Source organism: Streptomyces sp. NPDC005483, from assembly GCF_040606035.1.
In the GTDB taxonomy this organism is placed as follows: domain Bacteria; phylum Actinomycetota; class Actinomycetes; order Streptomycetales; family Streptomycetaceae; genus Streptomyces.
This window is the reverse complement of sequence record NZ_JBEXEA010000026.1, coordinates 55889-111853: the sequence shown is the minus strand read 5'-3', so window position 1 is coordinate 111853 and position 55965 is coordinate 55889. Positions and strand designations below refer to the sequence as shown.

Annotated in this window: 54 protein-coding genes (2 of these 54 only partly in view); 25 read left to right on the top strand and 29 right to left on the bottom strand. The window is 70.2% G+C overall.

Features of this window, described 5'->3' with window-relative positions; translation table 11 throughout:
• From ABZT06_RS37005 to ABZT06_RS36985, 5 genes are all read right to left on the bottom strand, one after another.
• On the bottom strand, nucleotides 1-1084 hold the 5' portion of the coding sequence (locus ABZT06_RS37005; RefSeq protein ID WP_355751466.1) for a cytochrome. 305 nt of this gene lie to the left of the window's left edge; 1084 of the gene's 1389 nt are visible here — the first part of the coding sequence; it begins with the start codon at nucleotides 1082-1084; its stop codon lies beyond the left edge, outside the window.
• A 54-nt stretch (nucleotides 1085-1138) separates the two neighbouring features.
• Nucleotides 1139-3427 (bottom strand): UvrD-helicase domain-containing protein, encoded by a 2289-nt coding sequence (locus ABZT06_RS37000; protein WP_355751465.1) that lies wholly within the window; start codon nucleotides 3425-3427, stop codon nucleotides 1139-1141.
• Between the two features lie 131 nt (nucleotides 3428-3558).
• Complete coding sequence (locus ABZT06_RS36995; RefSeq protein ID WP_355751446.1) at nucleotides 3559-3891, bottom strand: thioredoxin domain-containing protein; 333 nt, start codon at nucleotides 3889-3891, stop codon at nucleotides 3559-3561.
• Nucleotides 3888-4316, bottom strand: a complete 429-nt coding sequence (locus tag ABZT06_RS36990; protein ID WP_355751444.1) for a MerR family transcriptional regulator — start codon at nucleotides 4314-4316, stop codon at nucleotides 3888-3890. The genes ABZT06_RS36995 and ABZT06_RS36990 overlap by 4 nt, the downstream gene beginning before the upstream one ends.
• 28 nt (nucleotides 4317-4344) lie before the next feature.
• The gene (locus ABZT06_RS36985; protein WP_355751442.1) at nucleotides 4345-4854 is read right to left on the bottom strand and encodes an Lrp/AsnC family transcriptional regulator; all 510 of its coding nucleotides are present in this window, start codon (nucleotides 4852-4854) and stop codon (nucleotides 4345-4347) included.
• Nucleotides 4855-4899: 45 nt separating this feature from the next.
• Here ABZT06_RS36985 and ABZT06_RS36980 point away from each other — a divergent pair, with 45 nt between their 5' ends.
• Nucleotides 4900-5811, top strand: coding sequence for an NAD-dependent epimerase/dehydratase family protein (locus ABZT06_RS36980; protein ID WP_355751440.1), 912 nt, complete (start codon nucleotides 4900-4902; stop codon nucleotides 5809-5811).
• A gap of 45 nt (nucleotides 5812-5856) precedes the next feature.
• Here the strand turns inward: ABZT06_RS36980 and ABZT06_RS36975 are convergent, their stop codons facing one another.
• A complete protein-coding gene (locus ABZT06_RS36975) occupies nucleotides 5857-6450 on the bottom strand; it encodes a dihydrofolate reductase family protein (RefSeq protein WP_355751438.1) in 594 nt (197 codons plus the stop codon).
• A gap of 67 nt (nucleotides 6451-6517) precedes the next feature.
• Here ABZT06_RS36975 and ABZT06_RS36970 point away from each other — a divergent pair, with 67 nt between their 5' ends.
• Complete coding sequence (locus ABZT06_RS36970) at nucleotides 6518-7096, top strand: TetR family transcriptional regulator (protein WP_355751436.1); 579 nt, start codon at nucleotides 6518-6520, stop codon at nucleotides 7094-7096.
• Between the two features lie 182 nt (nucleotides 7097-7278).
• On the opposite strand, the gene ABZT06_RS36965 is transcribed toward ABZT06_RS36970, so the two are convergent.
• Entirely contained in the window at nucleotides 7279-8076 is a 798-nt protein-coding gene (locus ABZT06_RS36965) for a DUF2127 domain-containing protein (protein WP_355751434.1), read from the bottom strand.
• A gap of 76 nt (nucleotides 8077-8152) precedes the next feature.
• On the bottom strand, nucleotides 8153-9823 hold the full coding sequence (locus tag ABZT06_RS36960) for an MFS transporter (RefSeq protein ID WP_355751432.1): 1671 nt from the start codon (nucleotides 9821-9823) through the stop codon (nucleotides 8153-8155).
• Nucleotides 9824-9943: 120 nt separating this feature from the next.
• Here ABZT06_RS36960 and ABZT06_RS36955 point away from each other — a divergent pair, with 120 nt between their 5' ends.
• Nucleotides 9944-10552, top strand: a complete 609-nt coding sequence (locus ABZT06_RS36955; RefSeq protein WP_355751430.1) for a TetR/AcrR family transcriptional regulator — start codon at nucleotides 9944-9946, stop codon at nucleotides 10550-10552.
• Nucleotides 10553-10685: 133 nt separating this feature from the next.
• Here the strand turns inward: ABZT06_RS36955 and ABZT06_RS36950 are convergent, their stop codons facing one another.
• Nucleotides 10686-12062, bottom strand: coding sequence for a cation:dicarboxylase symporter family transporter (locus ABZT06_RS36950; RefSeq protein ID WP_355751427.1), 1377 nt, complete (start codon nucleotides 12060-12062; stop codon nucleotides 10686-10688).
• A gap of 152 nt (nucleotides 12063-12214) precedes the next feature.
• Between ABZT06_RS36950 and ABZT06_RS36945 the strand changes: the two genes are divergently transcribed.
• From ABZT06_RS36945 to ABZT06_RS36925, 5 genes are all read left to right on the top strand, one after another.
• Complete coding sequence (locus ABZT06_RS36945; RefSeq protein WP_355751424.1) at nucleotides 12215-13879, top strand: sensor histidine kinase; 1665 nt, start codon at nucleotides 12215-12217, stop codon at nucleotides 13877-13879.
• Nucleotides 13876-14568 (top strand): response regulator, encoded by a 693-nt coding sequence (locus ABZT06_RS36940; protein ID WP_355751421.1) that lies wholly within the window; start codon nucleotides 13876-13878, stop codon nucleotides 14566-14568. Before ABZT06_RS36945 ends, ABZT06_RS36940 begins: the two co-directional genes overlap by 4 nt.
• A 98-nt stretch (nucleotides 14569-14666) precedes the next feature.
• Complete coding sequence (locus ABZT06_RS36935; RefSeq protein WP_355751418.1) at nucleotides 14667-16028, top strand: extracellular solute-binding protein; 1362 nt, start codon at nucleotides 14667-14669, stop codon at nucleotides 16026-16028.
• The gene (locus ABZT06_RS36930) at nucleotides 16025-16885 is read left to right on the top strand and encodes a sugar ABC transporter permease (protein ID WP_355751415.1); all 861 of its coding nucleotides are present in this window, start codon (nucleotides 16025-16027) and stop codon (nucleotides 16883-16885) included. Before ABZT06_RS36935 ends, ABZT06_RS36930 begins: the two co-directional genes overlap by 4 nt.
• Nucleotides 16886-16887: 2 nt before the next feature.
• Nucleotides 16888-17730 carry a carbohydrate ABC transporter permease gene (locus tag ABZT06_RS36925; RefSeq protein ID WP_355751412.1) on the top strand — a complete coding sequence of 281 codons (843 nt, stop codon included), beginning with the start codon at nucleotides 16888-16890 and terminating at the stop codon, nucleotides 17728-17730.
• A gap of 6 nt (nucleotides 17731-17736) precedes the next feature.
• Here the strand turns inward: ABZT06_RS36925 and ABZT06_RS36920 are convergent, their stop codons facing one another.
• The gene (locus ABZT06_RS36920) at nucleotides 17737-18183 is read right to left on the bottom strand and encodes a PPOX class F420-dependent oxidoreductase (RefSeq protein WP_355751409.1); all 447 of its coding nucleotides are present in this window, start codon (nucleotides 18181-18183) and stop codon (nucleotides 17737-17739) included.
• Between the two features lie 187 nt (nucleotides 18184-18370).
• On the opposite strand from ABZT06_RS36920, the gene ABZT06_RS36915 reads away from it, so the two are divergent.
• Nucleotides 18371-19075: a helix-turn-helix transcriptional regulator gene (locus ABZT06_RS36915; RefSeq protein ID WP_355751406.1), complete on the top strand. Its 705-nt coding sequence runs from the start codon at nucleotides 18371-18373 to the stop codon at nucleotides 19073-19075.
• 12 nt (nucleotides 19076-19087) lie between these two features.
• Here ABZT06_RS36915 and ABZT06_RS36910 read toward each other — a convergent pair whose 3' ends face one another.
• Nucleotides 19088-20113: an ATP-dependent 6-phosphofructokinase gene (locus tag ABZT06_RS36910; RefSeq protein ID WP_355751404.1), complete on the bottom strand. Its 1026-nt coding sequence runs from the start codon at nucleotides 20111-20113 to the stop codon at nucleotides 19088-19090.
• 197 nt (nucleotides 20114-20310) lie between these two features.
• Here ABZT06_RS36910 and pta point away from each other — a divergent pair, with 197 nt between their 5' ends.
• The 3 genes from pta to pyk all read left to right on the top strand — a co-directional run bounded on the left by pta (nucleotide 20311) and on the right by pyk (nucleotide 25142).
• Nucleotides 20311-22419 (top strand): phosphate acetyltransferase, encoded by a 2109-nt coding sequence (gene pta, locus ABZT06_RS36905; protein WP_355751401.1) that lies wholly within the window; start codon nucleotides 20311-20313, stop codon nucleotides 22417-22419.
• Nucleotides 22416-23624: an acetate kinase gene (locus ABZT06_RS36900; RefSeq protein WP_355751398.1), complete on the top strand. Its 1209-nt coding sequence runs from the start codon at nucleotides 22416-22418 to the stop codon at nucleotides 23622-23624. Before pta ends, ABZT06_RS36900 begins: the two co-directional genes overlap by 4 nt.
• 90 nt (nucleotides 23625-23714) lie before the next feature.
• Nucleotides 23715-25142, top strand: a complete 1428-nt coding sequence (gene pyk, locus ABZT06_RS36895; protein ID WP_355751395.1) for a pyruvate kinase — start codon at nucleotides 23715-23717, stop codon at nucleotides 25140-25142.
• Between the two features lie 177 nt (nucleotides 25143-25319).
• Here the strand turns inward: pyk and ABZT06_RS36890 are convergent, their stop codons facing one another.
• From ABZT06_RS36890 to ABZT06_RS36875, 4 genes are all read right to left on the bottom strand, one after another.
• Complete coding sequence (locus ABZT06_RS36890) at nucleotides 25320-26633, bottom strand: hypothetical protein (RefSeq protein WP_355751392.1); 1314 nt, start codon at nucleotides 26631-26633, stop codon at nucleotides 25320-25322.
• Entirely contained in the window at nucleotides 26623-27186 is a 564-nt protein-coding gene (locus tag ABZT06_RS36885; protein WP_355751389.1) for a DUF6114 domain-containing protein, read from the bottom strand. The genes ABZT06_RS36890 and ABZT06_RS36885 overlap by 11 nt, the downstream gene beginning before the upstream one ends.
• A 135-nt stretch (nucleotides 27187-27321) precedes the next feature.
• Entirely contained in the window at nucleotides 27322-27975 is a 654-nt protein-coding gene (locus tag ABZT06_RS36880; RefSeq protein ID WP_355751386.1) for a DUF6230 family protein, read from the bottom strand.
• 661 nt (nucleotides 27976-28636) lie between these two features.
• Nucleotides 28637-29614, bottom strand: coding sequence for a tetratricopeptide repeat protein (locus ABZT06_RS36875; protein WP_355751383.1), 978 nt, complete (start codon nucleotides 29612-29614; stop codon nucleotides 28637-28639).
• A 232-nt stretch (nucleotides 29615-29846) separates the two neighbouring features.
• Here ABZT06_RS36875 and ABZT06_RS36870 point away from each other — a divergent pair, with 232 nt between their 5' ends.
• Entirely contained in the window at nucleotides 29847-30473 is a 627-nt protein-coding gene (locus ABZT06_RS36870) for a TetR/AcrR family transcriptional regulator (RefSeq protein ID WP_355751380.1), read from the top strand.
• Between the two features lie 30 nt (nucleotides 30474-30503).
• Here ABZT06_RS36870 and ABZT06_RS36865 read toward each other — a convergent pair whose 3' ends face one another.
• From ABZT06_RS36865 to ABZT06_RS36825, 9 genes are all read right to left on the bottom strand, one after another.
• A complete protein-coding gene (locus tag ABZT06_RS36865) occupies nucleotides 30504-32204 on the bottom strand; it encodes a methylmalonyl-CoA mutase family protein (protein WP_355751377.1) in 1701 nt (566 codons plus the stop codon).
• A gap of 82 nt (nucleotides 32205-32286) precedes the next feature.
• A complete protein-coding gene (locus ABZT06_RS36860) occupies nucleotides 32287-32625 on the bottom strand; it encodes a DUF3817 domain-containing protein (protein WP_355751374.1) in 339 nt (112 codons plus the stop codon).
• A 43-nt stretch (nucleotides 32626-32668) separates the two neighbouring features.
• Complete coding sequence (locus ABZT06_RS36855; RefSeq protein WP_355751371.1) at nucleotides 32669-33178, bottom strand: MarR family transcriptional regulator; 510 nt, start codon at nucleotides 33176-33178, stop codon at nucleotides 32669-32671.
• A 440-nt stretch (nucleotides 33179-33618) separates the two neighbouring features.
• Nucleotides 33619-34527, bottom strand: a complete 909-nt coding sequence (locus ABZT06_RS36850) for an SMP-30/gluconolactonase/LRE family protein (RefSeq protein WP_355751368.1) — start codon at nucleotides 34525-34527, stop codon at nucleotides 33619-33621.
• 34 nt (nucleotides 34528-34561) lie between these two features.
• Nucleotides 34562-35212, bottom strand: a complete 651-nt coding sequence (locus tag ABZT06_RS36845) for a TetR/AcrR family transcriptional regulator (RefSeq protein WP_355751366.1) — start codon at nucleotides 35210-35212, stop codon at nucleotides 34562-34564.
• Entirely contained in the window at nucleotides 35209-35934 is a 726-nt protein-coding gene (locus ABZT06_RS36840; protein ID WP_355751363.1) for a DUF4166 domain-containing protein, read from the bottom strand. Before ABZT06_RS36840 ends, ABZT06_RS36845 begins: the two co-directional genes overlap by 4 nt.
• Nucleotides 35931-36683 (bottom strand): hypothetical protein, encoded by a 753-nt coding sequence (locus ABZT06_RS36835; RefSeq protein ID WP_355751360.1) that lies wholly within the window; start codon nucleotides 36681-36683, stop codon nucleotides 35931-35933. The genes ABZT06_RS36840 and ABZT06_RS36835 overlap by 4 nt, the downstream gene beginning before the upstream one ends.
• 147 nt (nucleotides 36684-36830) lie before the next feature.
• Nucleotides 36831-37124, bottom strand: coding sequence for an MTH1187 family thiamine-binding protein (locus tag ABZT06_RS36830; protein WP_355751358.1), 294 nt, complete (start codon nucleotides 37122-37124; stop codon nucleotides 36831-36833).
• A complete protein-coding gene (locus ABZT06_RS36825; RefSeq protein WP_355751355.1) occupies nucleotides 37121-37471 on the bottom strand; it encodes a DUF3817 domain-containing protein in 351 nt (116 codons plus the stop codon). Before ABZT06_RS36825 ends, ABZT06_RS36830 begins: the two co-directional genes overlap by 4 nt.
• 601 nt (nucleotides 37472-38072) lie before the next feature.
• Here ABZT06_RS36825 and ABZT06_RS36820 point away from each other — a divergent pair.
• The 4 genes from ABZT06_RS36820 (at nucleotide 38073) to ABZT06_RS36805 (ending at nucleotide 40720) form a co-directional block, all read left to right on the top strand.
• Nucleotides 38073-38705: an AIM24 family protein gene (locus ABZT06_RS36820; protein WP_355751463.1), complete on the top strand. Its 633-nt coding sequence runs from the start codon at nucleotides 38073-38075 to the stop codon at nucleotides 38703-38705.
• A 1-nt stretch (nucleotide 38706) separates the two neighbouring features.
• Nucleotides 38707-39357 carry an AIM24 family protein gene (locus ABZT06_RS36815; RefSeq protein ID WP_355751352.1) on the top strand — a complete coding sequence of 217 codons (651 nt, stop codon included), beginning with the start codon at nucleotides 38707-38709 and terminating at the stop codon, nucleotides 39355-39357.
• Nucleotides 39354-40151 (top strand): AIM24 family protein, encoded by a 798-nt coding sequence (locus ABZT06_RS36810; protein WP_355751349.1) that lies wholly within the window; start codon nucleotides 39354-39356, stop codon nucleotides 40149-40151. Before ABZT06_RS36815 ends, ABZT06_RS36810 begins: the two co-directional genes overlap by 4 nt.
• 92 nt (nucleotides 40152-40243) lie before the next feature.
• Nucleotides 40244-40720: a MarR family transcriptional regulator gene (locus ABZT06_RS36805; protein WP_266527040.1), complete on the top strand. Its 477-nt coding sequence runs from the start codon at nucleotides 40244-40246 to the stop codon at nucleotides 40718-40720.
• 13 nt (nucleotides 40721-40733) lie between these two features.
• Here the strand turns inward: ABZT06_RS36805 and ABZT06_RS36800 are convergent, their stop codons facing one another.
• Nucleotides 40734-42191: a HAMP domain-containing sensor histidine kinase gene (locus tag ABZT06_RS36800; protein ID WP_355751344.1), complete on the bottom strand. Its 1458-nt coding sequence runs from the start codon at nucleotides 42189-42191 to the stop codon at nucleotides 40734-40736.
• Nucleotides 42188-42847 (bottom strand): response regulator transcription factor, encoded by a 660-nt coding sequence (locus ABZT06_RS36795; protein WP_355751341.1) that lies wholly within the window; start codon nucleotides 42845-42847, stop codon nucleotides 42188-42190. The genes ABZT06_RS36800 and ABZT06_RS36795 overlap by 4 nt, the downstream gene beginning before the upstream one ends.
• A gap of 198 nt (nucleotides 42848-43045) precedes the next feature.
• Here ABZT06_RS36795 and ABZT06_RS36790 point away from each other — a divergent pair, with 198 nt between their 5' ends.
• Entirely contained in the window at nucleotides 43046-43591 is a 546-nt protein-coding gene (locus ABZT06_RS36790; RefSeq protein WP_355751338.1) for a PepSY domain-containing protein, read from the top strand.
• A 60-nt stretch (nucleotides 43592-43651) separates the two neighbouring features.
• Here the strand turns inward: ABZT06_RS36790 and meaB are convergent, their stop codons facing one another.
• Nucleotides 43652-44608, bottom strand: a complete 957-nt coding sequence (gene meaB / locus ABZT06_RS36785) for a methylmalonyl Co-A mutase-associated GTPase MeaB (protein ID WP_355751335.1) — start codon at nucleotides 44606-44608, stop codon at nucleotides 43652-43654.
• 25 nt (nucleotides 44609-44633) lie between these two features.
• Nucleotides 44634-45836, bottom strand: a complete 1203-nt coding sequence (locus tag ABZT06_RS36780) for an acetyl-CoA C-acetyltransferase (RefSeq protein ID WP_355751332.1) — start codon at nucleotides 45834-45836, stop codon at nucleotides 44634-44636.
• Between the two features lie 148 nt (nucleotides 45837-45984).
• Between ABZT06_RS36780 and mce the strand changes: the two genes are divergently transcribed.
• From mce to ABZT06_RS36745, 7 genes are all read left to right on the top strand, one after another.
• Complete coding sequence (gene mce, locus ABZT06_RS36775) at nucleotides 45985-46425, top strand: methylmalonyl-CoA epimerase (RefSeq protein WP_355751329.1); 441 nt, start codon at nucleotides 45985-45987, stop codon at nucleotides 46423-46425.
• Between the two features lie 231 nt (nucleotides 46426-46656).
• On the top strand, nucleotides 46657-50535 hold the full coding sequence (gene scy / locus ABZT06_RS36770) for a polarized growth protein Scy (protein WP_355751326.1): 3879 nt from the start codon (nucleotides 46657-46659) through the stop codon (nucleotides 50533-50535).
• Nucleotides 50536-50718: 183 nt separating this feature from the next.
• On the top strand, nucleotides 50719-51654 hold the full coding sequence (locus ABZT06_RS36765; RefSeq protein ID WP_355751323.1) for a cellulose-binding protein: 936 nt from the start codon (nucleotides 50719-50721) through the stop codon (nucleotides 51652-51654).
• Nucleotides 51655-51809: 155 nt separating this feature from the next.
• Nucleotides 51810-52769: an ABC transporter ATP-binding protein gene (locus ABZT06_RS36760; protein WP_355751319.1), complete on the top strand. Its 960-nt coding sequence runs from the start codon at nucleotides 51810-51812 to the stop codon at nucleotides 52767-52769.
• A 2-nt stretch (nucleotides 52770-52771) separates the two neighbouring features.
• Nucleotides 52772-53542 carry an ABC transporter permease gene (locus ABZT06_RS36755; protein ID WP_355751316.1) on the top strand — a complete coding sequence of 257 codons (771 nt, stop codon included), beginning with the start codon at nucleotides 52772-52774 and terminating at the stop codon, nucleotides 53540-53542.
• A gap of 112 nt (nucleotides 53543-53654) precedes the next feature.
• Complete coding sequence (locus ABZT06_RS36750) at nucleotides 53655-54866, top strand: ABC transporter ATP-binding protein (RefSeq protein WP_355751314.1); 1212 nt, start codon at nucleotides 53655-53657, stop codon at nucleotides 54864-54866.
• Entirely contained in the window at nucleotides 54863-55738 is an 876-nt protein-coding gene (locus tag ABZT06_RS36745; protein ID WP_355751311.1) for an ABC transporter permease subunit, read from the top strand. Before ABZT06_RS36750 ends, ABZT06_RS36745 begins: the two co-directional genes overlap by 4 nt.
• Nucleotides 55739-55743: 5 nt before the next feature.
• Here ABZT06_RS36745 and ABZT06_RS36740 read toward each other — a convergent pair whose 3' ends face one another.
• Nucleotides 55744-55965, bottom strand: partial view of an ATP/GTP-binding protein gene (locus ABZT06_RS36740; RefSeq protein WP_355751309.1) — the 3' portion only. It continues 120 nt past the right edge of the window; 222 of the gene's 342 nt are visible here — the last part of the coding sequence; the start codon falls outside the window, past its right edge; the stop codon is at nucleotides 55744-55746.

Here is a 55965-nt window from a genome sequence, read left to right as displayed (position 1 = left end):
ATCCCAGATGCGCCCGCGTGGACACCGTCGCCCCCACCAGGTGCGAGGAACTGATCGCCAGCAGGTCGCGATGGGCGGACGCGGCGGACGGGGACACCGCGTCCCCCGCCCGCACCCACACCTCCCCCAGCCGCACGTCGCGCGCCGCGAACCGGAAGCACATGTTGGCCACCGGAGGATTCGCCAGCGCCGCCCGGTTGACCGTCTCTCCCAACTGCCCCGCCGACAGGCTGCGCCGGACCGTCGCGTTCCCGCGCAGCACCTCCAGCAGGGTGTTGAGCACCATGTTCCCGGTGATGTCGTTCAGGTACACGGCGTTCATGAACAGCTCCCGCCCGAGCTGCTCATCGCTCAGCGACGGATCCGCGAGCAGCATGTAGGAGGTGAGGTCGTCCCCCGGCAGGGCCCTGCGGTGAGCGGCGAGCCGGGTGAACGCCCCCAGCGCACGCGCCGTCGCCGGCCCCGAGTCCGGTCCCCCGTCCAGCATCCGCCACAGGTCCATGACCAGCTCGTCGCCCAACTCCACAGGACAGCCGAACAACTTGGTCGTGACCATCAGCAGCAGGGGCCGTGTGTACTGCGCCCCGAGATCCGCGAAACCCACGGTCCCCGACTCCGCGGCCAGCATCCCGACCAGCTCGTCGGCGTACCGCGCGACAGCGGCCCGCAGCTCCCACCCCTCCGGACTCCGCGCGTCCTGGAAGGGGCTCAGCGCCGAGTGATGGGTGCGCCGGGCCGCCAGATGCTCCTCGTCGTCCACGAACATCATCTGCCGTACCTCGTAACCGGCCAGCAGCGGCCAGTCCCGCGGCAGCCGCCCCTCGGCCCGCGCCCGCCAGTACCGGACGTCCCGCCGCCACAGGTTCTCGTTCCGCAGCACCTCGGTGACCTCGGTGTACCCGAGGACCAGCCACACCGGCACCCCCATCAGACCGACCGGCGCGACCGGACCGTAGGTGCTGCGCAGCCGTTCGTACACCGCGCCGGGGTCGACGTCGAACTCGGCGGTGAGCAGCGGCTCGACGGGCAGCGACCCAAGTGCGGGGCCGCCGGCCGGCGGGGTCGCGTGGGAGTGGGCTTCCATACGCACACGCATACCGCACCGGCCGTGCACACGCAGTGACCATGGCGTGAACTGTTACGCCCCGGTGATCTGTGGGACGGATGTGTCGACCAGCGCCTTCGGCAGCCGGCCCGTGTGCAGCACCCCCAGCCGCTGGGTCGCCCGGGTCAGCGCCACATACAGGTCGCTCGTGCCGTACAGTCCCGGCTCGACCACGAGCACGGAGTCGAATTCGAGCCCCTTCGACTGCCGGGGGTCCAGGAGTACGACGGTCCGCGTCAGGTCCGGTTCCGCGCCCGCCGTCACCCCGTCGAGGCGGGCCGCCAGCCTGCGGTGCAGATGGCGGGGGGCGATGACCGCAAGCCGCCCCTCGGCGGGGGTCAGCTCCTTCACCGCCTGGGCGACCGCGTCGGGCAGGTCGTCGGTGGCGCGCACCCAGGGCCGTACGCCGGTGGAACGGACCGAACTCGGGGGCTCGAAACCGGGATCCTCGGCGCGCACCACCGCCGCGGCGAGTTCCATGATCTCGGCCGGGGTGCGGTAGTTGACGCCCAGCCGGGCGTGCTCCCAGCGGTCCTGGACGTACGGCTCCAGGATCTCCTGCCACGAGCCCACCCCCGCCGCCTCCGCGGTCTGCGCCGGGTCGCCGACCAGGGTCATCGAGCGGGTGGGGCTGCGCCGCATGAGCAACCGCCAGGCCATCGGGGACAGTTCCTGCGCCTCGTCGACGATGATGTGCCCGAAGGCCCAGGTACGGTCGGCCGCCGCGCGCTCGGCGGCGCTGCGGTGGTCGTCCTCCTCCTGACGTTCGGCGAACCGCTCGGCGTCGATGATGTCGTGCGCGGACAGGACCTCCGAGTCCTCCTCGTCCTTGTCGTCGAACTCGTAGGTCCGCGAGGCGTACGACACGTCCAGCACACCCTGTGCGTACGCGACCTGGGACTCGCGCTCGCGCTCGGCCCGGGCGCGCGCCAACCGCTCGTCCACACCGAGGAGTTCGGCCGCCTCGTCGAGCAGGGGCACGTCCGCCACCGTCCAGCCCCGGGTCACCGGGCGGCGGATGGCGGCCGCATCCTCGTCGGGGAGGTGGCCGACCGGGTCGGCCAGGAAGTCGGCGACCAGTCGCTGCGGGGTCAGGCGGGGCCACAACTGGTCGATGGCGGCCCAGACCTCGGGGTTCTCGGCGAGTTCGTCGCGGATCTGCGTGATGTCGCTCGGGTCCAGCAGGTTCGTCCCGTCGAACGGGTCCGTGCCGATGCGTTCGGCGACCATGTCGGTGAGCGTGTTGAGGATGTGGCCCTCGAAGTGCTCACGGGCCACGTTGTGCGGCAGCCGGGCGGCGCGGGTCTTCTCACGGGCGACCTTGACCAGGCCGTCGTCGAGCATGAGGATCTCGCGGTCGTGCTCGATCGCGATCACCGGGTCGGGCAGCGCCTGCCAGTCGCGTACGACATCGGCGAGGACGTCCGCCATGGCCGCGCGCCCCTTCACCGCGGCCGCGGCGCGGCTGTCGGTCGCCGTCGCCCTCACCCCGGGGAAGAGCTCCCCGACCGTCGCGAGGAGCACACCGGTCTCGCCCAGCGAGGGCAGCACCTCGCCGATGTAGCCGAGGAAGGCGGGGTTGGGGCCGACGATCAGCACGGCCCGCTTGGCCAGCAGCTCCCGGTGTTCGTACAGGAGATACGCGGCCCGGTGCAGGGCGACGGCGGTCTTGCCGGTGCCCGGGCCGCCCTCGACCACCAGGACCCCGCGGTGGGGGGCGCGGATGATCTCGTCCTGCTCGGCCTGGATGGTCTGCACGATGTCGCTCATACGGCCGGTGCGCGCGGAGTTGAGCGCGGCGAGCAGGACGGCGTCGCCGGTCGGGTCCTCGTGGCCGGTGCGTTCCTGGTCGCCGAGGTCGAGGATCTCGTCGTGCAGGTCGGTCACCCGGCGGCCCTCGGTGCCGATGTGCCGGCGGCGGCGCAGGCCCATCGGGGTGTGGCCGGTGGCCAGGTAGAAGGGGCGGGCGACGTCGGCCCGCCAGTCGATGAGGATCGGGGTGCGTTCGGCGTCCTCGGTGCGCAGTCCGATCCGGCCGATGCGGTGGACGGTGCCCGAGGTGAGGTCGATCCGGCCGAAGCAGAGCGAGCCGTCGACCGCGTTCAGCGCGGCCAGCAGCCCGGAGCGCTCGGCGACCAGGATGTCCCGCTCCAGGCGGGCCTGCATGGGGGTGTTGCCCTGGGCGAGCGCGTCCGTGACGGAGGTCTCGGTGTCGCCGCGCAGGGCGTCCACATGTGCGTACAGCCCGTCGATGAATTCCTGTTCCTGCCGCAATTCATCGTCCGGAAAGCCGGTGTTTGACAATTCCACTCCCGCCCGGATATACTCTGCTCACTGAGCTTCTTTGCGACTCACGCTTTATAGGCACAGCCGTGAAGTCACGAATCATTCAATATACGCAAAGAAATCCCCCGGGCGCAATCGCCCGGGGGATTTCTCTGTATTGCGTCAGCTCACAGGACGTCCGTCAGCTCCTCCAGCAGCCGCCGCTTGGGCCGCGCGCCCACCATCGAGCGCACGGCCTCCCCGCCCCGGAACACCATGAAGGTCGGCATGGACAGCACCTTGTAGGCGTTCGTGGTCAGCGGATTGGTGTCGACGTCCAGCTGCACCACCTTGAGCCGGTCGCCCTCCTGGGCGGCAAGCGCCGTGAGCACCGGCCCCATCTGCCGGCACGGTGGGCACCAGTCGGCGGTGAACTCCACCAGCACCGGCAGCTCCGAACCGAGCACCTCCGTCCCGAAGTCCGCGTCCGTCACCTCGGCCACACCCGCTGCCCTGATCACCTGTGGTCCCCTCCCAGTTCGCACACCGGCTCCGGACCGCCCGGAACCTCCGCGTCGGCGGCCAGCCCGTCACGCGCCCGCTCGGCCCGCTCCAACTGCTGCCCGACCTGGGCGCGCACGGCCTGCAACTCACCGATCAGCGCGTCCAGTTCACCGAGCTTGCGCCGGTAGACCGCGAGCGAGGCGGGGCACGAGTCGCCCTCGGGATGACCGGCCCGTAGACACTCCACGAACGGCCGCGTCTCCTCCAGGTCGAACCCGAAGTCCTGGAGCGTCCGGATCTGCCGGAGCAGCTTCAGGTCCTCCTCGTCGTAGGTCCGGTAGCCGTTGTGGCCGCGCCGCGCGGGCAGCAGACCCCGCGCCTCGTAGTAGCGCAGCGTCCGCGTCGTGGTCCCGGCCCGTGCGGCCAGCTCGCCGATTCGCATGCCACGAACGTAGTCCTTGACGCCGACGTCAAGGCAAGAGCGGTTTGCGCTGCACCGGAGAGGTCAGCACGATCGACGTGGTGGTGCGGCCGAGGGCGGAGACCTCCTCGAGGACCTCCTCCAGGTGGACCGTGTCGCGGACGGCGACCTTGACGATCCAGCAGTCCTCGCCGACCACGTGGTGCACCTCGGTGATCTCGGGGCGTTCCATCAGCTCCAGGGTCCTTGGGTGCTTCAGGTTGTAGCCACCGTGCGGGCTGACCCGGATGAACGCCTGGATGCCGTAGCCGAGCCGGGCCGGGACCACATGGGCGCCGTAGCCGCTGACCACGCCCGCCGCCTCCAGCCGCCGCACGCGCTCGGTGACCGCCGCCGGACTCAGCCGCACCCGGCGGCCCAGCTCGCTGAGCTTGATCCGGCCGTCGGTCTGGAGGAGGTCCAGGATCTGCCGGTCCAGCGCGTCGAAGGCCACCGAGGTTTCGTCGGCAGCCGCGCGCAGATGCCGTGGTTCTTTCGGTGTCGTCACCTGAACTCCCATGGTTCCCCCTTCACTACGCGGATGGACGCCAGGAGAATTATGGTCATGCAAACCCCACGAGAGGTACTGGTCATCGGTGGCAGCCGCTATTTCGGCAAGCGGCTGATCGCTCGTCTGCTGGCCGCCGGCGACCGGGTCACGGTCCTCAACCGGGGCTCCTCCCCGCCCCCTCCCGGGGCGGTTCACCTGGTCGCCGACCGCGACGACGAAAGCTCCCTGCGCGGCGTCCTGGGCTCCCGCGGCTTCGACGTCGTCGTCGACCAGGTCTGCTACACCCCGCGCCAGGCGGCGATCGCCCGTCGCGTCCTCGCCGGCCGCACCCGGCGCTATGTGATGACCTCGACGGTGGAGGTGTACGAGTACGAGGACTCGATCGCCCTCGTACGGGAGGACGCCGTCGACCCGACGACCGTACCCGTCGATTTCGGGCTTCCCTGGGACGACCCCGCATTCCTCGACTCCCATTACGGCGAGGGAAAGCGGCAGGCGGAATCCGTTTTCTCGACCGAGTCCGCATTTCCCTTCACGGCCGTCCGCGTGGCCCACGTCCTCGGCGGGGACGACGACTTCACCGGGCGGCTCGTCCACTACGCCGACCGCATCAGCACGGGTGAGCCCATCGCCGTCCCGGTCGACAACCGGCCCGCCACCTACATCCACGTCGAGGAGATCGCCGACTTCCTCGCCTGGACGGTGGGCCAGGACTTCACCGGGCCGGTGAACGCGGCCTCCCGCGGGCTGCTGGGCACGGAGGAGTTGTGCAGGGCGGTGGCCGCGCACCTCCCCGGGGGGAAGGCCGTCTTCCGGCCAGCCGAGCTGGGCGAGGTCTCGCCGTTCTCCTTCGCCCGCTCCTACGGCATGGACAATGCCCGCGCCACCCGGCTCGGGTTCACCTTCGGCGACGTACGGCATTGGCTCCCTCGGGCCGTGACCGAGACGCTCGGGAAGAACGCCTGAGACGCGGTACCGCGCCCTCGGCGGTGTGCGGGCGGGTAGGACGGCCTAGCGGCGGGTGAGGCGGGTGAGAGTGACACCGTTGGGGAAGGTGGTGCGCTCGGCGACGTCGAAGACGGTGGGGTCGAAGGCACCGTCGACCATGGAGATTCCACTGCCGGCAACGACCGGATAGGTCTTGATCAGCAGCTCGTCGATCTCGGACAACAGGGTGCCCGCGAGCCGGCCGCCTCCGCAGAGCCAGATGTCCAGGCCGGTCCCCACGTCGCCCTTGAGGTCGCGAACGAGGGCGAGCGGGTCGCCCGGCACGACGGTGACGGCGGGGTCGGTGTCCGGCTTGAGGGTGCTGGACACCACGTACTGGCGCAGGTGCGCGTAGGGGCTGGTGATGCCGTTGTCGAGGGCAGGGCGGTAGGCACCGAGGCCCATGACGACAGTGTCGAAACGCCGGTTGGGCGCGTCGGTGACACCGGCGGCCGCGCGGTAGGCGGTCGGGACGGTCTCCGGGTACAGCGCGTTCATCCAGGACGAGTAGGCGGTGGCCTGCTGCTCGTCGCCCGGCGGAAAGAAGTCGAACTCGCCGCCGGGGCCAGCGATGCGACCGTCGAGTGAGGCGCCGATGTAGTACACGAGCTTTCGCATAGAGACCCCATACGTAGTACTCTGTCTGAAGTGGTTTGAACGTAGTACTACACATGGAGTGGTGTCAATGGTGAGACGGAACGATCAGCGGCGCGCGGCCCTCGTTGACGCGGCGATCGAGGTGCTGGCGCGGGAAGGCGCACGTGGCCTGACTTTCCGGGCCGTTGACGCTGAGGCCGCCGTTCCCGTCGGCACGGCGTCCAACTACTTCGCCAGCCGCGACGACCTTTTCACTCAGACAGGCGCTCGGGTTTACGAGCGACTGCAGCCCGACGAGGTCACGATCGCCCGCCAGCAGGCGGCCGGCCGCGACCGGGAGACCTACGCCGAACTGATGCGCGAGCTCGTCGGCCGTATCGCCTCCTTCCGCACCGGTTACCTCGCGCTGCTGGAACTTCGCCTCGAGGCCACCCGCCGCCCCGAACTGCGCAAGGTCCTCACTGAGCGAGTCCGAGCCGATGTCGACGCCAACGTCGCCTATCACGAGGCTTCCGGCCTCCCTGGCGACGCGACGGCCGTCAAGCTGCTCATCCTGACGCTGAACTGGCTGATCGTTGAGCAGCTCACCCTGCCGGACGTGTTCACGGAGGCAGAGCGTGAAGAACTGGTGACGGCCGCAGTGGAACGCATCGTGGCGGCGGAGTAGACGACTCGTCGCTGGAAATGACGCCATCAGGCTGCAGTGGAAGTGGACCGGACTCGGAGTGTGCGCCCCCGGTCCGTCCACTCATCCGAAAGAAACGGCCTGGGCCGAGGGCTTCGACCTCTGTTCCGTGAGGCCCGCCCGCGGCCCGGCCTCACGCGCCCACCGCCGCGCCCGGAACGACCTCAGGGGTGCCGGGGCCCCTGACCTGACGCGCTGAACTCACGCAGCCCGCCGGCCTCCTGGACCTCCAGCAGCGACGCGCTGTGCCGTTCCTCCTCGAAGGCACGGTGACCGCCGCGCAGGCCGAACAGGCGCTTGGCCAGGAGGATGTAGAGGACGGCGAGGATGTTGAGGAACAGCGTGGCGATCTTCAACCAGCTGATGCGCTCGGTGAGTTCGTAGATCTCCAGCGGGAGGAACGCGGCGGTCGCGACCACCGTCAGGTACTCCGCCCAGCGCTTGGCGTACCAGAGACCGACCGCCTCGACGAGCTCGATGAGGGCGTACGCCAGCAGCAGCACGGCCACGAGGACCAGGGTGTTGTGCTTGTACCCGAACGTCTTCTGGACGGTGTCGACGATCGGTGAGTGGTCGAGGTCGTAGTGGAAGTGCCGGAACACCGGCCTGAAGACGTCCAGATACTCGTCGAAGAGCCGGCGCACCGCGTCCTGGCTGTTGCTGAACTTCCACACCGCCACCGCGGCCAGCACGATGAAGACCCCGCGCACCGCCCGCTCGATCGCGAGGAAACGCAGCACGAACAGGTCCCTGAGCACCTTGCCGCGCGGCACCAGGGGCGCGTGGTCCGCGGGTCCCGAGCCGTGCGGCTCACCGAGGGCGAAGTCGCCGCAGCGCAGGCAGCGCCACGCCCCGCCCAGGGCGGTCTCGGCATGCAGCCGCTCCCTGAGGCGGGGTTCGTCCGGCGCGTACGTCACATGGCCGCGGCGCGCACAGGTCCGCCGGTCCCAGTCGATCTTCATCCCCCGTGTGCCTCCGATGGAAAAGCGTGCCGTCAGGAGACGGCACGCTAGTGGGGCCGGGTAAGAGTTCGGTGAGTCAGTGGGTGCCGACCAGTTCCTTCTCCTCCTCGGCCTGAGGAGCGGGCTCCGCGGGCTTCCGGCCGGGCAGCAGCACCGCGACCAGAACCGTGCCGACGCCCAGCACGATCGCTCCGATCAGGCTGGTGTGCGCCACCGCGTCGGAGAAGGACGAGCCGACCGCGTCCGCCATCTGCCGGGCCCCGGAGGCGAGCTGCCCGGCCTGCGCCTTCAGCTGCGCCGCCTGCTGGGGGTCGGTGGCCTGGGCGGCCTGGGCGGCGACCTGCTGGGCCTTCTCACCGATGCCCTGCGCGACCGTGTACCCGGCCCCGACCGAGTCCTGGGCCGCGTCCAGCGTCGAGGCGGGGAGCTTGCTTCCGGCGGTGGCGTCGGAGAGGTGGTCCGAGTAGGAGGTCGCCAGCAGCGAGCCGAGGATCGCGATGCCGAGAGAGCCACCGAGCTCGATCGAGGTGTCGTTCACCGCGCCGCCGACGCCCAGTTCTGACTCGGGGAAGGCTCCCATGATCGCGTCCGTGGCGGGCGAGAGCGCGAGGCCGATCGCCAGGCCCAGCACCATCAGGGGCGCGACGAAATCGCCGTACGACGAACTCGCGTCGATCCGGGTGAGCAGCGCGAGGGCCGCCGTGCCGCCGACCATGCCCGCGGTGACCGTCCACTTCATGCCGACCCGGGGGGTGAGGAACCCGGTCAGGGCGGAGCCGGCGAAGACCGCGCCGGCCAGCGGCAGCATGCGCAGGCCGGTCTCCAGCGCGCTGTAGCCGAGGACGAACTGGAGGTGCTGGGTGAGGTAGTAGAAGGCGCCGAAGACGGCCAGGAAGAACAGGGCGACGGCGAGGTTGGAGCCCGCGAAGCCGCGGTCGGTGAAGCGGCGGACGTCGATCACGGGGCGCGGGTGGCGCAGCTCCCACAGGATGAACAGCGCGAGGCCGATGCCTGCGACCACCGCGGCGGCGATCGCCTTGGCGTGCCAGCCGAAGTGCGGGCCCTCGATGATCATGTAGACCAGCGCGCCGATCCACACGACCGACAGCAGACCGCCGACGTAGTCGATGCGGCCGTGCTTCGCGGCCTTGGACGGCGGGACGAGGGCGAGGGCGGCGACGATCGCCACGGCCGCGATCGGGACGTTGATCAGAAATGTCGACGTCCAGGCGTGGTGCTCCAGCAGTGCGCCCGCGACCAGCGGACCCGCCGCGATCGCCACTCCGGAGGTGGCGGTCCACACGGTGATCGCCTTGGCGCGCTCGGCGCGGGGGAAGGTCGCGGCGAGCAGGGACAGGGTCGCCGGCATGATCATGGCAGCGCCGGTGCCCATCACCGCGCGGGCCGCGATGACCGTCGTACCGCTGTCGGCGAAGGAGCCGAAGACCGCGCCGCCGCCGAACACGCCGAGCCCCAGCAGGAGCGCGCCGCGGCGGCTGTACTTGTCGCCGATCGCGCCGAACAGCAGCATCAGGGCCGCGTACGGGACGGTGTAGCCGTCGATCACCCACTGCAGGTCGGCGCTGGACAGTCCGAGGTCCTCGGTCATGTCGGGGGCCGCGACCGTGAGGGCGGTGTTCGCCATCACGATGATCAGCAGGCTGAGGCAGAGGACGAGGAGTGCCCACCAGCGGCGGGCGTAGGGGCGCTCCATCTCCTCGACCGGTTCGGTCATGACGAGTCGCATGGCAGGGGTGGCCTTCCTCAGCGGTTCTTGCACAGTGATGTGCACTTGCTCAGCATTGTGCAATGTACGCTTGCTGCACAACGGTGTGCAAGTCCAGCCGGGAGGGGCACAATGGCGGCCATGACCACGGGCCACTCCAGTCGCGCCGACGCCAACCGCCGCCGCATCCTCGACATCGCACTCGCCGAACTGCTGCGAGATCCCGACGCGTCCATGGACCAGATCGCGCGCGCCGCCGGCGTCGTACGGCGGACCGTGTACGGCCACTTCCCGAGCCGTGAGGCGCTGATCGGCACGCTCGTCGACGGGGCCGTGGAGGCGGTGGCGGCCGCGCACGCGGCGGGCCGCGAAGGGGCCGAGGACCTGGCGCAGGCCGTGGCGGGCTCCGTGCTCGCCGTCTGGAAGGTCGCCGACCGCTATCGCATCCTGGTCGCGCTCGCCCAGCGCAGCGTCACCATGCAGGGCATCCGCGAGCGCCTCGCCCCCGTCCGCGCCGCCTGCACCGAACTGCTCCAGCGCGGCCTGGACGAGGGTGTCTTCGTCTCAGCCCTGCCCGCGCCCGCGCTGGCGTACGTGCACGAGCAGATGATGTTCGCGGTGATGGAGGCGGTGAACGACGGGCTGCTGGACGCGGAAGAGGCGGGCCGCTCCGCCGCGGTCACCGTTCTGACCGCGGCGGGCGTACCCGCCTCTCTGGCCACCGCGCTGGTGGCGAAGCTGAGCGACTGAATCGTTCGGGGAGTGGGTCCGGGCGGCCGAGCTACGGGGGAGTACTCGGCCGCCCGGGGCGGGAGCCGGGCCCGGGTTCAGGTCGGGCCCGACCCGGCTCTGTGTGGCCGTACGGCCACTGGCGTCCGGCCGCTCAGGCCTTGGCCAGCTCCTTCTCGCCGCCCTGCTCGGGGATGTCCGCCGTGACGTCCTCGTCGTCGTGGTCGAGGAGGGTCTTCTCGTCGAAGGGCAGGTGACCGGCGAGCACCTGGTCGACGCGCTCGCGGTCGATCTCCTTGGTCCAGGTGCCGATCAGGACGGTGGCGACGGCGTTGCCCGCGAAGTTGGTCAGGGCGCGCGCCTCGCTCATGAAGCGGTCGATGCCCACGATCAGGCCGATGCCGTCCACCAGGGCGGGCTTGTGCGACTGGAGACCGCCGGCCAGGGTCGCCATACCGGCACCGGTGACACCGGCGGCACCCTTCGAGGCGACGAACAGGAACAGCAGCAGCGGGATCTGCTCGCCGATCGACATCGGCGTGCCCATGGCGTCGGCGATGAACAGCGAGGCCATGGTCATGTAGATCATGGTGCCGTCGAGGTTGAAGGAGTAGCCGGTCGGGATGGTGATGCCGACCACCGGCTTGCTGACGCCCAGGTGCTCCATCTTCGCGATGACCCGCGGCAGCGCGGACTCGGAGGAGGAGGTCGACAGGATCAGCAGGAACTCGCGGCCCAGGTACTTGAAGAGCGTGAGGATGTTCAGGCCCGCGACGATCCGCAGCAGGGTGCCCAGCACGATGAAGACGAACAGGAAGCAGGTGGCGTAGAAGCCGAGCATCAGGACGGCGAGGCTCTTGAGCGCGTCGACACCGGCGGAACCGACGACGGCGGCCATCGCGCCGAAGGCACCGACCGGGGCGGCCCACATCACCATGGCGAGGACCCGGAAGACGAGCCGCTGGATGTGCTCGACACCGCGCAGGACCGGCGCTCCGACCGGACCCATGGCCTGCAGCGCGAACCCGACGAGCAGGGCGATCAGCAGGGTCTGGAGGACCTCGCCCTCGGTGAAGGCGGAGACGAACGTGGTCGGGATGATGCCCAGCAGGAACTCGGTGGTGTCCTTGGCCTCCGCGTCGACCTGTGCGTGACCGGCGTCCTTGATCGCGTCGGTGACAGCGAGCCCGGTGCCCGGCTCCAGGATGTTGCCGACGACCAGGCCGATGCCCAGCGCGACCAGCGACATGATCGTGAAGTAGAGAAGCGCGATGCCGCCGACGGCGCCGACCTTGGCGGCCTTCCGTACCGATCCGATACCGAGCACGATCGTGCAGAAGATGATCGGCGAGATCATCATCTTGATCAGGTTCACGAAGCCCGTACCGATGGGCTTGAGCTCCACGGCGAAGTCGGGGGCGACCAGGCCGACCGTGATGCCGAGGGCGACCGCGACGATCACCGCGATGTAGAGATAGTGGGTGCGGTCCTTTTTGACCTGCGGTGCCGTATCGGGGGTGCTGGCGGCCACGGCTGCCCTCCTTGACGTCTTCGTCGGCATGACCGGCGTGCGGCTCACGTCCGGGCTTTTGAAGGAATGCCAGTGACTATCTCCCGCCCTGTGAGGGCGGTCACCCTTCCGTTCATTTAGTTCACAATCAGCCAGGGAGGCACACTGTCGGCATGCGCATCCCCGTACCCAGACCCCGCAGCCTCGCGGCCCAGCTCTTCGCCATGCAGGCCGTGCTGATCGCCGTGGTCGTCGCGGGATACGCGCTGTTCACGTACGTCAGTGACCGGGGCCAGGCCGAGGACGCCGCGCGGGTTCAGGCCAGGGCCGTGGCGCGGGCGGTCGCGGACTCGCCGTCCGTGCGGGAGGCGATCGGCAGGCCGAATCCGACGGCCCGGCTCCAGCCGTACGCGCTCAAGGTGATGGCCGACACCGACGTCGACTTCGTCACGATCATGAGCCCGCAGGGCATCCGCTGGACCCACCCCGACGAGAAGCAGATCGGCAAGCACTTCCTCGGCAACACCGAGCGCGCGCTCAAGGGCCACACCTTCACCGAGACCTACAAGGGCACCCTCGGCTACTCCGTCCGCGCGGTCACCCCGGTCGAGGATGACAAGGAGCACGTGATCGGCCTGGTCAGCGCCGGCATACAGGTCGAGAAGATCAGCGAGCGGGTGCGGGGCCAGCTCACCGCCCTGCTCGGCGTCGCGGGCAGCGCGCTCGCGCTGGGCGCCATCGGTACGTACGTCGTCAACGCGCGCCTGCGCCGGCACACCCACGGCATGAACGCGGCCGAGCTCAGCCGGATGCACGACTACCACGAGGCGGCGCTGCACGCGGTACGCGAGGGGCTGTTGATGCTGGACGGGCAGTACCGTGTCGCGTTGATAAACGACGGCGGACGGGAGTTGCTGGGTGTGTCGTCGCAGGACGAGGTGATCGGGCGGTCGGTGGCGGACCTCGGGCTGCCGGCACCGCTGACGGGTGCGCTGCTCGCCTCGGAGCCCCGGGTCGACGAGGTGCATCTGACGTCCTCGCGGGTGCTGGTCGTCAACACCTCCCCGGTCTCCGGCGGAGAGCAGCGCGGCACCGTGGTCACCCTGCGCGATGTGACCGAACTCCAGTCGCTGATGGGCGAGTTGGACTCCGAGCGCGGCTTCACCCAGGCGTTGCGGTCGCAGGCCCACGAGGCGGCGAACCGGCTGCACACGGTCGTCTCCCTGATCGAACTGGGCCGCGCGGAACAGGCGGTGGACTTCGCGACCGCCGAACTGGAGCTGGCGCAGGCGCTGACCGACCAGGTGGTGGCGGCGGTCGGCGAGCCCGTCCTGGCCGCCCTCCTGCTGGGCAAGACCGCGCAGGCGAACGAGCGGGGCGTGGAGTTGGTGGTCTCGGAGGACAGCCGCCTGGACGACGGGTTGCTGCCGGAGACGCTGCCCGCCCGGGACCTGGTCACGATCCTCGGCAACCTCATCGACAACGCGGTGGACGCGGCGCAGGGGAGTGTGCGGGGGCGGGTGACGGTGACCGCCTTCGCCGACGGTCGCCGGCTGGTGCTGCGGGTGTCGGACACGGGGGCGGGGGTGGATCCGGCGCATGCCGAGGCCGTGTTCCGGCGGGGGTTCTCGACGAAGCCGGCGGGCCCCGGCGGGCGCGGGCTCGGCCTGGCGCTCGTTCGGCAGGCGGTCAACCGCTGCCAGGGCACCCTGACCGTGGCGGATGCCGAAGGGGGCGGCGCCGAGTTCGAGGTACGGCTGCCTCTGGGGAGCGGCCCCGATCTCCTTGCGGATGCCGCGGTTCCCGAGAGTGCCACCGTGCCCGGAGGCGACGTATGACCACCCAGCAGCAGCCCATCCGGGTCCTGGTCGTCGAGGACGACCCGGTCGCCGCCGACGCGCACGTCCTGTACGTCAACCGGGTCCCCGGCTTCACGGCCGTGGGCAAGGCCCACACCGGCGCCGAGGCCCGGCGTCTCCTGGACCGTACGCCCGTCGACCTGCTCCTGCTCGACCTGCATCTGCCGGACGGGCACGGTCTCCAGCTGGCCCGGCAGCTGCGCGCGGCGGGGCATCAGGCGGACGTGATAGCGGTGACGTCGGCCCGGGATCTGACGGTCGTCCGCGAGGGCGTCTCGCTGGGGGTCGTGCAGTACGTGCTGAAGCCGTTCACCTTCGCCACCCTGCGGGACCGGCTGATCCGGTACGCGGAGTTCCACGCGGCGGCCGGTGAGGCGAGCGGTCAGGACGAGGTGGACCGCGCGCTGGCCACGCTCCGGGCACCGGGCCCGGCCGCCCTGCCGAAAGGGCTCAGCGCGCCGACCCTGGAGCGGGTGACGGTGGCCCTGCGGGACTGCGCGGAGGGACTCACGGCGACGGGTCTCGCCGAGGTGGTCGGCATCTCGCGGATCACGGCCCGCCGTTACCTGGAGCATCTGGTCGACGCGGGCCGGGCGGCCCGCAGTCCGCAGTACGGGACGGTGGGCCGGCCGGAGCTGCAGTACCGGTGGGTCAAGGGCCAGCAGTAAGTCCCGGCTCGTGCACGGTCATTGACGGGACTAGACCACTCCTCTTACGTTCACACGGCAGCCGTCCCGGCCACAACGACGTGAGCCCGTAGGAGGTCATGCCCGTGCGCCCCACCGCCGTACTTCCCTCCCTGCTCGCCACCGCCCTCGCCGCATCCGCCCTCACCGCCTGCGGCGGCGGTTCCGGCGGCGATCCGGACACCGTGAAGGTCTCCTACAAGCAGTCCACGGACAACTCGATCCACGTGATGGACGACTATCTCGCGGACGTCAAGAAGCAGTTCGAGAAGGCGAACCCCGGCAAGAAGGTCGAGCTCGTCCCGATCAAGGCCCCGGACTCGGAGTACTACACCAAGCTCCAGCAGATGCTCCGCTCCGCGAAGACCGCGCCCGACCTGGTCTACGAGGACACCTTCCTCATCAACTCCGACATCACCAGCGGGTACCTGAAGCCGCTGGACGCCTATCTCGCCAAGTGGCCGGACTGGAACCGGTTCATCGACACTGCGAAGGCGGCGGCGAAGGCCGAGGACGGCAAGACGTACGGCGTCCCGGACGGGACGGACACCCGGGGGCTCTGGTTCGACAAGTCCATCTTCGCGAAGGCCGGTCTGCCCGCCGACTGGCAGCCGAAGACCTGGGACGAGGTCCTCGGCGCCGCCCGTACCATCAAGCGCAGGGTCCCGGACGTCACCCCCCTCAATGTCTACACCGGCAAACCCGCGGGCGAGGCCGCCGCCATGCAGGGCTTCGAGATGCTGCTCTACGGCACCGAGGACCGCCTGTACGACGACTCCGCCAAGAAGTGGATCGCCGGCAGCCAGGGCTTCGAGGACGCCCTGTCGTTCGTCGAGACCGTCTACCGGGAGAAGCTCGGCCCTGACGTCGCCACCGCCCTCGACCCCAACATCCAGACCATCGTCCGCGGCGACCTGCTCCCCAAGGGCAAGCTCGGCATCAACCTGGACGGCTCCTGGCTCCCGCAGGACTGGCTGCCCGGCAGCGGACACGAATGGCCTCAGTGGTCCCGCGAGTTGGGGCTCGCGTACATGCCGACCCAGCATGGACAGGCCCCCGGCAAGGTGAGCATGTCCGGCGGCTGGACCTGGTCGGTCCCGGCCAAGGCGGCCAACCCCGACCTCGCGTTCGAGTTCGTGAAGACCCTGCAGACGAAGGCCAACGCCCAGAAGTGGTACGTCGCCAACTCCGGGATCTCCGTACGCGAGGACGTGGCCGCCGACCCTGCGTACGCCAAGGCCCAGCCCGGCATCAAGTTCTTCACCGACCTGGTCGCGAGCACTCACTACCGGCCGGCGTACCCGGCGTATCCGAAGGTCTCCACAGCGATCCAGGAGGCGATGGAGGGCGTGACGACCGGTGACGTGCCCGTCGAAGAGGCGGCCAAGAGCTACGACGACTCACTCAAGGAGGCCACCGACAACCAAGTGATCGAAAAGTGAGCCCGCGCTCCCTGGCCCGCGCCCTCCCCCTCACCCCCGCGCTCGTCCTGCTGATCCTCTTCCTGGCCGGGCCGATCGCCTACTGCGCCTGGATCGCCTTCACCGACCTGCAGTTGACCGGTCAGGCGCAGTCGTCGTTCGTCGGCTTCGAGAACTTCCGCAGGGCCTTCAAGGACGAGGAGTTCCTCAACGCCGTATGGCTGACGCTGGTGTTCACGGTCGTGTCGTCGCTGATCGGGCAGAACACGCTGGGCCTGGCCCTGGCGGCGCTCATGCAGCGCGCCTCGAAGCCCGTGCGCACGCTCACCGGCGGCATCGTGATCACGGCGTGGGTCCTGCCGGAGGTCGTCGCAGGATTCCTGCTCTACGCCTTCTTCCGCAGGGAGGGCACGCTGAACGCGCTGCTCGACGTGCTCCATCTCCCGTCCCAGAACTGGCTGTTCACCCTGCCGATCCTGGCGGTGTCCTTCGCGAACGTGTGGCGGGGCACCGCCTTCTCGATGCTCGTCTACACGGCGGCGCTGGGCGAGATCCCGAAGGAGATCACGGAGGCCGCCGAGGTCGACGGCGCCGGCGGCTGGCGCCGGATGTGGCACATCACCCTGCCGATGATCCGGCGCTCCATCGGCACGAACCTGATGCTCAACACCCTGCAGACCCTGTCGGTCTTCGGGCTGATCTGGGTGATGACCAGGGGCGGTCCCGGCGACAGGAGCCAGACCCTGCCCCTGTTCATGTACGAACAGGCCTTCCAGAACAGCATGATCGGCTACGGCACCGCGGTGGCCCTGCTGCTGCTCCTGGTGGGATCCCTCTTCTCCCTGGTCTACATGCGCCTGCTGCGGACGGAGGTGTGACCATGGCCGGGGCACGCCCGACCGACCGCCGGCGCAACCGCCGACTGGCCGCCGACGCGGGGCTGCTGGCGGTCGCCGCCGCCTTCGTGCTGCCGCTCGCCTGGGTGGTGCTGTCGGCGCTGGACCCGCACGCCGACCTGAGGGTGAAGGTCCCCGACGGTGTCACTCTCGAGAACTTCGACGCGATCCTGACCTCGGAGATCACCTTCACCCCGCTGCTCAACAGCCTGATCCTGTGCGGCGGGGCGACCTTGCTGACGGTGGCGTGCGCGGCCCTGGCGGCCTATCCGCTGTCCCGCTTCCGGTCCCGCCTCAACCGCCCGTTCCTGCTGTCGATCCTCTTCGCGACCAGCCTGCCCATCACGGCGATCATGGTCCCCGTGTATGCCCTCTTCGTCCAGGTCGACCTGATCGACACCCTCCAGGGCACGATCCTCTTCTTCGCCGCCTCGCAACTCCCCTTCGCCATCTGGCTGATGAAGAACTTCATGGACGGCGTCCCGAAGGAACTGGAGGAGGCCGCCTGGACGGACGGTGCGGGCTCCCTCCAGTCCCTCACCCGGATCGTGCTGCCCCTCATGGGCCCCGGGGTCGCGGTCGTGACCGTCTTCTCCTTCGTCATGATGTGGGGCAACTTCTTCGTCCCGTTCATGCTGCTGCTCACCCCGGACCAGATGCCGGCGTCCGTCAGCATCAACGAGTTCTTCGGCAACCGCGGGATGGTGGCGTACGGCCAGCTCGCCGCGTTCTCGGTCGTCTACTCGACACCGGTGATCCTGCTGTACGTACTGATCGCACGACGACTGGGAGGAGGGTTCGCGCTGGGCGGGGCGGTCAAGGGGTGAGCCCGCTCAGGAGGGCAGCACCCCAGGGCGGAACGGCTCCACGCCCACGACCCTGCGCACCCGCACCGGCTCGATCAGCAGCATCACCCGTCGCTCCCCCGCAAGGAGCCACGGATAGCGCTCCTCGCCGATGTACTTCCGGGTGAGCCGGTCCATGGAGCGTTCCGCGTCCTCGCCCTCCACGAACCGCACCACCCGACCCCGGATCTCGACGCGGTCGTAGGGGTTGTCGGGGTCGTGGTGGGAGAGGGAGACGTTCGGATTGCGCCGCAGGTTTTCCTCCTTCACACGTCCGATCGCCGTGTTGACCATGACGTACTCACCTTCGATGTCCGCCCACATGGGCGAGACCTGCGGCGCTCCGTCCGGACCGACCGTCGCGAGGTGCCAGAAGTTCGGCGCCAGCAGCCGCTCGCGAATATGCCCCTCTACCTTGCCATTCACTTCGTACACGAAGATCGCACCTCTTTCCGGCCACCCGTCCGGGCACCCGGCGCCATCCTCGCCACCGCGCCCGCGCTGCCGACAGAGGATCTTCGGCCAGCCCGAATACACAGTCGAAACCGTAGGTTCGCACAATCCGTGATCCTGGCCGAACAGACCGTAGTCACCGCACGGCGGCGCCCCTAGCTTGTGGGCCGTGCGCCGACCGCAAGCCCTGCCGAACCAGCCCGGACCGCCCTTCGACAACCTCACCGCCCGCAGACTCCGTGCCGCTCTCGGCATGGGCCCCGAGCACGTGGCCTACGGGCTGCGGGTCTCGTACGGGCTCCCCTACGTCACCCCGGATCTCGTCGCCGCCTGGGAGCGCGGGACCGTCTGCCCGACCAGCCCTGAACTCACCGCTCTCGCGGGCGTGTTGTGGTGCTCCCCCGGTGAACTCATCGGCCGCCCCCGCACCCTGCGCGAGCACCGCGTCTCGCGTGGCATCGCCGCCGAGGACGTAGCCCGCGCCGTGGGCCTCGAACTGCTCGCCTACCTCGGTATGGAGGAGCGCGACAAGTGGCGCGGCACCGACCGCCAGTCCGCCGCCCTCGCCGACCTGCTGGAGCTGAGCCTGCCGGACTTCGTCGCCGTCACGGGCCGCGAGAGACGGCTCACCGAATGCCTGCGCGGCGCGGTCCTCACCCGCTGGCAGGCTTACGTCCGTCAGGTCGCGAAGATCGTGCCTCTGGACCGGCGCCTGGTGGAGGTGACCCTCATGGATCTGCACCGCCAGTACCAGGGGCAGATGGTGTCCACCCTGAGCTGGGGCGGGGGCGGCGAGCGCTCCGGCGAGGCCGGCCAGGAGTTCCTGGACGAGATCGTGGAGCGCTTCTGGGAGGCGGTCGAGAGACGGCCGTAAGAGCTTCGAGGTCTAGAAGACCGACTCCGCCTCGTCCATCCGGTCCTTGGGGACCGTCTTCAGCTCGGTGACCGCCTCCGCGAGCGGCACCATCACGATGTCGGTGCCCTTGAGCGCGGTCATCCTGCCGAACTCGCCCCGGTGCGCGGCCTCCACCGCGTACCAGCCGAAGCGGGTGGCGAGGACCCGGTCGTACGCGGTGGGGACGCCGCCGCGCTGGACGTGGCCGAGGATGACCGGCTTGGCCTCCTTGCCGAGCCGGCGCTCCAGCTCGTACGCCAGGGCCGTGCCGATGCCCTGGAAGCGCTCGTGGCCGAACTTGTCGATCTCGCCCGTGCCGTAGTCCATGCTGCCCTCGGCGGGGTGGGCGCCCTCGGCGACGCAGACCACGGCGAACTTCTTGCCGCGGGCGAAGCGCTCCTCGACCATCTTGACCAGGTCGGCCGGGTCGAAGGGGCGCTCGGGCAGGCAGATGCCGTGGGCGCCGGCGGCCATGCCGGACTCCAGGGCGATCCAGCCCGCGTGCCGGCCCATGACCTCGACGACCATGACGCGCTGGTGGGACTCGGCGGTGGTCTTGAGGCGGTCCATGGCCTCGGTGGCGACGCCGACCGCGGTGTCGAACCCGAAGGTGCGGTCGGTGGAGGAGATGTCGTTGTCGATCGTCTTGGGGACGCCGACGACCGGGAGACCGGCGTCGAACAGCATCCGGGCGGCCGTGAGGGTGCCCTCGCCGCCGATCGGGATCAGCGCGTCGATACCGAACTCGTGGATCATGTCGGAGGCGCTCTCGCACGCCTCACGCAGCCGGTCGCGCTCCAGGCGGGAGGAGCCGAGGATGGTGCCGCCGCGGGCCAGGATGCCGCTGACGCTGTCCAGGTCGAGGGCGCGGTAGCGGCCGTCCAGGAGGCCGGAGTAGCCGTCCTCGAAACCGATGACCTCGTCGCCGTAATGGTCGACCGCTCGGTGCACGACCGACCGGATCACTGCGTTCAGCCCCGGGCAGTCGCCGCCGGCGGTGAGAACTCCGATGCGCATCGTGCTGTGTCTCCTGCTCGCTGTCGATACCGGTGAGCCTGTCCCGATTGTTTCACGTCCCGCAGAGCCCCGTCGCATGCCGTGCTGACGGGCGCCTTATCCATCGACCGGGGTACTGTCAAGAGGGTTTCCGCTCACCTCGGTGGGCGATTTTCATGTCCTGTGCGAGAGAGATCCGTGAGAGAGGGAGAGCACGCGTGACGCGCAGCGTGTACGTGACCGGTATCGACCGCGGCGACGGCCGCCAGGTCGTCGAGCTGGGGGTCATGGAGCTGCTGACCCGCCAGGTCGACCGGGTGGGGGTGTTCCGGCCGCTGGTGCACCACAGTCCCGACCGGCTCTTCGAGCTGTTGCGAGCCCGCTACCGGCTCTCCCAGGACCCGGCCACCGTCTACGGCCTCGACTACCACGAGGCCTCCGCGCTCCAGGCCGAGCGCGGCACCGACGAGCTGGTCTCCACCCTCGTCGACCGCTTCCACCTGGTGGCCCGTGACTTCGACGTCGTCCTGGTCCTCGGCACCGACTTCGCCGACACCCAGCTCCCGGACGAGCTCTCCCTCAACGCCCGGCTCGCCAACGAGTTCGGCGCCTCCGTGATCCCGGTCGTGGGCGGCCGCAAGCAGTCCGCCGAGGCGGTGCTCGCGGAGACCCGCAACGCCTACCGGGCCTACGACGGCCTGGGCTGCGACGTCCTCGCCATGGTCACCAACCGGGTGGTCCGCGAGGACCGGGACGAGATCGCCGAGCGGCTCCTGGGCCGCCTGCCCGTGCCCTGTTACGTCGTGCCGGACGAGCCCGCCCTCGCCGCGCCGACCGTCGCCCAGATCGGGCAGGCCCTCGGTGCCCGGGTGATCCTCGGCGACGACTCGGGGCTGGCCCGGGACGCGCTGGACTTCGTGTTCGGCGGCGCGATGCTGCCGAACTTCCTGAGCGCCCTGACCCCGGGCTGCCTGGTGGTCACCCCGGGCGACCGCGCGGACCTGGTCGTCGGCTCGCTCGCCGCGCACAGCGCCGGGACCCCGCCGATAGCCGGTGTGCTGCTCACCCTGAACGAGGTCCCCAGCGACGACGTCCTGACCCTCGCCGCCCGCCTGGCACCCGGCACCCCGGTCCTCTCGGTGGCGGGCAACAGCTTCCCCACCGCCGCCGAACTCTTCGCCCTGGAAGGGAAGTTGAGCGCGGCCACCCCGCGCAAGGCGGAGACCGCGCTCGGCCTGTTCGAGCGGTACGCCGACACCGCCGAGCTCGCCGGCCGGGTCTCCGCGCCGAGCAGCGACCGCCTCACGCCGATGATGTTCGAGCACAAGCTCCTGGAGACGGCCCGCTCCGACAAGCGCAGGGTCGTGCTGCCCGAGGGCACCGAACCGCGCGTGCTGCACGCGGCCGAGGTCCTGCTGCGCCGGGGCGTCTGCGACCTCACCCTGCTCGGCCCGGTCGACCAGATCCGCAAGAAGGCCGCCGACCTCGGCATCGACCTCGGCGACTGCCAGTTGATCGACCCGGCGACCTCCGAGCTGCGCGACATTTTCGCCGAGAAGTACGCGGCGCTCAGGGCCCACAAGGGCGTCACGGTCGAGCTCGCCTATGACGTCGTCTCCGACGTGAACTACTTCGGCACCCTGATGGTCCAGGAGGGCCTCGCCGACGGCATGGTGTCCGGCTCGGTGCACTCCACCGCGGCGACGATCCGCCCGGCCTTCGAGATCATCAAGACCAAGCCGGACGCCGACATCGTCTCGTCGGTCTTCTTCATGTGCCTCGCCGACAAGGTGCTGGTGTACGGCGACTGTGCCGTGAACCCCGACCCCGACGCCGTGCAGCTGGCCGACATCGCCATCCAGTCGGCCGCGACCGCCGAGCAGTTCGGCGTGGAGCCGCGGATCGCGATGCTGTCGTACTCCACCGGTACGTCCGGCTCGGGCGCCGACGTCGACAAGGTGCGCGAAGCCACCGAGCTGGTACGGCAGCGACGGCCCGACCTCAAGATCGAGGGGCCGATCCAGTACGACGCGGCCGTCGAGCCGACGGTCGCCGAGACCAAGCTGCCGGGCTCGGAAGTCGCGGGTCAGGCCAGTGTGTTGATCTTCCCCGACCTGAACACGGGCAACAACACCTACAAGGCCGTGCAGCGTTCGGCCGGCGCGATCGCCGTCGGTCCGGTGCTCCAGGGCCTGCGCAAGCCCGTCAACGACCTGTCCCGGGGCGCGCTGGTGTCGGACATCGTCAACACCGTCGCCATCACGGCGATCCAGGCCCAGAACCCGACCGCTTCGACCGCTTCTACCGAGAAGGCGTCCGTCCAGTGAGTTCCACCCGCGTCCTCGTCCTCAACTCCGGCTCCTCGTCGGTGAAGTACCAGCTGCTCGACATGCGGGACAGCAGCCGCCTGGCCATGGGGCTGGTCGAGCGCATCGGTGAGCAGTCCTCACGGCTCAAGCACACCCCCGAGGGGGGCGAGTCCCGTGAGTGGACCGGCCCGATCGCCGATCATGACGCCGCGCTGAAGGCCGTGGCCGAGGAGCTGGCGAAGGACGGGCTGGGCCTGGACTCCCCCGAGCTGGCCGCCATAGGCCACCGTGTGGTGCACGGCGGGAAGACCTTCACGGAGCCGACCGTGATCGACGAGGCCGTGCTCGCCGAGATCGAGCGGTTGATCCCGGTCGCCCCGCTGCACAACCCCGCCAACCTCACCGGCATCCGCACCGCGCGGGCGCTGCGCCCGGACCTGCCCCAGGTCGCCGTCTTCGACACCGCGTTCCACACCACGATGCCGGAGTCGGCCGCGCGCTACGCGATCGACGTGCAGACCGCCGACGCGCACCGCGTCCGGCGCTACGGCTTCCACGGCACCTCGCACGCGTACGTGTCCCGGGCGACGGCGAAGCTGCTCGGCAGGGCGCCGGAGGACGTCAACGTCATCGTGCTGCACCTGGGCAACGGCGCGAGCGCCTCCGCGGTCCGGGCGGGCAGGTGTGTGGACACCTCCATGGGGCTGACCCCTTTGGAGGGACTCGTGATGGGTACGCGCTCGGGAGACATGGACCCTGCCGTCATCTTCCATTTGATGCGCGTTGGCAAAATGTCCACGGACGAGATCGACACTCTTCTCAACAAGAAGAGCGGGTTGATCGGGTTGTGCGGGGACAACGACATGCGGGAGATCCGCCGCCGGGTCGACGAGGGTGACGAACAGGCGAAGCTCGCATTCGACATCTACATTCACCGGTTGAAGAAGTACATCGGCGCCTATTACGCGGTGCTCGGCCGCGTGGACGCGATCGCGTTCACGGCCGGCGTCGGGGAGAACGCGGCACCGGTGCGCGAGGCCGCCGTGGCGGGCCTGGAGTCCCTGGGCCTGGCGGTGGACGACGCGCTGAACGCCGTACGGAGCGACGAGCCGCGACTGATCTCGCCGGCGGACGCCCGGGTGGCGGTGGCCGTGGTGCCGACGGACGAGGAATTGGAAATCGCGACACAGACCTACGCACTGGTCGGCGAAGAAAGCAACTGAGCAGTAACCGCAACTGAGCGCGGCCGCGCCCATTTGTATCTTCCACCAGACGGAATATTCCGTTGCGAAACAAACCGATAGGATCGCCCCATGCGCCGTTCGAAAATCGTTTGTACTCTCGGCCCCGCGGTCGACTCCCATGAGCAGCTGGTCTCGCTGATCGAAGCCGGCATGAACGTGGCCCGTTTCAACTTCAGCCATGGCTCGCACGCCGAGCACCAGGGGCGGTACGACCGCGTCCGTGCCGCCGCCAAGGAGACCGGCCGGCCCATCGGTGTCCTCGCCGACCTGCAGGGCCCGAAGATCCGTCTGGAGACCTTCGCCGAGGGTCCGGTCGAGCTGGAGCGCGGTGACGAGTTCGTCATCACCGCCGAGGACGTCCCGGGTGACAAGACCATCTGCGGGACGACCTACAAGGGCCTGCCCGGTGACGTCTCCCGCGGCGACCAGATCCTCATCAACGACGGCAACGTCGAGCTGAAGGTCCTGGACGTCGAGGGGCCGCGGGTCAGGACGATCGTCATCGAGGGCGGTGTCGTCTCCGACCACAAGGGCATCAACCTGCCCGGCGCGGCGGTGAACGTCCCGGCGCTGAGCGAGAAGGACGTCGACGACCTCCGCTTCGCGCTGCGCATGGGCTGCGACATGGTCGCGCTGTCCTTCGTGCGGGACGCCAAGGACGTCGACGACGTCCACAAGGTGATGGACGAGGAGGGCCGCCGGGTCCCCGTCATCGCCAAGGTGGAGAAGCCGCAGGCGGTGGACAACATGGAGGGCGTCGTGATGGCGTTCGACGCCGTCATGGTGGCCCGTGGTGACCTGGCCGTCGAGTACCCGCTCGAGAAGGTCCCGATGGTGCAGAAGCGCCTCATCGAGCTGTGCCGCCGCAACGCCAAGCCGGTGATCGTGGCGACCCAGATGATGGAGTCGATGATCACCAACTCCCGCCCGACCCGCGCCGAGGCCTCCGACGTGGCCAACGCGATCCTGGACGGCGCGGACGCGGTCATGCTCTCGGCGGAGTCCTCGGTCGGCGCGTACCCGATCGAGACCGTGAAGACGATGTCGAAGATCGTCGTCGCGGCCGAGCAGGAGCTGATGTCGAAGGGCCTGCAGCCGCTGGTCCCCGGCAAGAAGCCCCGCACCCAGGGCGGTTCGGTCGCCCGCGCGGCCTGCGAGATCGCCGACTTCCTCGGCGGCCGCGGCCTGGTGGCCTTCACCCAGTCCGGCGACACCGCCCGCCGCCTGTCGCGCTACCGCGCGCAGCAGCCGATCATCGCCTTCACCACCGACGAGAACACCCGCAACCAGCTCACCCTCAGCTGGGGCGTCGAGTCGCACGTGGTGCCGTTCGTGAACACCACGGACGAGATGGTCGACATGGTCGACCAGGAGATCGCCAAGATCAACCGCTTCAACCCGGGCGAGATCGTCATCATCACCGCCGGCTCGCCCCCCGGCGTCGCCGGCACCACCAACATGCTCCGCGTCCACCACATCGGCGGCGCCGCGCAGTAGGCACCGTACGACCGCGAGGGCGCCCCCTGTGGCCAGGGGGCGCCCTCGGTGTCTGTCAGGGCCTCAGCGCCGTAGCCGTGCTCCGCGTAGGTCCGGGTACGCGTCGAGGGTGCCCCCGGTGAAGGGGGCACCCTCGACGTGTGTGCGGCTCCCGGAAGGGTTCGTGAGGGGCGTCTGTCAGCTCTCGCTGTACTGGCGCATCCCGGGCACGGTCAGCGTTCCGCCGTACTGGGCGGCCTGCTGGACCGTCACATTGGTGAAGTAGATGATCGGGATGTTCAGCGGCGGCGGGTTGTCCGGACTGAACGTGATCGGGATCAGCCCCAGCAGGTTGCCGGAGATGCTCTCGGTGTACATGATCGTCTTGTCGCCGGTGATCGTGGACGGCTTCGTGCCCTTGCCCTGCTGCACGTGGTACGTCGTACCGCCCTGGGTGACGGTCTGGTGGAGGTCACCGATCTCGGTGCCGCCGGAGATGACGTACTTCAGCACCTTCTTGGTCTTGCCGCTCGCGGTCCTGACCTTGACGACACCCTGGTAGTCGGCGCCCTTGAGAAGCAGCGAACTGGCCTTCAGGGTCCAGGCGTTGTCCGCCACCGTGATACCGGGCTCGGTGTCGCCCACATCGTCCGTGGCGGCCGGGCAGTCCTCAGGGTCCGTGCTGGAGCTCGCCGAGGGACTCGGGGAGGCCGTGGCGTCGGCCGCCGCCTCCTGGGCCGCCTTGGTGGTGTCCTCCACGGCCTTGGTGGTGTCCTTCGCCGCCTCGGACGCCGTGTCGGTCGTGTCCTTCACGGTGTTCTTCACCGTGTCGGTCGTCTCCTTGGCGGTGTCGCCCGCGCTGTCGTCCGCGCTCTTGGACGCCGAGGCCGAGGGGGTCGGCGTCGGGGAGGCGCTGGACGAACCGCTGGAGCTCGAACTGCCCGTGAAGATCCCGGTGATCGCGTCGCCGATGTCCGTGAGGAGGTTGCCGTCGTCGCTCGCGGAGGCGGAGGGGGACGGAGACGGGGTGGACGCGCCGGAGCCGGAGCCCGCGGAGGAGGAGCTGTTCTCCTGCTTGCTCGCGGAGGCCGACGGCGACGGCGTGGGCGTGGCCTTGTCGTCGGACCCTGAATCCGACGAAGAGGAGTCACCCGAACCGGAGCCCGAACCCGAGGAGGCGGACGGGGACGGCGTAGCGGTGGGGTCGTCGGTGGACGGGGACGCACTCGCCGACGCGGACGGGGAGGAGCTGCCGTCCAATGCCGCGACGCAGTCCTTGTACTCGTCCGCGGTCAGGCTCTTCGTGGTCGGCGCGTCGTCGGCCAGCGCGAGCGTGGGCGTGAAGCCCATCCCCATGAGAACCGCCGTCGGCATCGCCGCCAGGGCTATCGCCTTGCCCGCGGGCACGTGGAACCTGGTGAACAGTGGCTTCCTGGGTGCCGCGTGGCGGGGCCCGGATCTCGCACGGGACGCGTCCACGTCAGCCCCGTGGGTCACCTCGTCAGCCGGCACTGTGCCTCCCGTTCGCCCCGTTGACCGGGCTCGTTCCTGACAGATCGTTCGGCTCGCCCACCGGGTTCACCGGCCGCAAAAGCGTGGTGTCGTAGTCCGTGGCCTCGGGCGCGCCGCCCTCACCGGTCGTGTCCTGCGTGGCCGGCTGCTCCGCGGGCGGTACGCCCGGTGCCCACGCCACGGCCATCGCCCCGCCGAACAACGCGAAGAGGAAGCCGACGATGAAGCCGCCGAAGTTGGAGACAGGGAGGGACACCAGCCCGAGCAGGATCGCCGCGACACCCGCGAAGACGCGTACGTGCTTCTGGAACCAGAGGGTGATGCCCAGGACGACGAGCAGTACGCCGATGATCAGGGATCCTGCGCCCGCCGTGGTGGCCATGGCGATGGTCAGGCCACCGAGCTTGAGGTGCGCATACGGGAAGTACATGATCGGAAGTCCGCTGATCATGACGAACAGCCCCGCCCAGAACGGGCGGGTGCCCCGCCAGGCGCGGAACTGCTGCTTCCGGTGGTCGAACTGGCCGGGCGCGGCAGGACTCTCGGCGCTCATGGAAAACAGCTCCCTGGTGCGGCGTTGCTCTTGATGAGGGTGTATCGCGATGAAGAAGGTGGGGGGATGTGAAGGCGACGGGCGGGAGATGGCAGGCGGGGGACCGTAACGGCTCCCCCGCCCGTCACTGAGCGCCTAGTAGCACTCGATCCCGTCGCCGCTGCCCCAGCTCAGCCCCATGTGGAGGTCGGAGAGCTTGAAGGTGCCGGCCGTGGTGGCCCACGCCGTCTGCTTCACATCGGTCAGCACGGCCTTGTCGGCCTGCTGGGCGAACCCGAACGGGTTGGACTGCTCCCCGTCCGCGGTCTTGGGCTTCGGGGTGTTCCCCTTGGTGGTCCCGGCGGGGACACCGATGTTGATGCCCGAGAACACGGCATCTTTCGCGTCGAGGTTGGCGACATCGATGTAGATCTTGTCGGCCTCGACCGCCGTGCCCTTGTCACCCGCGGTCAGCTTCAGGGTGACCGACTTGTTCAGGAACGGAATCGGGGTGACCACGGACTGACACATGTTGGTGATCGTGGCGCGGTCGAACGCCGAAACCGACACCGGGTGCGCCTGGTCCTTGCCGTCAAGACCCTTGCCCGAGTCTATGGCGCCGTACTGGTTCATGTCGTAGCCGACGAGCTGGCCGGCCCGGACCTTGAACTCCTGCCCCGACACACTGAACGACGCGGCAAGTGCGCCCTGCGCGAGGGCGACACCTATCACAGCCGTGGCGGCAACGCTGGGCACCATGACCACAGCGAACCGCTTCCATCTTGTCCCGCCACGCACCTGGGACTCCATATTTCCTCCTTCTCGGACGTACATCTCCTGACCCTGACTGCCCTCTCGAAAGGACGGCTCAGCCGGGCAGGGATGGGAGAAGTGCTACGTCCTCGGGAAGGAGAGCGCCCGCACTCGGAGGCGCGAACCGCGCACCGATCACCGGCGATCACCCCCGAGCGACAACCACTTGGTCGCGCCTGACACGCATCACGCACAACCTTGCTGGACAGGCTCCGCCGTCGGGCGAAGACCCCCCTGTCCAAGAGCCGGCGCACCTGCCGCCTGCTCTGCTCGGTGGGGACCCAAGGAATCCCGCCGCCCGACCGGCTGTCGGGGTACGGGAAAGGACCGAGCGTCGCCGATCGTGGTGCATTCTCGCCGCCCGCACAAGGGGCTTCGTTACTCGGTAGTAACGGCCGGATAACCGAACAACGACCCGCTGGTCTCGGTCGGCGACGCTGGGTGGCAAACAGGGGGAGTACAAAGCAGTTGATCAATGGACAGAATCCGACAGATCAACGCCCCTGACTTACTGGAAGTAACAGCGGCCGCGATTGCCAAGTTTTGGCAAAGCGCGGCCGCAGTGACCCCCCGTCGGCAAATCTTTCACTTCGGCATCACATGCCGTGGTGTTTAGCAACTGGTCAGAACCGGGCTCGCGCCCCGCCCGGACCGCCGCTCAGAACAGGGCGCGGGACAGCGCCCTGCGGGCCGCCGACACCCGCGGATCGTCGGCGCCGACCACCTCGAAGAGCTCAAGTAGCCGAATCCTTACGGTGTCCCGCTCGTCACCCGCCGTGCGCCGCACGGTGTCGATGAGCCGTCCGAACGCGTCCTCGACATGACCACCGACCAGATCCAGGTCGGCGGCGGCGATCTGCGCCTGCGCGTCACCCGGCTTCTCGGCCGCCTCCTTGCGCGCCTGCTGCGGGTCGAGACTCTGCACCCGCTGGAGCAACTCGGCCTGGGCGAGCCCCAGTTTGGCCTCACTGTTGCCGGGGTCGTCACTCAGTACGTTCTTGTACGCCTGGACGGCACCGCCGAAGTCCCCGGCGTCCAGGGCGCGTACGGCGGCTTCGAGGAGTGCGTCGTACGGCCCCGCGGGTACGGCCGCGGGCTGCGGGGCGGCGCCCGGAGCGGCGTCCGGGTCGACCGTGAGGCCGGTCAGCCCGAAGCGCTCCTCGGCGACCTGCACCAGCTGGTCCAGGGTCTGCTGGATCTGCTCCTTGCCCGCCGCGCCCTGGAAGAGCGGCAGGGCCTGGCCGGCCACCACCGCGAAGACGGCGGGGATCCCCTGGATGCCGAACTGCTGCATCAGCATCTGGTTGGCGTCGACGTCGATCTTGGCGAGGAGCAGGCGTCCGTTGTACTCGACGACGAGCTGCTCCAGCACCGGGCTCAGCTGCTTGCAGGGTTCGCACCACTCGGCCCAGAAGTCGATGACGACCGGGACCTCGGTGGACCGCTGCAGGACATCGCGCTCGAAACCCGCCTCGTCTACGTCGATGACGAGATCGGCCGGGGAGACGGCACCCGGGCCGCCGCCCTGCCTGGCCGCTTCGGCGCGCGCCTGCTCCGCCTTCGCCTTGGCCTCCTGGGCCGCTTTCACCGCGGCGAGGTCGACGACTCCGCTCATGGACATGTTCCGTGGCTGCATGCGTCTATCCTCCCCCGTACACGCGCGTGTGTGAAAAGCGATGTGAAAGCCGGTCGTGCAGCGCGGTCCTGACGCCGGGTCCCCACCCCACGCCGTGCGCACCGTCGCCCGCGTACGTCCGTCGCGAGCTTTCGCTACGAGTCGTAGCGTAATGGCACCGAGTGCCTGCCCGGTACCCCACCCCGGTGATCTCCCTCACGACGCCGCAGGAACCGCCGGTTATGGTCGGTGGATGCAGAGCAGCACCCCCGCCCCACGCGCCGCAGGGCGCCCGCGCAGCGCCGCCGCGGACGCCGCGATCCTCGCGGCGACGAGGGCGGCGCTGGTGGAACTGGGCTGGTCCAAGCTCACGCTGGGAGATGTGGCTACCCGTGCCGGGGTCGCGAAAACCACCCTGTACCGCCGCTGGGCCGGAAAGAACGAACTCGTCGTCGACGCGGTGGCCGAACTCTTCGACGAACTGGAGCTCCCCGACAGCGGAACCCTGGCCGCGGACATCGAGGGAGTGGTCCTCCAGTTCGCGGCGATCCTGGCGCGTCCGGAGACGAAGAACGGCCTGATGGCGGTAGTGGCGGAGTCGTGCCGCGACGACGCGCTGCGCGAGCGCATCCGGTCGTCGATCGTCGACCGCCAGAAACGGCTGGTCCTGGAGGGCCGCGAACGCGCCCTGGCCCGCGGCGAACTCCCCCTGGAGGCGGACCCCGCCGAGGCGGCCCGCACGGTCGACCTGATCTTCGACATGGTGGCGGGAGCGGTGGTCCATCGCACGCTGGTGAGCGCGGAGCCGGCGGACGAGGCGTGGGTGCACGGCTTCACCCAGGTCCTGTTGACGGGTCTCGCGGGAGGGACCGCCGGCTAGGGCGCGTCGGCGGGCGCGGCCGAGTGGGCCTCAGAACCCCGCCGGCTCCGTGTACACCCCCCACTCGTCCCGCAGCACCCCGCAGATCTCACCCAGGGTCGCCTCGGCGCGTACGGCCGCCAGCATCGGCTCGATCATGTTGGACTCGTCCCGCGCGGCGGCGACCATCGCCCGCAGAGCGGTACGCACAGCACCCTCGTCCCGCGCCGCCCGCCGCGCGGAGAGCTCCCGCACCTGCTCCCGCTCCACCTCGTGCCCCACCCGCAGGATCTCCAGATCGCCGGTGACGGACCCGTGGTGGACGTTCACCCCCACGACCCTCTTCTCGCCCTTCTCCAGGGCCCGTTGGTACCGGAAGGCCGCCTCCGCGATCTCCCCCGTGAACCACCCGTCCTCGATCCCGCGCAGGATCCCGGAGGTGATCGGGCCGATCGGGTGTTGCCCGTCCGGATGAGCCCGCAGCCCCCGCTCCCGGATCTGCTCGAAGATCTTCTCCGCGTCCGCCTCGATCCGGTCCGTCAGCTGCTCGACGAACCACGAACCTCCCAGCGGATCGGCCACGTTGGCGACCCCGGTCTCCTCCATGAGCACCTGCTGGGTGCGCAGCGCGATCTCCGCCGCCTGTTCCGACGGCAGCGCGAGAGTCTCGTCCAGGGCGTTGGTGTGCAGCGAGTTGGTCCCGCCCAGCACCGCCGCGAGCGCCTCGACCGCCGTACGGACGACGTTGTTGTACGGCTGCTGCGCGGTCAGTGAGACCCCGGCGGTCTGGGTGTGGAACCGCAGCCACTGCGCCTTCTCGGACCGCGCCCCGTACACGTCCCGCATCCACCGCGCCCAAATGCGCCGCGCCGCCCGGAACTTGGCGATCTCCTCGAAGAAGTCGACGTGCGCGTCGAAGAAGAAGGAGAGCCCGGGCGCGAACACCTCGACGTCAAGGCCGCGCGACAGCCCCAGCTCCACGTACCCGAACCCGTCCGCGAGCGTGTACGCCAGCTCCTGCGCGGCCGTCGAACCGGCCTCACGGATGTGGTACCCGGAGACGGACAGCGGCTTGTAGGCGGGGATGCCTGCCGCGCAGTACTCCATCAGGTCGCCGATCAGGCGCAGGTGCGGCTCCGGCTGGAAGAGCCACTCCTTCTGGGCGATGTACTCCTTGAAGATGTCGGTCTGGAGCGTGCCGTTGAGGACGGAGGGGTCCACACCCTGCCGCTCGGCCGCCACCAGGTACATGCAGAAGACGGGGACGGCGGGTCCACTGATGGTCATGGACGTCGTCACGTCACCGAGGGGGATGTCCCGGAACAGGACCTCCATGTCGGCGGCCGAGTCGATGGCGACCCCGCAGTGGCCCACCTCGCCGAGCGAGCGGGGATCGTCGGAGTCCCGCCCCATCAGGGTGGGCATGTCGAAGGCGACCGAGAGGCCGCCGCCCCCGTTGGCGAGGATCTTCCTGTACCGCTCGTTGGTCTGCTCGGCGTTCCCGAACCCGGCGAACTGCCGGATGGTCCAGGTCCGCCCCCGGTAGCCGGTCGGATACAGCCCGCGTGTGAAGGGGTACTCCCCCGGCCACCCGATCCGCTCGAAGCCCGCGTACGCGTCCCCCGGCCGCGGCCCGTACACCGGCTCCACGGGATCCCCCGAGAGCGTGGTGAAGTCGCCCTCACGCCTGCGCGAGGCGTCGTACCGGGCCTGCCAGCGTCGGCGGCCCTCTTCGATGGCGTCAGCGTCCATACCATCGAAGTTACTGGGACGTCCGAGTAAACGTCGAAGGACGACCGCCGTACGCGTGCCGTACGGCGGTGGGGGTTACGCGTTACGCCTTGACGGGCGCCGGAGAGGCGTCGACGACCTTGCCCTCCAGCTCGTGGCTGATCTTCCGCTCGACGAAGAAGGCCGCCGTGGGGATCGTCCCGGCGAGCAGGACCCACAGCTGCTTGGCGACCGGCCACTTCGCCTTGGAGCCCAGGTCGAAGGCGAAGACCAGGTAGACGACGTACAGCCAGCCGTGCGCGATGGCGACGACGCGGGTGAAGTCCGCGGCACCGTCGATGTCCAGGCCGTACTTGGCGATCATGCTCAGGCACAGCAGGACCAGCAGCACACCGGTGACGTAGGCCAGGACGCGGTAGCGGGTCAGCACGCTCTTTTTCATGCCTATGAGCGTAACCACGCGTTCCGGGAGATCTTGCCCCGGGTCAGTCCTCGTCGAAGTCCGCCGCGGCGACGCGCAGCGGCCTCAGCATCGCGAAGATCTCCGCGCACTCCTCGGCGTCGTACACACCGAGCCCGAAGTCCATCGCCATGAGGTCCCGCGTGGCGGCCTCGACGACCTCGCGGCCCTTGTCGGTGATGGAGGCGAGGGTGCCGCGGCCGTCGTTGGGGTTGGGGCGCTTGTCGACCAGACCGGACCTGACCAGGCGGTCCACGGTGTTGGTGACCGACGTGGGGTGCACCATGAGCCGCTCGCCGATCTTCGACATCGGCAGCTCGCCCGCCTTGGAGAAGTTGAGCAGCACCAGCGCCTCGTACCGCGCGAACGTCAGCCCGTACGGCTTGACCACCGCGTCGACCTCACCGAGCAGGATCTGGTGCGCACGCATGATCGAGGTGATCGCTGCCATGGACGGCACGTTTCCCCAGCGCTGCTTCCAGAGTTCGTCGGCGCGGGCGATGGGGTCGAAGGGAAGACTGAGCGGCTTCGGCACGGCACCGACCTTACCGGCCGGTCACATCGTGGTCAGCACCGTCTCGCCCTTCAGACGGCGGCCTCCGGCGGTCGGAAGGTTCTTGTGCGGCTTGGTGGGGGCGGGCGTTCTTTGCGCAGTTCCCCGCGCCCCTGATGCCTGCGGCGGCCGGTGCGGCCCCGGTGAGGGCTTGTGCAGCGCGTTGGGCGCGGTTTGGGGCCGGTGCCGTGGTGAGGGGTGACAAACGGCCCGTCCGGCGCAGGTGACTGCAGCCCCCTAGGGGCGCGGGGAACTGCGCGACCAGCCCCCACCGGCCCGCACTCGCCCGACGACATCGCGAGGCACCCCCTTAGGCGCCCGGTTCAAGCCCAGCGCAGCTATCCGCGGGGAACTGCGCGACCAGCCACAACGCACCCGCACTCGCGCGACAACCCCACCCGGCACCCCCGTGGGCGCCCCGCCTAAGCCCCGCGCACGCGGCCTGCCCCCGTCACCGACATCACCAGCGAGTACAAGGAACTCGTGGCCGCGATGAACAGCCGGTTCCCCTTAGGCCCGCCGAACGTCACGTTGGCCACCGGTTCGGGGACCCGGATACGGCCGATCAGCGTGCCGTCGGGGTCGTAGCAGTGGATGCCGTCGGCCAGGGCGGCAGCCCACAGCCGGCCCTCGTCGTCGAAGCGGATGTTGTCGAAGTGGACGCCCTCGCGGGCCTCGGCGAAGACCTCGCCGCCCGAGAGCGTGCCGTCGGCACGGACGTCGTACCGGTGGATCCGGGCCGCCCGTGAGTCGGAGACGTACAGCCGCCGCTCGTCGGGGGAGAGGATCACCCCGTTGGGCCCGTCCAGCCCCTCCGCGGCGAGACACACCTCGCCCGTGGCCGGATCGATCCGGTACACATGGCACGCCCCGATCTCCGACTCGGCCCGGTGCCCCTCGTAGTCGCTGAGGATGCCGAAGTCCGGGTCGGAGAACCAGATCGTGCCGTCGGAGCGTACGACGGAGTCGTTCGGGCTGTTCAGGCGCTTGCCCTGATAGCGCTCGGCCAGGATGGTCACCGTGCCGTCGGGCTCGGTGCGGGTGACGCGGCGGTTGCCCTGTTCGCAGCTGACGAGGCGGCCCTGGGGGTCGAGGGTGTTGCCGTTGCTGTTGCCGGCCGGGGTGCGGAAGACACCGACCGTGCCGGTGGCCTCGTCCCAGCGCAGGATGCGGTCGTTCGGGATGTCGCTCCAGATCAGCTGGCGCCACGCGGGCAGGTACAGCGGCCCCTCGGCCCAGCGGGAGCCGTCGTGGAGGGTCTCCAGCCTGCTGTCGCCGTTGGTGCAGGGCCGGAAACGGTCGTCCAGGGTGTCGTAGAGGCTGTCGGACATGGGGTCCTCTCGGGTCGGGGCGGGGCGGACGGGGTCAGCGGCGGCCGGTCCTGCGGAGATGGTGGCGCACCGCGCGCTGGGCGACCGGGCCCAGGTCCTCCAGCGCGGCGACGAGCACGCCGAGCTGTTCCAGGGCGTCCAGGGCCGAGGTGGCCCCGGCCGCGTCGACGCCCTCGTACAGCTCGATGCCCACGAAGGAGGCCGCCACCGCCCGGGCCAGGCCCGCGGGGTCGGCGAACTCGCCGAAGGGCGTGGCCGCGAGGACTCTGGTGAGGACCTTCTCGATCTCGGCGATCCACAGCTCCAGGCCCGCCGCGGTGGCCGGGCCGAGGGTGGCGTGGGTCTGGGCGCCGGCCAGCAACTGGCCGAGGAGGGCCACATGTCCCCCGGCCCGCTCCTCCTCGTGGACCTTGCGTCCCACCGCGAGGAGTTCGGACAGCGAGGTCACGGCGGCCAGCCGGTCCCGGTAGCGGGCCACCGCGCGCTCCGCCCCGTAGCGGCAGGCCGCGGCGAGGAGTTCGTCGACGGATCCGAAGTGGTAGAAGACCAGGGCCTGGTTGACCCCGGCAGCCGCCGCGACCGTGCGGGCGGAGGTCTTGGCGATGCCCTGTTCGGTGAGGGTGCGCAGGGCGCCCTCCAGGAGTTTGGCCTTGGTCTCCAGGGACTTGGCGGACTCCGGGCTCATGCGCGCGCCTCCTCGCGCACGGGGCGCAGGCCTGGGCGCACTCCGCGGGCCGTGACGTCGCTGTACGTCGCCTGGAAGGAACCCTCGTAGCCGAAGAGCGGGCCGAAGTACCGGTTGACGACCCGGACCCTGATGCGGAAACGGCCTGCCCTGTCGTCGTACGACTCCCGCACCTCCGCGGTAGCGCCGATCAGCTCGGGCACCCGGGCGTCCACCACGCCCTCCCGGAACCGGTGCTCCCCGGAGCGGATCAGCAGCGAGCCGTCGGGCTCGGCGTGAAAGTGGAGCTCGCTGGCCAGGTGCTGGTGGGTGCCGAGGTAGTCGAGGATGCGGTCACCCTTGGGGCTGAGCACCATCTGGGCGTCGAAGCGGCGGGGGCGGCCGGGGAGGTGGAAGGTGCGCACAAAGGTCACCGTCTCACGGCCGTGGGTGTCCACGTAGGGCACGTTCTCGATCACGAACGGCACGTTCCGCCCCGGCCTGGGCACCAGGATGTTGCGGGTCGCACCGAGGACCAGGAAGGGCTTCACGAAGGCCCCGCCGTGCCAGATCCGGTCCATCACGCCGCGGCCGGTGCAGGCCTCGCCGGTCGCCAGGCCGACCGAGAAGCGGCGCTGGAGCTGTGGGTGCAGGCGGTCGAAGTCGGCGCCCATCACCGTGCGGAACATCGAGGTGGGGAACATCGGGGCGCCCGGCGTCGGGGTGCGGAACATCGAGGTCATCGCGGGGTCTCCAGGGTGCGAAGGACACGCGGCGCACGCACGCGCGTGGCGGGCCGGCGCAGACAGCGGCGGGCGGCCGGGGTGCCGCGCAGGGGCGACTTGAACAGGGCCAGGGAGATGGCCGTGGCGAGGAGGAGTGGCGAGACGTAGGCCATCGACGCGGCCAGCGGGCCGAAGAGGTGCAGGAAGCGCTCCAGGCCGAGGCCGGTGGTGGCGACGAGCACGACCAGTGCGCGGACCAGGAGCTCGGCGAGCCAGTTCCACAGGGCCCGCTCCGGGGTGATGCCCCGCTCCAGCCACAGCCGCAGCCGGTCGAAGGACCAGGCCGTCGCCCAGCCGATGAGGGGGCGGAAGAGCAGGCGGTCGGCCAGGGCGCCGGCACGGCCCCAGCGAGGGCGGTAGTCGTAGCCGGTGAGGAAGACGACCCCGTCGCCGTCGGGGAGGTAGCGCCAGTAGCCGCTGCCCTCGGCCAGGAGGGAGAGCGGGTGCGGGGAGGAGAAGCGCAGGGCGGAGGTGCGGGTGCCGTCGGGTCGTTCCCGCTCCCCCGCGGAGACTCCGGTGCCGGCGACGGTGAGACCGGGCAGCACGCGCGTGGCGTAGCGGAAGCGCTGTGGTTCGCCCTCCGCGCGCGGGAGGTAGGTGATCCGGGTGAAGCGGAGATCCCAGCGCTGGTGCTGGGACGGTTCCTGTGTCCGGGTCCAGAGGTCGTCGAGATCGGCACGGATGCGTGCCTCTATGTAGAGCCCCATTGATTCCCCCAGGTGAGCCCGTTGTTTGAGCGACTGCTCAAACTTCCTGACAGGAAAGTACACGCTTTTGAGCGATCGCTCAATCACGGGGTACGAGAAAACCCCGGCCCGCGTGGGCCGGGGTTCGTCTGCCGTGGCGGGGTTCTGTCAGCCGGCGAGGTGCCGCTCCACCGTCTCCACCTTGGAGGTCAGACCGTCCGTCACTCCGGGCCGGATGTCGGCCTTGAGCACCAGGGACACCCGCGGGGCCCGCGCCTCCACGGCGGCCACGGCGCGCTTGACGACGTCCATGACCTGATCCCAGTCGCCCTCGATCGAGGTGAACATGGCGTCGGTACGGTTGGGCAGCCCCGACTCACGGACGATCCGCACCGCGTCGGCGACGTACTCCCCCACGTCCTCGCCGACCCCGAGCGGGGTCACGGAGAAGGCGACGATCATGCGTTCACGACTCCGTCCTGCACCTTGCGGGCACGGGAGGCGATGACCGCGTCCTCGGCCTCACGCTTGAGCCTGCGCTCGGCGAAGAAGCCGCCGGTGGGCAGCACGGAGAGCACGAAGTACCAGATCCCCGTCTTCGCGGACCACTTGGTGCGGTTCCAGGCGTCGAGCCAGAAGATCACGTACAGGATGAACAGGACGCCGTGGAGCATGCCCATCGGCCGCACGGCGTTGAAGTCCGTGGTCCGCTTCAGCACCGAGCAGACGAGCAGGAGCAGGAACGAGATCGCCTCGGGAGCGGAGACCAGGCGGAGGCGTCGGATGGCGGAGGCTGTCTTGAGGTCCACGGGTCACCTTCGGTGGGAGGTACGGCGTCGGTCGGCGGTTTGTGAACGAACGCACAAGCGTGCGTCCATTGTGGCAAACGGTTCGAGGAACTCTGGGCCGGGGGTCGGGCTGGGCCTGGGGGGGGGTGCCGGGGGTTGTCGGGCGGCTGCGGGCCGCTGGGGGCTGGTCGCGCAGTTCCCCGCGCCCCTGGGGAGTTGCAGTCACCTGCGCCAGGACGGACCGTTTGTCACCCTCGCGCACCACGACGGGCCGTTGGCCGGACCGTGCGCCAGGACGGACCGCTCGCCGCGTACGGCGGGAAGGGGACGGGGTGGGGGGTGTCCGCCCGCAGCGGCCGGTGTCCGTTACGGAGCACAACTCAAGGAACCGAGCCGCCGGAACGAGGACGGATACCCCCCACCCCGGCACCGACCCACCCACCGCACCGCACGCGCCGCACAAGCCCCCCACCGGGGCCGCGCAGGCCGCCGCAGGCGTTCAGGGGCGCGGGGAACTGCGCAAAAACGCCCGCCCCCACCGACCCGCTCCCTCTCAAGGCACCGCTCCCTCTCAAGGCTCTGTCGGCGAGGGCCTTCGGCCAGATACCTTCACCTCGTGGCGATGTTCCGACTGCAAGGCAGCAAGGTGCTCGCCGTCGACATGACCGGGGACGCCGTGAAGGCGAAGAACGGCTCGATGGTCGCGTACGACGGGCAGATGGCGTTCAAGAAGATGAGCGGCGGTGGTGAGGGGATCCGGGGCATGGTCACCCGGCGCATCACCGGCGAGCAGATGACCGTGATGGAGGTGTCGGGGCACGGGACGTGCTGGTTCGCGGACCGGGCCTCGGAGATCAACCTCGTCAGTCTCCAGGGGGACAAACTGTTCGTGGAGTCGAGCAACCTGCTCGCGACCGACGCCGGACTCAGGACCGGCACCAGCTTCACCGGCATGCGCGGGGCAACGCAGGGCAACGGGCTCTTCACGACCACCGTCGAGGGCCACGGACAGGCCGCGATCATGTCCGACGGACCCGCGGTCGTGCTGCGGGTCAGCCGCCAGTACCCGCTGACCGTCGACCCCGGCGCCTACATCGCCCACCAGGGCAACCTGAGCCAGTCCTTCCAGTCCGGTGTGACGTTCCGCACGTTCATGGGCGAGGGCGGCGGCGAGGCCTTCCAGATCCGCTTCGAGGGCGACGGCCTGGTGTACGTCCAGCCCAGCGAGCGGAACACGATCGCGGGGGATGTGTGACATGCCCTTCCGCGAGATCAACTCCAAGATGGTCGAGGCGACCGTCCTGCCGGGCCAGCGGCTGTTCAGCCAGCGCGGCGCGATGCTGGCGTACAAGGGCGAGGTGTCCTTCACGCCCAACATCCAGGGCGGCCAGGGCGGCGTCATGTCGATGATCGGCCGGCGCGTGGCCAACGAGGACACGCCCCTGATGACCGTCGAGGGCAGCGGCACCGTGCTCTTCGGACACGGCGGCCACCACGTCACGGTCGTCAACCTCTCCGGCGACACCCTGTTCGTCGAGGCGGACCGCCTGCTCGCCTTCGAGGGCACCCTCCAGCAGGGCACCATGTTCATGGGCTCCCAGGGTGGCGTCATGGGCATGGTGCGCGGTCAGATCAGCGGCCAGGGCCTCTTCACGACCACGCTCAAGGGCCACGGCTCGGTGGCCGTCATGGCCCACGGCGGGGTCTTCGAGGTCCCGATCACCCCGCAGCGCCCGGTCCATGTCGACCCGCAGGCCTACGTCGCCCACTACGGCGACGTCCGCAACAAGCTGTCGACGGCGCTCGGCTGGCGCGACATGGTGGGCCGCGGCTCCGGCGAGGCCTTCCAGCTGGAGCTCAGCGGGAACGGCGTGGTCTACGTCCAGGCGTCCGAGGAGAAGCTGTGAGCCACTACCCGGGCGCGGGCCCCACCGTGTACGACCCGATGACGCTGCCGTCGGACGACAACGTCAACAACTACACCTTCTGCGTGGAGCTCAAGGGGAGCCAGTGGTTCCTGCAGAAGGGGAAGATGATCGCCTACTACGGGCAGATGGATTTCAACGGCATCGGACACGGCCGACTCGACGGTCTGATCCGTACGTCGTTCCATTCGCCTCTGCACGCGAGCGACTGGGTCGTGGCGCAGGGCTCGGGCAAGATGCTCCTCGCCGACCGGGCCTTCGACGTGAATTCGTACGACCTCGAGGACGGCAACCTGACCATTCGCTCGGGCAATCTGCTCGCTTTTCAGCCAAGTCTCGCGCTGAAGCAGTCGATCGTGCCGGGCTTCCTGACCCTCATCGGAACCGGAAAGTTCGTGGCGGCCTCCAACGGCCCGGTGGTGTTCATGGAGCCCCCGATCCGGGTGGACCCGCAAGCGCTTGTGGGCTGGGCGGACTGCCCCTCGCCGTGCCACCACTACGACCACGGGTACATGACCGGTCTGATGGGCGGCCTACGTGCGATGACAGGCATGGGCGGGGCCTCCGGGGAAGAGCACCAGTTCGAGTTCGTGGGGGCCGGCACCGTGCTGCTCCAGTCGACCGAGGTCCTGATGGCCGAGCAGGCCACGGGGATGGTTCCCTCCGAGCCCGGAGTGCCCGGTGGTCACGGGGTACCCACAGGGCAGCCACAGCAGCCGGGGGTACCGCGCCTTCCCGGACAGCTGGGGGACCTCCAGCGTCGCTTCGGGCTGTGAGCGGTAGTCTGCGGAGTGTGACGTCGAACGTGTGCGCGCCGTCACGCCACCCTCATTAGTTCGCCTTTCAACCTTTTAGGTAGACTTCATTCATGGAGACCGAGACGGCCACGCGCTGGCTGACCGATGCGGAGCAGTGCGCCTGGCGCACCCACCTGGAGGTCAACAGGCTGTTGACGTATCAGCTTGAGAGGGACCTTCAGCCGTTCGGCCTGACGATGAACGACTACGAGATCCTGGTCAATCTCTCCGAGTCGGAGGGCGTACGGATGCGGATGAGCGATCTCGCGTCCGCCACCCTCCAGTCCAAGAGCCGGCTCTCGCACCAGATCACCCGCATGGAGAACGCGGACCTGGTCCGGCGCGAGAACTGCGAGTCCGACCGCCGCGGCCTGTACGCGGTCCTGACCGAGCACGGCATGGAGACGATGCAGAAGGTCGCGCCCCATCATGTGGCGTCTGTGCGGAGGCACTTCATCGACCTCGTGCCGCCCGAGTCCCTGACGGAGCTGGACAAGGCCCTGAAGCCGATCGCGGAGCACCTGCGCGGGCAGCGGGGGCGTCCCTGACACGGGGACACGGCTAGGCAACCGGCAGGCGGAGCTCGAACAGGGCTCCGCCTGCCGTCGTGTCACGGACCGTCAGCGTCCCGCCGTGCCGCACGGCCACGTCCCGCGCGATGGCGAGCCCCAGCCCCGCGCCGCCGTCGTCCCGGGCCCGCGCCTCGTCCAGCCGCACGAACCGCTCGAAGATCCGCTCCCGATCCCCCACCGGCACCCCGGTCCCGTCGTCGGCGACCTCGACCACCGCCTGCCGCCCGGCCTGCCGTACGGCCACGGCGACGCGTGAACGGGCGTGCCGCTGGGCGTTGTCGAGGAGATTGGCCAGCAGCCGCTCCACCTGCCCCCGCGATCCGGCCACTTCCACGCCCTCGGCGTCGACGGTCACGCCCGTCCGGCCCGCCGCCTGCTCCCGGACCACCCCGGCGAGGTCGAACCGCGTGTTCTGCGGCCGCTCCCCCGCGTCCAGGCGGGCCAGCAACAGCAGGTCCGCGGCCAGGTGCTGCAGCCGTACGGTGTCCTCGACCGCCCCCTCCAGGTCCAGCAGCTCCGGATGGGCGGCGGCCACTTCCAGCTGGGTCCGGAGCGAGGCGATGGGGCTGCGCAGCTCGTGCGAGGCGTCGGCGACGAACCGGCGCTGGCGCTCGACGGAGGTCTCCAGCGCGGCCAGCGTCTCGTTGGTGGTGCGGGCGAGGCGGGCGACCTCGTCGTGGGTGTCCGGCACCGGGACCCGGCGGGCGAGGTCCTCGGAGGCGGTGATCGCGGCCATCTCGGCGCGGATGCCCTCGACCGGGCGCAGCGCACGCCGGGTGACCAGCCAGGTCACGGCGGCGACGACACCGAGCAGCAGCGGGAAGCCGACCAGCATGACGGTCTGGGCGGTGCCCACCGCGCCCTGTTCGGGGTCCAGGGAGGCGCCCGCGTACACGGTGAGGGTGCCCCTGTCGGGGACCTCGACCTCCACGGCCGCGAAGCGGTAGTCGGCGGGCTTCCCGTCGATCGTGGCGGAGCCGGCCGTGAGCCGCACGTCGTCGGCGATCTCGCCGGGCTCGAGGGCGGAAGGGGTGTCCCCGGCCGCGTCAACCCCCGCCGCTACGTCATCGGAGTCGTCGGGGTCTTCTGTCCCCACGGCGCCGGGCGTGCCGCCCGTGCCGCCCGCCGGCGACTGCGGCTTCACCTCGGTGACGCCCGTGCCGCTGATGTGTTCCAGGTGCTCGGTGGCCGCGACCAGGCGGCCGTGCGCGTCCACGACCTGGACCGGCTCGTCGTCGTCCAGTTCCAGGCCCGTGTACGGCGTCCCGCCGGAGAGGTCGGCGGCGACGTTCCGCGCGGCCCGCTCGGCCTGGGTGCCCGCCTGGTCGATCAGGTTGGCCCGCAGGGAGAGCAGCACGGCAGCCCCGGCCGCGACCAGGGCCACGGCCACCACCGCGGTCGCGGCCAGCGTGGCCCGCGCCCGGACCGAGCCGAACAGTCGCCTCATCTCCCGGCCTCCAGCCGGTACCCGGCACCGCGGACCGTGCGAATGAGGCCCGCGTCCAGCTTCCGGCGCAGGGTGCTGACGTACACCTCGACGATGTTGGGATCGCCGTCGTACGCGAAGTCCCAGACGTGCTCCAGGATCTGCGCCTTGGAGACCACCTCGCCGGCCCGCACCGCGAGCTGCTCCAGCACCGAGAACTCCTTCGCGGTGAGGGTGACCTCGCCGCCGTCGAGGAAGACCCGGCGGGCGGCGGTGTCGATCCTCAACCCGCCGCATTCGAGCACCGGCGACGCCCCTGCACCCTGTCCACGTCGACGCAGCAACGCCTTGATCCGGGCGACCAGGACGACGTAGGAGAAGGGCTTGGTCAGGTAGTCGTCGGCGCCGGTGTCCAGGCCGTCGGCCTCGTCGTACTCGCCGTCCTTGGCGGTGAGCATCAGGATCGGCACCTCGTGGCCCGCGGCGCGCAGGGCGGCGCAGACCCGGTAGCCGTTGAGGCCGGGCAGCATGATGTCGAGGATCACCAGGTCGTACGACCCTTCGGTGGCCCGGTGCAGTCCCTCCCGGCCGTCGTGGACGACGTCGACGGCGTAGCCCTCGGCGGTGAGGCCCTTGGCGAGGGAGAGGGCCAGTCGTTTCTCGTCCTCGACGATCAAGCATCGAAAGGGGTGACGCGCAGCGTCTCGAGCAGGGTGGTGGTGGGCGACGGGCGGGCGCATCCGTACAGGGTGGCAAACCGAACCTGAAGACGCGTTCAGGAGGCTTCAGGTCGGCTTCAGCGGTCCTCCGGCAGCTTGGTTGTCGTCGAAAACGAACGAAGCAGAACGAAGCAGACCGGCTCTGGAGGAATCCGCATGAAGCGCAACATCGTCATCGCCGCCCTCACCGCCGCCGCGCTGGCCACCGGCGGCACGGTTGCGGCTTTCGCGGCGGGGGACGACCCCTCGGACGGCCGTACGGCGGCCGGCAGCGGCGGTGTCACCGCCCCCGAGGCGATCGCGGCCGCCCTGAAGCACACCCCGGGCACCGCCCTCTCCGCCGACCTGGACGACGACGGCGCCGACGCGTGGGAGGTGACCGTCGTCAAGGGCGACGGCACCGAGTACGACGTGCGGATCACCCCGGACTCCGGCCAGGTGCTCGGCGCCCAGCGCGACAGTGATGACGACAGCGACGCCGACGACCGCGCCGAGCTCGCCGCGGTGAAGGGCGCCCACACAGACGCCCGCGAGGCCGCGCTGGCCGCCGCCACGAAGGGCACGGTGACCGAGGTCGGCCTCGACGACGACAACGGCACCGTGGCGTGGAGCGTGGACACAGTGAGGGACGGCAAGCGGGGCGAGTGGAAGGTCGCCCTGGACTCGGGCAAGGTCACCCAGGACCGCGACGACGACGCCTGAGCCGGCCGCTACGCGGGGTCGCGGCACCCCGTGCCGTGGTCAGGGCACCGCGGCTGGGGCTCAGCCCCGGGTGAGGCCCTTCACCAGCTCGTCCGCGGCCCGGTAGGGGTCGAGCTCGCCGGAGACGATCCGGTCGGCGAGGGCGTCCAGGCGGCGGTCTCCCCTGAGGTCGCCGATGCGTTCGCGCAGGGCGGTGACGGCGATCGTCTCGACCTCGTGGGCGGCACGGGCGCGGCGGCGCTCGGCGAGGACGCCGTGCTCCTCCATCCAGGCGCGGTGCTTCTCCAGGGCTTCCACGACCTCGTCGATGCCCTCCGCGCGGGCGGCGACCGTCTTGACGATCGGCGGGCGCCAGTCGCCGGGCCGCCGTGACTCGCCCAGGCCCAGCATGTGGTTGAGCTCGCGGGCGGTCGCGTCGGCGCCGTCGCGGTCGGCCTTGTTGACGACGTAGACGTCACCGATCTCCAGGATTCCGGCCTTGGCCGCCTGGATGCCGTCGCCCATGCCGGGGGCGAGCAGCACCACGGAGGTGTCCGCCTGGGAGGCGATCTCCACCTCCGACTGGCCGACGCCCACCGTCTCGACCAGGACCACGTCGCAGCCGGCCGCGTCCAGGACCCGGATGGCCTGCGGGGCGGCCCAGGCGAGACCGCCGAGGTGGCCGCGGGTCGCCATGGAGCGGATGTAGACGCCGGGGTCGGAGGCGTGGTCCGACATGCGCACCCGGTCGCCGAGCAGGGCGCCGCCCGAGAACGGGGACGACGGGTCGACGGCCAGGACGCCGACCCGCCTGCCCTGCTTGCGGTAGGCCGTCACGAGAGCCGAGGTGGACGTCGACTTGCCCACCCCGGGCGAGCCCGTCAGGCCCACCACGTACGCGTTGCCGGTGAGCGGGGCGAGCGTCGCCATGACCTCCCTGAGCTGCGGGGACGCCCCCTCGACGAGGGAGATCAGCCGGGCCACGGCCCGCGGCCGGCCTTCCCTGGCCTGGGCGACCAGCGAGGAGACGTCCTGCATCACAGCTCCGTTCAGCGAGGGGGACTCAGGCCTTGGGTACCCGCACGATCAGCGCGTCACCCTGACCGCCGCCGCCGCACAGGGCGGCCGCGCCGACACCGCCGCCGCGCCGCTTGAGCTCCAGGGCGAGGTGCAGGACGAGCCGGGCGCCGGACATGCCGATGGGGTGACCGAGGGCGATCGCGCCGCCGTTCACGTTCACCTTTTCGGTGGACACGCCGAGGTCCTTCATCGACTGGACGGCGACCGCGGCGAAGGCCTCGTTGATCTCGATCAGGTCGAGGTCGGAGACTTCCAGGCCCTCCTTCTTGAGGGCGTGCAGGATCGCGTTGGACGGCTGGGACTGCAGGGAGTTGTCCGGACCCGCCACGTTTCCGTGGGCGCCGATCTCGGCGATCCACTCCAGGCCCAGCTCCTGCGCCTTGGTCTTGCTCATCACGACCACGGCCGCCGCACCGTCCGAGATCTGCGAGGAGGTGCCGGCGGTGATGGTGCCGTCCTTGGTGAACGCGGGACGCAGCTTGCCCAGGGACTCGGCCGTGGTGTCGCCGCGGATGCCCTCGTCCTTGCTGAAGACGACCGCCTCGCCCTTGCGCTGCGGGATCTCGACCGGGGTGATCTCGGCCTCGAAGACGCCGTTCTTCTGCGCGGCGGCGGCACGCTGGTGGGACAGGGCGCCGATCTCGTCCTGCTCGGGGCGCTGGATGCCGAGCCGCGTGTTGTGCTTCTCCGTGGACTCGCCCATGGGGATGTTCTCGTAGGCGTCGGTCAGGCCGTCGTAGGCCATCGCGTCGAGCATCTCGATCGCGCCGTACTTGAAGCCCTCGCGGGACTTCGGGAGCAGGTGGGGGGCGTTGGTCATGGACTCCTGGCCGCCCGCGACGATCACGTCGAACTCGCCCGCGCGGATCAGCTGGTCGGCCAGCGCGATCGCGTCGAGGCCGGACAGACACACCTTGTTGATGGTGAGCGCCGGGACGTTCATCGGGATGCCGGCCTTCACGGCCGCCTGACGGGCCGGGATCTGGCCCGCACCGGCCTGGAGGACCTGGCCCATGATGACGTACTGCACCTGGTCGCCGCCGATTCCCGCACGGTCGAGGGCGGCCTTGATCGCGAAGCCGCCGAGGTCGGCTCCGGAGAAGGACTTCAGCGAGCCCAGCAACCGTCCCATGGGCGTACGGGCGCCCGCGACGATCACCGAGGTCGTGCTGTTCGATCCAGACATGAGCTGCGATCCCCTTACCGGCTGCACTGCCGAGGAGTGAACGAGGGTTTACATCGAATGTACTGAGTGGCACTCCGTGCCGTCACCCGGCCGTCGGTGTGATCGCGCGCACGTTGCGTAACCGTTTCGGGAGCGATGCACTGACTACATGCTGACGCGAATCGACCACATCGGAATCGCCTGTTTCGACCTCGACAAGACCGTCGAGTTCTATCGGACCACCTACGGCTTCGAGGTGTTCCACTCCGAGGTCAACGAGGAGCAGGGCGTGCGCGAGGCCATGCTCAAGATCAACGAGACATCCGACGGCGGTGCCTCCTACCTGCAGCTTCTGGAGCCGACCCGCCCCGACTCGACCGTCGCCAAGTGGCTGGACAAGAACGGCGAGGGCGTCCACCACATCGCTTTCGGCACGGCGGGCGTCGACCAGGACGCCGCGGACATCAAGGACAAGGGCGTGCGCGTCCTGTACGAGGAGCCGCGACGCGGCTCCATGGGGTCACGGATCACCTTCCTGCACCCCAAGGATTGCCATGGCGTACTGACAGAACTGGTCACTTCGGCGCCTGTTGAGTCACCTGAGCACTGACCCTCGTACATATGGGCCGGTAGGGTTGGGGGCGGTCGCCGCTCTTCCCAGGGCGACCGGGTCCTGCCCATGGCGGCAGAACCGAGCCGGGGTCCGGGTTTCGGGGGACGAGCGACGGGCAGCAGCCCATGCTCCGTCGTGATCTGACACCATTCCCCGGGGGCCCCGTTCGGCGGATGGACGGGGCTCGTTTGGAGAGACTTGCGACCAGGGGACGGATGGGACCGCGCAGTGCGGGGCTACGAACGCCAGGAGCGAGAGCCGGCGGCTGACGTCGACCACCTCTCTCGGTTCGAGGCCGAGATGGATCGGCTGAAGACCGAGCGGGAAAAGGCGATCCAGCACGCCGAGGACCTCGGCTACCAGGTCGAGGTGCTGCGCGCCAAGTTGCACGAGGCGCGGCGCACCCTCATGTCCCGGCCCGAATTCGGCGGCGGTGACATCGGCTACCAGGCCGAGCAGTTGCTGCGGAACGCGCAGATCCAGGCCGACCAGTTGCGGCAGGACGCCGAGCGCGAGCTGAGCCAGGTCCGCGCCCAGACCCAGCGCATCCTCCAGGAGCACGCCGAGCAGGCCGCGCGTCTGCAGGCGGAGCTGCACCAGGAGGCCGTCACCCGACGCCAGCAGCTCGACCAGGAGCTGGCCGAGCGCCGGCAGACCGTCGAGTCGCACGTCAACGAGAACGTGGCGTGGGCCGAGCAGCTGCGTGCCCGCAGCGAGTCCCAGGCGCGACGGCTCCTGGAGGAGTCCCGCGCCGAGGCCGAGCAGGCCATGGCGGCCGCCCGCGCCGAGGCCGAGCGGGTCACCAGTGAGGCCCGCCAGCGCCTGCAGAGCGAGGCCGAGACCGCCCGCGCGGAGGCCGAGCAGCTGCTGCGCCGTGCCCGCGCGGACGCCGAGCGCCTCCTGGACGCCGCCTCCACGCAGGCCCAGGAGGCCACCGACCACGCCGAGCAGCTGCGCACCTCCACCGCGACCGAGTCGGACAGCGCCCGCCGCCAGGCCACCGAGCTGAGCCGGGCCGCCGAACAGCGGATGGCGGAGGCCGAGGAGGCGCTGCGCAAGGCGCAGGCCGAGGCCGAGAAGGTGCTCACCGAGGCGAAGTCGGCCGCCGAGAAGACGCTCGCCGGCGCGGAGTCGGCCAACGAGCAGCGCACCCGTACGGCCAAGGAGCAGGTCGCCCGGCTGGTCACCGAGGCCAGTGAGGAGGCCGAGGCCACCAAGGCCGCCGCCGAGCAGATCGTCGCCGACGCCCGCGCCGAGGCCGAGAAGATCGTCACCGAGGCCGCCGAGAAGGCCCGTACGCTCACCGCCGAGGAGAGCGCGACCCAGCTGTCCAAGGCGGCCAAGACCGCCGAGGACGTCCTCAACAAGGCGCAGGAGGACGCGCAGCGGACCACCAGGGCCGCCGCCGAGGAGGCCGAGCGGATCCGCCGCGAGGCGGAGACCGAGGCGGACCGGCTGCGGGCCGAGGCGCACGACATCGCCGAGCAGCTCAAGGGCTCCGCGAAGGACGACACCAAGGAGTACCGGGCCAAGACGGTCGAGCTGCAGGAGGAGGCCCGTCGGCTGCGCGGCGAGGCCGAGCAGCTGCGCGCCGACGCGGTCGCCGAGGGCGAGAAGATCCGCGCGGAGGCCCGCAAGGAGGCCGTCCAGCAGATCGAGGAAGCCGCCAAGACCGCCGAGGAGCTGCTCTCCAAGGCCAAGGCGGACGCCGACGAGCTGCGCCAGAGTGCCACCACGGACAGCGAGAAGGTCCGCACCGAGGCCATCGAGCGCGCCACCGCGCTGCGCCGGCAGGCCGAGGAAACCCTGGAGCGCACCCGCAACGAGGCCGAACGGCAGCGCGCCGAGGCCGTCGAACTGTCCGAGGAGATCACAGCCGCCGCCGAGCGCGGCGCCCTCGAACTGCGTGAGGAGACCGAGCGGGCCATAGAGGCACGCCGTGCCGAGGCCGCCGACGAACTGACCCGGCTGCGCAGCGAGGCCGAGGAGCGCCTCGCCGCCGCCGAGCAGGCCCTGGCGGAGGCCCGTGAGGAGGCCGCGCGGATCCGCCGCGAGGCCGCCGAGGAGTCAGACCGGCTGCGCGGCGAGGCCGCCGAGCGCATCCGCACCCTGCAGCAGCAGGCGGAGGCGGAGGCCGACCGGCTGCGCACCGAGGCCGCATCCGACGCGTCCGCCTCCCGCGCCGAGGGCGAGGCCGTCGCCGTACGGCTGCGTTCCGAGGCCGCGGCGGAGGCGGAGCGGCTCAAGACCGAGGCCCAGGACACCGCGGACCGGGTGCGGGCGGAGGCGCAGGCCGCCGCCGAGCGGCTCGCCACCGAGGCGTCCGAGACGCTGGCCGCCGCCCAGGAGGAGGCCAACCGGCGCCGCCGCGAGGCCGAGGAGTATCTCGGCTCGGCCCGCCAGGAGGCCGACCAGGAGCGCGAGCGGGCCCGCGAGCAGAGCGAGGAACTGCTCGCCTCGGCGCGTAACCGCGTGGAGGAGGCCCAGGCCGAGGCCGTACGTCTGGTCGAGGAGGCGGACCGGCGGGCCACCGAGATGGTGTCGGCCGCCGAGCAGCACGCCCAGCAGGTGCGGGACTCGGTCGCCGGGCTGCACGAGCAGGCGCAGGAGGAGATCACCGGGCTGCGCTCCGCCGCCGAGCACGTGGCGGACCGCACCCGTCGCGAGGCCCAGGAGGAGGCCGACCGGGTCCGCTCGGACGCCTACTCGGAGCGGGAGCGGGCCAGCGAGGACGCGGCCCGGATCCGGCGCGAGGCCGCCGAGGAGACGGACGCCGCCAAGTCCCTTGCCGAGCGCACCGTCTCGGAGGCGATCGCGGAGGCGGAGCGGCTCAGGTCCGAGTCGGCCGAGTACGCCCAGCGGGCGCGCACCGAGGCCTCGGACGCGATCGCCCAGGCCGAGCAGGACGCCTCCCGTACCCGGGCGGACGCCCGCGAGGACGCCAACCGCATCCGCTCGGACGCGGCGCGGCAGGCCGACACCCTCATCACCGAGGCGCGCAGCGAGGCGGAGCGGCTCACCGAGGAGACCCTCGCCGACACCGACCGGCTGCGGACGGAGACGGTCGCCGAGGCGGAGCGGGTACGCGTGGAGTCGGTCGCCAAGGCCGAGCAGTTGATCGGGGAGGCCGCCGGGGACGCGGAGCGGCTGCGGGCCGAGGCCGCCGACACGGTCGGGCAGGCGCAGCGGCACGCGGAGCGGATCCGCAGCGAGGCCGAGCGGGTCAGGGCGGACGCGGCGGCCGCGGCCGAGGAGCTGGTCAACTCCGCGCGCGCGGAGGCCGATCGCACCCTCGACGAGGCCCGCAAGGACGCCAACAAGCGGCGTTCCGAGGCGGCCGAGCAGGTCGACACGCTCATCACGGAGACCGCCGCCGAGGCGGACAAGCTGCTGACCGAGGCGCAGCAGCAGGCGCAGAAGACCACCGCGGACGCGGAGGCGCAGGCCGACACCATGGTGGGCGCGGCCCGCACGGAGGCCGACCGCCTGGTGTCCGAGGCGACGGTCGAGGGCAACGCGCGCGTGGAGAAGGCCCGTACGGACGCGGACGAGTTGCTCGTCGGTGCCCGCCGGGACGCCACCGCGATAAGGGAGCGCGCGGAGGAGCTGCGCGACCGGATCACCGGCGAGATCGAGGCGCTGCACGAGCGGGCCCGCCGTGAGGCCGCGGAGACGATGAAGTCGACCGGTGACCGCTGCGACGCGCTCATCAAGGCCTCGGAGGAACAGCTCGCGAAGGCGCATGCGAAGGCCAAGGAGCTGGTCTCGGAGGCCAATTCGGAGGCCGGCAAGGTGCGCATCGCCGCGGTCAAGAAGGCCGAGGGGCTCCTGAAGGAGGCCGAGCAGAAGAAGGCCACGCTGGTCCGGGAGGCCGAGGAGCTCAAGGCCGAGGCGATCCGCGAGGCCAAGCGCACGGTCGAGGAGGGCAAGCGCGAACTCGAGGTCCTGGTCCGCCGCCGCGAGGACATCAACACGGAGATCTCCCGTGTCCAGGATGTCCTTGAGGCGTTGGAGTCCTTCGAGGCCCCGTCTGCGGGCAAGGACGGTGGCGTCAAGGCGGGTGCCTCGATCGGCGCCCCTCGTTCGGGTAAGCCGTCGGACAGCTGACCGACTGGTCGGAATCCGGTGCCGTCTGGGGCCTTTGACCAAGTTTTTGGCAAGCCGTCCGAGGGTTAGCCACTCAAAAGGGGTGTCATTCTCCAGATCAAACACGTATCCGCTCGATGACACACCGCTTCGGCCCCTAGGATTCCCCCTATCACCTCACCGGTCTCATTTGACAGGAACCCCATGAGCGACACTTCCCCCTACGGCTTCGAGCTTGTGCGGCGTGGGTACGACCGCGCTCAGGTGGACGAACGGATCTCCAAGCTCGTCTCCGACCGTGACAGCGCTCTCTCCCGCATCACCGCCCTGGAAAAGCGCATCGAGGAGCTCCATCTCGAGACGCAGAACGCCCAGGCCCAGGTGTCCGACGCCGAGCCGTCGTACGCCGGTCTCGGCGCGCGTGTCGAGAAGATCCTCCGCCTCGCCGAGGAGGAGGCCAAGGACCTGCGCGAGGAGGCCCGTCGCGCGGCCGAGCAGCACCGCGAACTCGCCGAGTCGGCGGCCCAGCAGGTCCGCAACGACGCAGAATCGTTCGCTGCGGAGCGCAAGTCCAAGGCCGAGGACGAAGGCGTCCGGATCGTCGAGAAGGCCAAGAGCGACTCCTCCCAGCTGCGCCAGGAGGCGCAGAAGGACGCGCAGCAGAAGCGCGAGGAGGCCGACGCCCTCTTCGAGGAGACCCGCGCCAAGGCCGCGCAGGCCGCCGCCGACTTCGAGACGAACCTCGCCAAGCGCCGGGAGCAGTCCGAGCGCGACCTGGCCTCGCGTCAGCAGAAGGCGGAGAAGCGTCTCGCGGAGATCGAGCACCGCGCGGAGCAGCTGCGCCTGGAGGCCGAGAAGCTGCGCACCGACGCCGAGCGCCGCGCCCGCCAGACGGTGGAGACCGCGCAGCGCCAGGCCGAGGACATCGTGGCCGACGCCAACGCCAAGGCCGACCGCATCCGTTCGGAATCCGAGCGTGAGCTCGCGGCCCTGACGAACCGTCGCGACTCGATCAACGCCCAGCTGACGAACGTCCGCGAGATGCTCGCCACGCTCACGGGTGCCGCGGTGGCCGCCGCCGGCTCCCCGGTCGAGGACGAGCCGATCTCCCGTGGGGTTCCGGCTCAGCAGTCCCGGTAACACCGCCTGACGGCATCAAGGGCCCGCACCTTCTCCCCCGACAGGTGCGGGCCTTTGGCGTGTCCGGGAGGCGTTCGGGTTTCTTACCGCATCCGTCGGTCTCCGTTTGCCCATAGGAGTGGCATCTGCTCCGGCGCGCACCTAGCGTGGTCCGCATGATCGAGCTGACGGGCCTGACGAAGCGGTACGGCGAGAAGGTGGCGGTCAACAACCTGACCTTCACCGTCAGACCGGGCATCGTCACGGGTTTCCTCGGCCCCAACGGCGCCGGCAAGTCGACCACCATGCGCATGATGCTGGGCCTGGACCGGCCCACCGCCGGGGACGTGCGCATCGACGGCAAGCACTACGACCAGCTCAAGGATCCGTTCAAGTACATCGGCGCGCTGCTGGACGCCAAGGCCATGCACGGCGGCCGCAGCGCCTTCAACCACCTGCTGTGTCTCGCGCAGAGCAACGGCATCCCGAGGAAGCGGGTGGACGAGGTCCTCGACACGGTCGGTCTCACCGCCGTCGCGAGGAAGAAGGCCAAGGGCTTCTCGCTCGGTATGGGCCAGCGGCTCGGCATCGCGGGCGCGCTGCTCGGTGACCCCCGCATCCTGATGTTCGACGAGCCGGTCAACGGGCTCGACCCCGAGGGCATCCACTGGATCCGCAACCTGATGAAGTCCCTTGCCGCACAGGGCCGTACGGTCTTCGTCTCCTCCCATCTCATGAGCGAGATGGCGCTGACCGCCGACCACCTCGTCGTCATCGGCCAGGGGCGGCTGCTCGCCGACACCTCCATGGCCGACTTCATCGCGCAGAACTCGCGGTCCTACGTCCGCATCCGCACCCCGCAGCGCGAGCGGCTGCTGGACGTGCTGCACGCCGCCGGGGTCACCGTCGTGGAGACGGGCAACGGCACGCTGGAGGTCGACGGCAGCAAGTCCGAGTACATCGGCGAGCTGGCCGCCCAGCACCAGATCGTGCTGCACGAACTCAGCCCCCAACAGGCCTCCCTGGAGGAGGCGTTCATGCAGCTGACCGCGGAGTCGGTCGAGTACCACGCCCACACCGACACACCCGCCGACGTGCCACCCCAGCAGTGGGGCGACGGCTGGAAGGGGAACTGACCATGGCGGCGACCCAGGTCCTCCGTTCCGAGTGGACCAAGATCCGTTCGGTGGCCTCCACGGTGTGGACGCTCTCCCTCGCCGTGGTCGTCACCATCGGGCTCGGCATCCTGATCTCGGCCCTGTCGAAGAACGAGTTCGACAACATGAGCCGCGCGGACAAGCTCTCCTTCGACCCGACGTTCATCAGCTTCGCCGGGATGAGCCTCGGGCAGCTCGCGATGATCGTGTTCGGGGTGCTCGTCGTCTCGAACGAGTACAGCACCGGCATGATCCGTACCTCGCTGGCCGCCGTCCCACAGCGCGGCACCTTCCTGGCCGGCAAGATCGCGGTCGCCACCGGGCTCTCGCTGGCCGTCGGTCTCGTCACCAGCTTCGTCACCTTCTTCCTCGGGCAGGCGATGCTCGGCTCGCACCGGGCGGAGATCGGTGACCCGGGCGTCCTGCGTGCCGTGATCGGCGGCGGCGTCTACATGACCCTCATCGCGATGTTCTCGATGGGCGTCGCCGCGATGCTGCGCTCGCCGATGCTGTCGCTGGGCATCCTGATGCCGTTCTTCTTCCTGATCTCCAACATCCTGGGCAACGTCTCGGCGACTAAGAAGATCGGCCGGTTCCTGCCGGACCAGGCCGGCAGCAAGATCATGCAGGTGGTCACCCCGATCGACGACGACACCCCGTACGGTCCCTGGGGCGGGCTCGGGATCATGGCGCTGTGGGTGGCGGTGGCACTGATCGGTGGTTATGTCCTGTTGAAGAAGCGGGACGCGTGACGCGAAGAGCCTTTGCTTTCATTTGAACGGAACCGTCAGCGTCCCGATAAGCTCCTAACCCTTACGGGGGGCGTGTGCCCCGCTGTCCTGAACCTTGCGATGGGTGCGGAGCATGATCGAGGCAGTCGGCCTGACCAAGCGCTACGGCGACAAGACCGCTGTGTACAACCTTTCCTTCCAGGTGCGTCCCGGCACCGTCACCGGCTTCCTGGGCCCCAACGGCTCGGGCAAGTCGACGACCATGCGGATGATCCTCGGGCTGGACAACCCCACCTCGGGGCAGGTGACGATCGGCGGCTACCCGTATCGCAGGCTGCCGAACGCGGCCCGGCAGGTCGGCGCGCTGATCGACGCCAAGGCCGTGCACGGCGGACGGGCGGCCCGTAACCACCTGCTGTGCCTGGCCCAGCTGTCCGGGATCCCGGCCCGCCGGGTGGACGAGGTGCTGGGCGTGGTCGGTCTCCAGGACGTGGCCAGGAAGCGTTCCAAGGGATTCTCGCTCGGCATGGGCCAGCGGCTCGGCATAGCGGCCGCGCTGCTCGGCGACCCCCAGGTGCTGCTCTTCGACGAGCCGGTCAACGGGCTCGACCCCGAGGGCATCCTCTGGGTGCGCAACCTGATGAAGGCGCTGGCCGCGGAGGGCCGTACGGTCTTCGTCTCCTCCCACCTGATGAGCGAGATGGCGCTGACCGCGGACCATCTCATCGTCATCGGGCGCGGGCAGCTGCTCGCCGACATGAGCATCCATGACTTCATCGCCGCGAACTCCGCGGGCTTCGCACGCGTGCGGACGCCCGACACCGAGCCGCAGCTGCGCGAGAAGCTGTCGGCCGCGATCACCGAGGCGGGCGGGCACGTCCTGCCCGAGCAGGACGGCGCGCTGCGGGTGACGGGGCTGCCGCTCCCCCGCATCAGCGACATCGCGCACGACACGGACGTACGCCTGTGGGAGCTGTCGCCGCACCAGGCCTCGCTGGAGGAGGCGTACATGCGGATGACGCAGGGCGCGGTGGACTACCGCTCGACCATCGACCAGAAGGAGGGGCTGATGCAGCCCCTTCCGCCGGGCGCGCAGCCCCCCATGCCCGTCCCGGGCCAGGGCCAGCCGGGCTGGTACGCCCCGCCGCCGCCCCAGCAGGGCGGGCAGCCGTTCGCGGGCCCGCAGGGCCAGCCGCAGCCGGGCCCCTACGGCGGCCCCGGCGCCGGCGCGCCCAACCCGTACGCCCAGGCGGGCCCGGCGGCCCCCCAGAGCGGCCCCCAGCCCCCGGCGCACGCCCCCGCCCCGCAGGGACCCGCCCCGACCCAGCCCGAGGACGCCCGATGAGCACCCCGCAGCCTTCGATGCCGCAGGCCCAGGCCGCCGTACCGAACCGGCAGGCGGCGGGTGGGCCGCCGTACACCGGCTACACCTCGCCGATCCCCGTCGTGCGCACGCACCTCGGGCACGCCATCGCGTCGGAGTGGACGAAGATCCGGTCGGTGCGGTCGACGATCTGGACGCTGGGCGTGTTCGTCGTGCTCAACGTCGGGATCGGCCTCGCGGTCGCCGCGCTGCTCGCGGCCAACGCGTCCCAGGACAGTCTGCGGGACGAGAACCCGCTGTCGTTCGGCTTCTTCGGGCTGCTGCTCGGCAACATGTGCGTCATCACGCTCGGCGTGCTGACCACGGCCTCGGAGTACGGCACCGGCATGATCCGTACGACGATGGTCGCCTGTCCCTCCCGCGGCCGGGTCCTGGCGGCGAAGTCGGTCGTGTTCTTCGCCGTCGCCTTCGTGACCACCCTGGTGTCGGTCGTCGTCGTCGCCCTGATCGACGTGGCCCTGCTGGACGCCCGGACCCCGACCGGCCAGGAGTGGCTGAAGGGCACCTTCGGCATCTCGCTCTACATCGCCCTGCTCGGCCTGCTCTCGCTGGTCATCGGCTCGATCATCCGGCACTCCGCGGGCGCGATCACCATCATGATCGGTGTCGTGCTGGCCCCGCTGGTCATCGCGCTGTTCATGTTCTCGCAGTCCCTGGAGGGCGTGCGCCAGGCGCTGTTCGAGTACTCCATCCCGAACCAGCTCAGCGTCTTCTACTCCAACTCCCTGACCGAGACCGGCCCTTCGGGCTGGGATCCGCTGTGGATCATCGTCGGAGTGACGGCCGCCGCGTACGCCGGCGCCTTCGCCCTGCTGGAGAAGCGGGACGTGTAAGCCCCTCAGAACCTCGGCGCGTTACGGGACCGCTGCACCCGCGTGGTGCGGCGGTCCCGCGCGTTCCAGCAGGCCTTGTGCCAGTGTCTGCGCTCGTCGACACCCGAGTGGTCCGGCCAGGCCACGACGTGCGGGACGCCGTCCGGGATCATCTGGTCGCAGCCCGGGCAGCGGTAGGTCTTGCCCTGCGCGCTCGCCCCCGCCACGTGCCGGACGTTCCAGTCCTC

What these genes read in the sequence shown, in the direction of transcription:
- ABZT06_RS36990 (WP_355751444.1), bottom strand. Translation starts at nt 4,316, where the DNA reads ATGCGAATCGGCGAGCTGGCCGCACGGGCCGGGACCACGACGCGGACG.
- ABZT06_RS36985 (WP_355751442.1), bottom strand. Translation starts at nt 4,854, where the DNA reads ATGGGAGTTCAGGTGACGACACCGAAAGAACCACGGCATCTGCGCGCG.
- ABZT06_RS36980 (WP_355751440.1), top strand. Translation starts at nt 4,900, where the DNA reads ATGCAAACCCCACGAGAGGTACTGGTCATCGGTGGCAGCCGCTATTTC.
- ABZT06_RS36975 (WP_355751438.1), bottom strand. Translation starts at nt 6,450, where the DNA reads ATGCGAAAGCTCGTGTACTACATCGGCGCCTCACTCGACGGTCGCATC.
- ABZT06_RS36970 (WP_355751436.1), top strand. Translation starts at nt 6,518, where the DNA reads ATGGTGAGACGGAACGATCAGCGGCGCGCGGCCCTCGTTGACGCGGCG.
- ABZT06_RS36965 (WP_355751434.1), bottom strand. Translation starts at nt 8,076, where the DNA reads ATGAAGATCGACTGGGACCGGCGGACCTGTGCGCGCCGCGGCCATGTG.
- ABZT06_RS36960 (WP_355751432.1), bottom strand. Translation starts at nt 9,823, where the DNA reads ATGCGACTCGTCATGACCGAACCGGTCGAGGAGATGGAGCGCCCCTAC.
- ABZT06_RS36955 (WP_355751430.1), top strand. Translation starts at nt 9,944, where the DNA reads ATGACCACGGGCCACTCCAGTCGCGCCGACGCCAACCGCCGCCGCATC.
- ABZT06_RS36945 (WP_355751424.1), top strand. Translation starts at nt 12,215, where the DNA reads ATGCGCATCCCCGTACCCAGACCCCGCAGCCTCGCGGCCCAGCTCTTC.
- ABZT06_RS36940 (WP_355751421.1), top strand. Translation starts at nt 13,876, where the DNA reads ATGACCACCCAGCAGCAGCCCATCCGGGTCCTGGTCGTCGAGGACGAC.
- ABZT06_RS36935 (WP_355751418.1), top strand. Translation starts at nt 14,667, where the DNA reads ATGCCCGTGCGCCCCACCGCCGTACTTCCCTCCCTGCTCGCCACCGCC.
- ABZT06_RS36925 (WP_355751412.1), top strand. Translation starts at nt 16,888, where the DNA reads ATGGCCGGGGCACGCCCGACCGACCGCCGGCGCAACCGCCGACTGGCC.
- ABZT06_RS36910 (WP_355751404.1), bottom strand. Translation starts at nt 20,113, where the DNA reads ATGCGCATCGGAGTTCTCACCGCCGGCGGCGACTGCCCGGGGCTGAAC.
- pyk (WP_355751395.1), top strand. Translation starts at nt 23,715, where the DNA reads ATGCGCCGTTCGAAAATCGTTTGTACTCTCGGCCCCGCGGTCGACTCC.
- ABZT06_RS36885 (WP_355751389.1), bottom strand. Translation starts at nt 27,186, where the DNA reads ATGAGCGCCGAGAGTCCTGCCGCGCCCGGCCAGTTCGACCACCGGAAG.
- ABZT06_RS36880 (WP_355751386.1), bottom strand. Translation starts at nt 27,975, where the DNA reads ATGGAGTCCCAGGTGCGTGGCGGGACAAGATGGAAGCGGTTCGCTGTG.
- ABZT06_RS36875 (WP_355751383.1), bottom strand. Translation starts at nt 29,614, where the DNA reads ATGCAGCCACGGAACATGTCCATGAGCGGAGTCGTCGACCTCGCCGCG.
- ABZT06_RS36870 (WP_355751380.1), top strand. Translation starts at nt 29,847, where the DNA reads ATGCAGAGCAGCACCCCCGCCCCACGCGCCGCAGGGCGCCCGCGCAGC.
- ABZT06_RS36865 (WP_355751377.1), bottom strand. Translation starts at nt 32,204, where the DNA reads ATGGACGCTGACGCCATCGAAGAGGGCCGCCGACGCTGGCAGGCCCGG.
- ABZT06_RS36860 (WP_355751374.1), bottom strand. Translation starts at nt 32,625, where the DNA reads ATGAAAAAGAGCGTGCTGACCCGCTACCGCGTCCTGGCCTACGTCACC.
- ABZT06_RS36850 (WP_355751368.1), bottom strand. Translation starts at nt 34,527, where the DNA reads ATGTCCGACAGCCTCTACGACACCCTGGACGACCGTTTCCGGCCCTGC.
- ABZT06_RS36845 (WP_355751366.1), bottom strand. Translation starts at nt 35,212, where the DNA reads ATGAGCCCGGAGTCCGCCAAGTCCCTGGAGACCAAGGCCAAACTCCTG.
- ABZT06_RS36840 (WP_355751363.1), bottom strand. Translation starts at nt 35,934, where the DNA reads ATGACCTCGATGTTCCGCACCCCGACGCCGGGCGCCCCGATGTTCCCC.
- ABZT06_RS36835 (WP_355751360.1), bottom strand. Translation starts at nt 36,683, where the DNA reads ATGGGGCTCTACATAGAGGCACGCATCCGTGCCGATCTCGACGACCTC.
- ABZT06_RS36830 (WP_355751358.1), bottom strand. Translation starts at nt 37,124, where the DNA reads ATGATCGTCGCCTTCTCCGTGACCCCGCTCGGGGTCGGCGAGGACGTG.
- ABZT06_RS36820 (WP_355751463.1), top strand. Translation starts at nt 38,073, where the DNA reads ATGTTCCGACTGCAAGGCAGCAAGGTGCTCGCCGTCGACATGACCGGG.
- ABZT06_RS36815 (WP_355751352.1), top strand. Translation starts at nt 38,707, where the DNA reads ATGCCCTTCCGCGAGATCAACTCCAAGATGGTCGAGGCGACCGTCCTG.
- ABZT06_RS36805 (WP_266527040.1), top strand. Translation starts at nt 40,244, where the DNA reads ATGGAGACCGAGACGGCCACGCGCTGGCTGACCGATGCGGAGCAGTGC.
- ABZT06_RS36800 (WP_355751344.1), bottom strand. Translation starts at nt 42,191, where the DNA reads ATGAGGCGACTGTTCGGCTCGGTCCGGGCGCGGGCCACGCTGGCCGCG.
- ABZT06_RS36790 (WP_355751338.1), top strand. Translation starts at nt 43,046, where the DNA reads ATGAAGCGCAACATCGTCATCGCCGCCCTCACCGCCGCCGCGCTGGCC.
- meaB (WP_355751335.1), bottom strand. Translation starts at nt 44,608, where the DNA reads ATGCAGGACGTCTCCTCGCTGGTCGCCCAGGCCAGGGAAGGCCGGCCG.
- ABZT06_RS36780 (WP_355751332.1), bottom strand. Translation starts at nt 45,836, where the DNA reads ATGTCTGGATCGAACAGCACGACCTCGGTGATCGTCGCGGGCGCCCGT.
- mce (WP_355751329.1), top strand. Translation starts at nt 45,985, where the DNA reads ATGCTGACGCGAATCGACCACATCGGAATCGCCTGTTTCGACCTCGAC.
- ABZT06_RS36765 (WP_355751323.1), top strand. Translation starts at nt 50,719, where the DNA reads ATGAGCGACACTTCCCCCTACGGCTTCGAGCTTGTGCGGCGTGGGTAC.
- ABZT06_RS36760 (WP_355751319.1), top strand. Translation starts at nt 51,810, where the DNA reads ATGATCGAGCTGACGGGCCTGACGAAGCGGTACGGCGAGAAGGTGGCG.
- ABZT06_RS36755 (WP_355751316.1), top strand. Translation starts at nt 52,772, where the DNA reads ATGGCGGCGACCCAGGTCCTCCGTTCCGAGTGGACCAAGATCCGTTCG.
- ABZT06_RS36750 (WP_355751314.1), top strand. Translation starts at nt 53,655, where the DNA reads ATGATCGAGGCAGTCGGCCTGACCAAGCGCTACGGCGACAAGACCGCT.
- ABZT06_RS36745 (WP_355751311.1), top strand. Translation starts at nt 54,863, where the DNA reads ATGAGCACCCCGCAGCCTTCGATGCCGCAGGCCCAGGCCGCCGTACCG.